We start from the raw sequence: 57671 nt of genomic DNA, 5'->3' as shown, positions 1-57671 counted from the left end.
GGACGTCCCGGCCCTCGACGGCGTCGACCTCGTCCTGCGCCCGGGCACGACCACGCTCGTCACCGGCCGCAGCGGCGCGGGCAAGACCAGCCTCCTCGCGCTGCTCCTGAGGTTCGCCGAGCCGACGGCCGGCCGGGTGCTCGTCACCGCGACGGACGGCCGGGAGGTCGACCTGGCCGACGTCGACCCGGACGCCTGGCGCACGCGCATCGCCTGGCTCCCCCAGCACCCGTACCTCTTCGACGCGTCCGCGGCCGACAACATCCGCCTCGGCCTGCCCGGGGCGTCCGACGAGGCGGTGCGGCGGGCCGCCCGGCGCGCCGAGGCCGAAGAGGTGATCCGCGCGCTCCCCGACGGTTACGCCACCCCGCTCGGTGAGCGCGGGCACCGGCTGTCCGCGGGCCAGCGCCAGCGCATCGCCCTGGCCAGGGCGTTCCTGCGCCAGGAGGCCCTCGACGCGCCGATCGTGCTGCTCGACGAGCCCACCGCGCACCTGGACCCCGAGCACGCCGCCGCCGTCCGGGCGGGGGTGGCCCGGCTGCTCGAGGGGCGGACCGGCGTGATCGTCGCCCACGACGAGGGCTGGTCGGACCTCGCGGACGAGGTCGTGCACCTGGAGACGGACGCGCTGATCGGGGCGGCTCATGCCTGACACGGACCGGACCGGATTCCGACGAACGGCGCGTTCGTCGGATAGGTACCGACCAACGCGCCGCTCGTCGGAAGAGGGCGGCGGTCCGTTGCTGCGGATGGTGGCGCTCGCTCGACCGCGCGGCCCGCGGTTCGCGCTCGGGGTGCTCGCCGGGGCCACCGCGACCGCAGCCGGGGTGGCCCTGCTCGTCGTCGCGGCGTGGCTCATCGCCACGGCCGCCGCGTCGCTCCCGCTCACGGCGCTGTCCGTGGCGATCGTCGCGACGCGGGCGCTGGGGGTCTCCCGCGGGGTCGCCCGGTACCTGGAGCGCGTCGTCACGCACGACGCCGCGCTGCGCACCCTCTCCGACGTGCGGGCGCGGGTCTACGAGCGGCTGGCGTGGACCGAGCCGGTGCACCGCTTCCGCGCGGGCGACCTCGTCACACGCCTCGTCAGCGACACCGACGCCACCCAGGACCTGCTGGTGCGTGGCCTCACCCCACCGCTCGCCGCGCTGGTGACCGGCGCCGGGGTGGTGGCCGTGAGCACCGCGCTGCTCGTCCCCGGTGGGCTGCTGCTCGCGGCGGGACTCCTGCTCGGCGGCGTGGCCGTGCCGCTCGCCGCCGCGGCGGCCGGGCGCGCACCGGGCAGGCGGCGCACCGCAGGCCGGGCGGCGCTCTCCACGGCGCTGGTCGACACCATGCACGGCGCCCCCGACCTCGTCGCGTACGGCGCCATGCCCGCCGCCATCGCCCGGGTCGAGGCCGCCGACGCCGAACTCACCCGCGTGGAACGCCGCGATGCCGGCCTGCTCGGCCTCGGCGCGGGCGCGTCCGCGCTGCTCGCCGGCCTGACGCTCTGGGGGACGCTGCTCTGCGGCGTGGCCGCCGTCCAGGACGGGACGCTCGCCCCGGTGCCCCTCGCGGTGCTGGTGCTGACCGCGCTCGCCGCGTTCGAGATCGTCGCGCCGCTGCCGGGCGCCGCGGCCCGGCTCGGCTCGGTCCGCGCCGCGGGCGCCCGCCTGTTCGACGTGCTCGACACCCCGCCTGCGCTGAACCCGGGTCCGGCCGCGCCGCCGCCCGCGGGCGACGGGCTGCGGATCCGGGGGCTGCGCGTGCGCTACGGCCCCGGCGAGCCGTGGGCGCTGAACGGCGTCGACCTGGACGTGCCGCCCGGTCGCCGGGTCGCGGTGGTCGGCCCGAGCGGGTCGGGCAAGAGCACGCTCGCCGCGGTGCTCTTCCGGTTCCGCGACCCGGATGCCGGCACCGTGCACCTCGACGGGGCCGACGTGACCGCGGTGCCCGCCGACACCGTGCGCGCCCGGATCACCGGCATGCCACAGGACCCGCACCTGTTCGCCAGCACGGTGCGGGAGAACCTGCGCCTGGCCCGCCCGGACGCGGCCGACGCCGACCTGCGTTCGGTGCTGGCCCGGGTCGGCCTGGACCCCGACCTGCTGGACACCGAGGTCGGCCCGCGCGGCGCCCGGCTGTCCGGTGGGATGCGCAGGCGGCTCGCCCTCGCGCGCGCCCTGCTCGTGCCCCCGACCGGCGACGCGGGCCCGCTGCTCGTGCTGGACGAGCCGACCACCCACCTCGACCCCGACACCCGCGCAGCGGTGCTCGACGACCTGCTCGCCGCGACCGCGGGCCGCTCCATGATCCTCATCACCCACGACCTGGAGGCACTCGACCGGATGGACGAGGTGGTCGTGCTGGTCGACGGCCAGGTGAGCCGGCGTGGGACGCCCGCCGAACTCCGGGACCTGCCCGGCTGGTTCCGGAACGGGCTCTCAGCAGGGCCTCAGGGGCGACCGGCCACTATCTCACCCGGCGGGCCCGAACGGTAGGGTTCCGCGTTCCCATCACACGTTTGACAGCGAGGTCCTCTTCGTGCGTTCTCTCCGTCCCCTCGCCGCACTGCTCGCGGTGCTCGCCGCCGGGCTCGCAGCCTGCTCGTCGGGACCGGGTGAGCCCACGTCGGTCTCGGACCAGACGTTGCGCGCGATCGAGGCGGACTCCGCCTTCACGTGGGAGAAGCAGCCGGCGCCCCTCGAGCTCGGCGTCACGCACACCCAGAACAGCCTGGACTCCCACGACCCCGACGAGGCCAGGCAGCGGGGCATGGACATCCTGCGTGACAACGCGGCGATCTGGCAGAACAACCACCTCATGGGCTTCGGCAGCGACAACCCGGAACCGGCCCCCGGCGACTACGACTGGGACAGCCTCGACCAGCGCATGGAGCTCACCGAGGAGACGGGCGGCAAGGCGATGCTCACGCTCTGCTGCGCGCCCGACTGGATGAAGGGCGGCGAGCCGGGCGAGACCGACTGGTCGACGCTGGAGGACAACCCGCTGCCCGAGCACTTCGGTGACTACGCGAACCTCGCCGCCGAGGCGGTGAAGCGCTACCCGCAGGTCGAGCGGGTGCTGGTGTGGAACGAGCTCAAGGGGTTCTACAACCAGGACGAGAACCGCTGGGACTACGAGGGCTACACCGACTTCTACAACCAGGTGTACAGCGCGGTGAAGGCCGTGCGCCCCGAGATCCAGGTCGGCGGGCCCTACGTCGTGCTCACCAGCCTGGAGAAGGGCACGACCGACGCATCCGACCAAGTCAGCGGCCCGTGGGGAGCCGCGGACCAGCGCGCGCTCGACGTGGTCGACTACTGGCTGCAGAACAACGCGGGCGCCGACTTCATCGCGGTGGACGGTTCCACCAAGACCAAGGACGACAGCCTCCCGTCCGTGCTCGACGGCGCCCAGAAGTTCGCCGACCTGGACCGGTGGCTGCGCGAGCGGACCGACCTGCCGATCTGGTGGGCGGAGTTCTACCCGGACGTGCCCGACAACGCCCGCCCCGGCGCGGACAGCCCGTCCAGCGCGACCGCCACGCTCGCGGCCGTGGCCGCCTACGCCCGGTCCGGCGCCTCCGGCGCCCTGCTGTGGGGGCCCCAGGGCGACCCCGACCTGGACTACGCGGCGCTGTGGACCGACGCCACCGAGGACAACGGCGGGCAGCCCACACCCCTCACCGCGGCATGGCAGTGGCTCGTGCCGCGGCTGGCGCAGGGCGATGTCGAGGTCGGCCGGTCCGCCACGTCGCCGATCGTGGTGTTCCGCGCCGCCGACGGCGCGGTGGTGGTGAACGCGAGCGACCAGGCGGTGCAGGTGTCGTCCGGCACCGAGGCCGTGGGCCCCTGGTCGATCGCGGTGGTGCCCCGCAACCCGTGAGCGGCGGTCAGGGCTTGCAGGCCACTCCGCCGAGCATCATGTCGTCCTCCATGCTGGCGGACGCCAGCAGCGGGCCGTCGGGCCACCAGTCGCGCAGCCGTCCGACACCGGGGTCCACGAGTTCGAGGCCTTCGAAGAACGCCTCGATCTCCGCGCGCGTGCGGAAGGTCAGCGGGCCCAGCCCGCTGCGGGTGAACACGCTCTCGACGAAGCGGGCGAGCTGGGTGCCGGGGCCGTCGTCCTGCGGGTCGCAGAAGTGCGTGAGCACCAGGTAGGAGCCCGACGGGAGCAGGTCGAGGTAGCGCTGCACGATCTCGAGCGGACGCTGCCTGCCGGGCACGTGGTGCATGGTGTGGCTGTGGATCAGCGCGACCGGCTCGTCCGGTTCGAGGTACTTGCGCACCGTGTCGTGGCTGAGCACCTCGTCCGGCTGCGCGAAGTCGGCCTCCACCAGGTGGGTGAGGTCGTTCTCCGCGAGGATCGCGCGGCCGTGGGCCTGCACGACCGGGTCGTCGGCGACGTAGATGACGCGGGTGTCGGAGTTGAAGCGCTGCGCGGCCTCGTGGGTGTTCTCGATCGTGGGCATGCCCGCGCCGACGTGCAGGATCTGCTCGATGCGCGCCGACTTCACCAGGAACCGGGTGACGCGGCCCAGCCAGGCCCGCTCCTCCTGCACCACGCGGGTGAGCCCCGGGCCGGCCGCATGGATCTCCCGGACGACGGCGCGGTCGGCCGCGTAGTTGTCCTTGCCCGCGAGGAACGTGTCGTAGACGCGCGCGATGTTCGGCTTGGACGGGTCGATCCGACGCGATGGCGGCATGGGTGGGTCATCGGGATCGAGCCCCGGGGGATCGAACGCGGTGCCGGACGTCACGCCACGTACGGTAGCGGCCCCGTCCGCGCGCGGTCATCCCCCACCGGGTGATGTGGCTGCGCCGTTGAGGGCCTTCGTGACGTGCGAAGACGTGCGAAGACGCTACCGCGGGAGCAGGTCGCCACCGGGCAGCGTCAGCGTGCTCGGGGTGTTCGGCAGGATCGCGTCGATGTAGGACTTCGCCGCCGCTGTGGTGCCCACGTCCTTGCCGGCCCGCTCCGAGAGGAACCAGCGGTGCTCCAGGATCTCGTGGAAGACCTCGGCGGGTTCCATGCGATCGGCGAGGGACTCCGGGATGCGGGCCATCACCTTGTCGTAGACCTCGGCCCGCCACCGGTGCCCGGCCACGGTCTCCGGGATCGACCGCCCCTCCTTCTGCTCGAGGTACCCGCGGTAGCTGCGCAGGTCGTTGAGCAGACGCCGGGCCTGGTTCTCGGTGACCTCCAGGCCGGTGAGGGCGAAGAGCTGGTTGCGGTGCCTGCCGGTCTCGGCCACCTGCGTGCGCACCCGCAGCCGGACCCCCTCGTCGGTGGTCTTCAACTCGATCTCGTCGACGTCGAAGCCCAGCTCGTTGATGCGGTCCACCCGCGCGGCCACCCGGTAGCGCTGCTCGTCGGGCTGCAGCAGCTCCTCACGGGTGAGCTCGTCCCACAGGGCGTGGTAGCGCCGCGGCAGCTCGGCCGCGATCTCCACGGGGTCGACGTCGTCGGGCAGCAGGCCGCCCGCCTGCAGGTCGAACAGCTCACCACCCACGCGCTCGGCGGCGTACTCGATGTCGAAACTGCGTTGCCCGGCGGTGAGGGACGGGTGCAGCTCCGCGGTCTCGGCGTCCACCAGGTACGCCGCGATGCTTCCGGCGTCCGGGCGGAACAGCGTGTTCGACAGCGAGCAGTCGCCCCAGAACAGGCCCGCGAGGTGCAGCCGCACCAGCAGCTCCACCATCGCGTCGATCAGCTGGTCGGTGGGGCGCGCGGCGTGCCCGTGCGAGAACACGTACCGGTAGGACATCGAGTAGTCGAGGAACCGGGTGACGAGGATGGCGTCCTGCGGCGAGTCGTCGCCCGGGGCCGGCGGGCGCTCCACGCACACGCCGAGCACCGACACCGCCGGCATGCCCATCGCCTCCAGGCTGCCGAGCAGCCGGTACTCGCGGCGGGCGAGCCGCTCGTCGATCTCCTTCAGCGCGTAGACGTGGCCGTCCGCCTCCACGAAGCGCACGACGTGCCGCGAGATGCCCCGGTGGGCCACCTCGAGGAGCTGGTCGTCGTCCCACTCCTCGAGCGGCTCCTGCCACGGCAGCGAGAGCAACCCGGCCGCGTGCTCGGCCGGAGGCCGGAAGATGAAGCGCACGTGCTCCAGTATGCGGAACCGATTCAGGCCTTCGGGCCGCCTGCGACGTAGAGCACCTGACCGTTGACGAATCCGGCGGCCTCACCGACGAAGAACGACACCGCGTTGGCGATGTCCTCCGGCAGTCCGGCGCGGGCCACCGGGATCTCCGCGGCCCTGGCTGCGAGGTAGGTCTCCCAGTCCTGCCCGATCCGCTCGGCGGTCGCCTTCGTCATGTCGCTGACGATGAAGCCGGGCGCGATGCAGTTGGCCGTGACGCCGAACTTGCCGAGCTCGATCGCGAGGGTCTTGGTGAAGCCCTGCAGCCCGGCCTTCGCGGTGGAGTAGTTGGACTGCCCGCGGTTGCCGAGCGCCGAGGTGCTGGAGAGGTTGACGATGCGGCCGAAGCGGTGCTCGACCATGTGCTTCTGCACCGCCCGCGCCATCAGGAACGAGCCGCGCAGGTGCACGCCCATCACGGTGTCCCAGTCCTGCTCGGACATCTTGAACAGCAGGTTGTCGCGGGTGACCCCGGCGTTGTTCACCAGCACCAGCGGTGGGCCGAGCTCGGCGGCCACGCGCGCGACGGCGGCCTCGACCTGCGCGGAGTCGGAGACGTCAGCACCGACGGCCAGCGCCCGCCCGCCCGCACCCTCGATCGCATCGACCGTGCCCTTCGCCGCGGCCTCCTCGAGGTCGACCACGGCCACGGCGAGACCGTCGGCGGCGAGCCGCTGCGCGGTGGCCGCGCCGATCCCGCGCGCAGATCCCGTCACGATCGCCACGCGCTGCGGGCTCTCGGTCATCTTCTGATCTCCCATCCTCGTCGACACCGGGAGTCTGGGACACCACGCGGTGCAGCGCCAACCCGCGCGTGAGCGATCTCGCGCCGCCACCCCGCGTCAGTCGAAGAAGCGGGCCAGCTGCCGCTCGTCCGGGCCTTCACCGGCCGGGGCCGGGGTGAGGTCGGCGAACACCGTCGACTCGTCGCGGCCGACGTGCAGCGGAAACCAGGCCGGGCGGTCGGGTCCGGAGCAGATGCCCTTGATCGTCTGCGTGTCGAGCAGCCGGACGTGGGTGGGGTCGGCCACCGCGTTGACGTGCTTCCACCACGGGGAGAGCACGTGCAGCACCCCACCGGGACGCAGGACGCGGTGGCACTCCGCCACCAGCGGCAGGAAGTCGATCAAGTGCTCCAGCACGTGCACCGCGAAGACCCGGTCGACGCTCCGGTCCCGGAACGGGAGCGGGCGCGTCAGGTCGGCCACGGCAGCGACCGACGGCGTGCGCCTCCGGTCCACCCCGATGTTGGTCGGGTACTGGCGCTGTTCGCCGCAGCCCAGGTCGAGCACGACGGGCTCGCGGCCGGCCACCCGGACCCGGTCCCACACGGCGTGCACCCCCGCCAGCCGCCCGGCCAGCCGCCGCACGGTGTCCAGCTGCGCCGGCCGGTCGACCCGCCCGCGCAGGTGCACCACCCCGCCGTCCACATCGGCCGTGATGTCGATCCCCCGCACCCGCTCGTCGTGGGCGAGGATCTCCCCCACCGCGCCGGCCAGGTACTCGTCGGTCAGCTGCTGTCTCGCCTCGCCACCCATGTCCGAACCGCTACCCGCCTCCGCGTCCCCCAACCGTGGCACCGTCAGGGGCGCAGGCGCGCAACCACCTCGAGGTCGGCCACGAGGGCGGCCAGTGCCTCGTCCCGGGCCTCCGCCGGGCCGCGCAGGATGGAGCTCGGGTGCACGGTCGGCACGAGCCGGTGCCCCTCCCACTCCAGCACCTGCCCGCGCTGGCTGGTGATCCGGAAGCCCGAGCCGAGCAGGGCCTTGGCGGCGACGGCGCCCAGGGTCGCCAGTGCGCTGGGCCGGACCGCGGCGAGCTCGCCGTCCAGCCAGGGGCGGCAGGCGCGGATGTGCGTGACGCCCGGGGTCTTGTGGATCCGGCGCTTGCCCTGGCGCTCGAACCGGAAGTGCTTCACCGCGTTGGTCACGTAGACCTCGTCGCGGTCGATGCCCGCCCGCTCGAGGGCGGTGTCGAGCACCCGGCCCGCCGGACCGACGAACGGAGCACCCTCGACGTCCTCCCGGTCGCCCGGCTGCTCGCCCACCAGCACCAGCCACGCCGAGGGCGGGCCCTGCCCGAACACGGTCTGGGTAGCGGGGGCGTACAGCTCGCAACGGGTGCAATCGGCGGCCTCGCGGCGCAGGCCGTCCAGGTCCGGGCGGTCGGAGACGGTCGTCACCCCATGGTTCCTACCCCGCCACGGGAGTCCTCAACCTCCGCCCCATTGCGGAATTCGGCCGAATGGACATCGGCATTTCGCCCGCTCGCCGGCGTCAATGTTTGTCGATCTCCACGTCCTGGGAACCGCTTGACAACGAATCACTCGATCGAGTGAACGACACATCACTGAGAAGGAGAGTGCGGTGGACAGCACCGTGATCGTCCTTATCGTCGTCATTGTGGTGTTGGCGCTCGGGCTCATCGCCGCCGGCGTGCTGCTGTTCCAGCGGCGCCGCACGGAACGCCTGCAGGAACACTACGGACCCGAGTACGAGCGCAGCCTCAGCCAGACCGGCAATCGCCGGGCCGCCGAGGCGCAGCTCAGCGAACGCGAGAAGCGCCACCGCGAACTCGACATCCGCGACCTCCGATCCGACGAACGCGAACGGTTCGCGGCGTCCTGGGCGGATATCCAGCGCGAGTTCGTGGATGACCCGAAACGCGCCGTCCACGACGCGGACATGCTCGTCCTCGACATCATGCGAACCCGCGGATACCCGGTCGGCGACGACGGCGGCGACTTCGAGCGGCGCGCCGAGGACATCTCCGTCGAGCATCCCGACGTGGTCCAGCACTACCGGGAGGCCCATGCCGTGCGCGACGCGACGGAGCACGGCGACGTCGACACCGAGAACCAGCGCTCTGCGGTGACGTCGTACCGGTCGCTGGTCACCGCGCTGCTCGACGACCACGGCGAGGACGACCGCGACCGCAACCGTCACGACCGCAACCGTGACGACCGCAACCGTGACGACCGCAACCGTGACGACCGCAACCGTGACGACCGCAATCGTGACGACCACAGCCGTGACGATCGCGGCGGGGGCGAGACCCACCACCCGACCGACAAGGAGTGGACCCGATGATGCCGGAGCGCAACGAGAAGGTCGCCGAGTGGAACGAGCAGCTCGCAACCGAGGCCGAGCGCCCGCAGTCCGAGCAGGCCCGTTCCGAGCAGACAAGGTCCGAGCAGACAAGGTCCGAGCAGGCAAGGTCCGAGCAGGCAAGGTCCGAGCAGACGGTCCCCGAGCAGAGACGGTCCGACGAGACGGCACCTGAGCAGGCACGGTCCGACGAGACGGCCCCGGAGGAGCCCCGGCCCGGGCAGCCGGCTGCCGCGGTGTCGTCGACGCCCGAGACACGGACCGACCAGGTGGACTCCGGCCGGATGAGCTCCGAGCAGACGAGTTCCGGGCAAACCGCCCAGCCGGACGCCGGGCAGCGCGAGCGACTCGTCCCGAAGGACCGCGCCGCCTCGTACGGGGCGCGGTGGGACGCGGTGAAGGGCTCGTTCGTCGACGAGCCCCGCGAGGCCGTCGCGCAGGCCGACGCGCTGGTCGGTGAGCTGCTCGACGAGCTGGAGACGCTGTTCCACGAGCAGCGGCGCAGCATCGAACAGGGTCTCGACGCCGACGAGACCTCCACGGAGGACCTGCGGCTGGCGCTGCGCCGGTACCGGAGCTTCTTCGAACGGCTGCTCGCGGTCTGACGCCCGCGGGGTCCGACCTCCCGCAGACCCCGCCGGCCTCTCCCACCGAGAGCGCCGGCGGGGCTGTCTCACGTGCCGACCGGAACGGGCCGGAGGTCGGCCTCGCGTGCCAGCAGGTCCGTCACCTCCTCGCACACCTCCACCACCGGGATCTGCCCCAGGAACGACGGGCGGTGCGCGCAGCCGTCCCCCGGGCGGTGCGGGTGGCCTGCGGTGCTGCAGTCGGCGCCGCACTCGGGGCAGTGCACGGTCCAGCTCAGCAGCGGGCGGTGCCGCGTGCGGGTGGGTGCTGCCGCGTTGATCGCGTTGCCGCACCAGTACAGCCCGACGGTGGCGGTACCGACGGCCCGGGCGAGGTGCAGCGGGCCGGAGTCGTTCCCGACGACCACCGCGCAGCGCTCCAGCACGGCGGCGAGCGCGCCGAGGTCCGTGCGGCCCGTCAGGTCGGTGACGGGACTCGCCGCCGCCTCCCCGACCGCGGCGCTCAACGCGGCGTCGCCCGGCCCGCCCACGAGAACCGGCCGCACCCCGGCCGCGGCCAGCTCGTCGGCGAGCGCGGCGAACCGGTCGACCGGCCAGCGGCGCCGCGGGTCACTGGCGCCCGCGTGCAGCGCCACCCACGGCCCATCGCCGGGCAGCAGCGCGGCCGCGGCGTCCCGCTCGGCGCCCGACAGGGCGAGCAGCGGGTACTCGGCGGGGCCGTCCGCGCCGACGAGGCGGACGACCTCGAGGAACCGTTCCACCTCCGGCTGGTAGTAGCGGTAGGGGACGTCCGCGTCGAGCGGCGGCGCGTCCGCGGCGCGCAGCCCGATCGTCCAGCCCGCGCCGAGGGCGGCGACCAAGGGGTTGGACGCGCCGCCGCCCCCGTGCAGCTGCACCGCGAGGTCGTAGCGTTCCGCCTCCAGGAACGCCGGCAGGTGGCTGCCGTCGGGTGCGTCCGGCGGTTGGCCGGCCAGCCCGTCGACAAGCGGGAGCACGCGCACGCGATCGACCGGTCCCGGCCGGCCGGTGAGGAACCGCTCGTGCCAGCGCGCGCCGAGCAGTGTCACCTCCGCGTCGGGGAACCGCGCGCGGAGCGCGGCGAGCGCGGGAGTAGCCATCAGGTAGTCGCCGAGCGCGTTGCACCGGAGCACGGCCACGCGCCGGACCTGGATCCCCTCCATCACCGGCGCGGGTTACCCGCGACGCGCGCGGGTACGCCCGCCAGGTGGATCACTCGTGGCAACCGACGGCGCTCGTGCTCCGCGCGCTGCACCTCGGGGACCTGCTCGTCACGGTGCCGGCGCTGCGTGCCCTGCGCCGGGCGCTTCCCGAGCACCGGATCGTGCTGGCCACGAACGGCTCGCTGGCGCCGCTCGTCTCGCTCAGCGGGGCCGTCGACCAGCTCCTGCCGACCGCCGACCCGCAGGAGCTCGACTGGACCGGACCCGCGCCGGACGTCGCGGTGAACCTGCACGGCACGGGGCCGCAGAGCCACCACGCCCTCGACAGGACCGAGCCCCGGCGGCGGATCGGCTACCGGGCTCCGGGCTGGCCGGGCCCGGACGCCGAGGACATCGCCCGGCGCCACCCGCACGAGCGGGAGCGCTGGTGCGCGATGCTCGCCGCGCACGGCATCCCGGCCGACCCGGCCGACCTGCGGCTGCCCCCGCCACCGGGAGGACCGGTTCCCAACCGCTCCTGCGCCCCGGTGCTCGTCCACCCCGGCGCCCGCTACGGGGCCAAGCGCTGGCCGGCCCGCCGCTTCGCCGAGGTCGCCGCCGTCCTGCACTGCGCCGTCAGCCCGGTGCTGATCACCGGCACCGCCGACGAGCGGGACCTCGCGCTTACGGTGGCCCGGGAGGCGGGGCTCGCCGAGTCCCGGGTGCTGGCCGGGCGCACCGACCTCGACGAGCTCTGCGCGCTCGTCGCACGGGCCGCGCTCGTCGTCAGCGGCGACACCGGCATCGCCCACCTCGCCGCCGCCTTCGCCACCCCGTCGGTGACGCTCTACGGCCCGGTCGGGCCGCAGCAGTGGGGCCCGCCTGCCGACGGACCCCACGCCGTGCTCCACGAACCGGATGCGCGCCGCGGCGACCCGTTCGCCGACGACCCCGACCCGGCCCTGCTGGCGATCGGGGTGGGTGACGTCCTGCGCGCGGCCGCCGCCCTCCGCGGCAGCCACGCCCAGGCGTCCGGCTAGGCGACGCGGCCCCGGGAACGGGGCGTCTCGACGAGCACGTCCGGGCGCACGTCCGCCTCGGCCGCCTCCTGCAGCCAGCGGTTCCCGCAGCGGCGCACGGTCGAGCCGCCGCCGCGCGCCACGAACCCGGCCGCCCCGCGCACGGCCTGGGCGACCGCCTCGTCCACGGCGCGACCGGCGGCGAGCGCGGCGGCCACGCCGCCGGCGAAGTGGTCGCCGGCGCCGCACGGGTCGCCCTCGTCCACGGTGGGCGCCGGCGCGTGCGAGCAGCTCCCGTCGCGGTGGCGCACCGCGGCGCCGCCCGCCCCGAGCGTGACGGCGACGGCGTGCGCGTCCCAGCGGTCGACGAGGCGGCCGGCGAGCGCCAGTCCCGCTTCCGGGTTCGCCGCCGACTCGTCGGAGACATCGGCCGCGCGCCTCGCCTCGGCCAGGTTCGGCGTGACGAGCGTGACGCCGGGCACCGGCTCGGGGCCCCGCGGGTGCGGGTCCCACACCACCGGCACCCCGCGGGCGACGGCCCGGGCGACCGCGGCCCGCACCTGGGGGTCGGCCGCGACGCCGCGCCCGTAGTCCGACACCAGCACCGCGCCCGCTCCCCCGAGCACGCGGGAGAGACCGAGCCGGGCCGCGAACCGGGACACCGGCACGCCGCGGCCGCGGTCGGTGCGCAGCATCGTCCGGCCGCCGGCCCGCCACCGGCACTTCACCACCGTTCCGCCGCTCGCCTCGCCCGCGAGCACGTCGACGGCGCCGTCGAGCAGTCCGGCGAGGCGCCTGCCGGGCTCGTCCCGCTCCAGCGCCGTGACCAGCCGCACCGGGGTGCCGTGCCCGGCCACCAGCACGGCGGCGAGGCCGGCCCCGCCCGGCCGGGCCGACTCGCTCACGACGTCGAGCACCGGGGCGGGTGCGTCCGGGCACAGCCGTTCGACGGTGCCCTCGACGTCCACGTCGAGCAACGCGTCGCCGATGACGACGACCGGCCTACGCCTCGTTCCCGCACTCACGACGCCCTCCCGATCACTTCCCGTGCCTCGACGGTGCGGTCGGGCACCGTCGTCGGCGACTCCAGGTGGTAGGCGCCCGAGGGCAGGATTCCCGCACCCCCGGCCGCGGCCAGCACACGTTGCTGGGCGAGCACGTCCTCGCCGCAGTGCGTGGGGGGCAGCTCCGTCCAGAAGTCGAACCCGCCGCACGCCTCGAGCACGAACCGGTCGTAGAGGACGCACCCGCCGACCCACGCGATCTTGTAGGGGACCCATCGCTCCCCCGGGCGCACGTGCCGCCGGGCGAGGTGCACCGGGTTGGCGGCGTTGTGCAGCATCCACCGGTCCCAGGCGGGGGTGCCCGGCTCGATCCGCTCCGGCTCCGGGCGCCCGGTCCACCTCTCGAACGGGGCGAGCTCCGCGGGCCGCACGTCGTCGAGGTAGGACAGGCCCTGCACCGCCGCTCCGACGAGCCCGCAGCGCAGCGTCACGATGGCCTCGTGCAGGCGGCCGACGGTGCCCGGCTCGAGCCACACGTCGTCGTCGAGGAAGAGGACGTACCGCGAGCGGGAGCGGGCCAGCAGCGACGCCCGGTGCTCGGCGAGCCCGCGGCGCGGGAGGTGCCGGTCCACGCGGACCGGGTGCCCGGCGGCCCGCAGGGCGCGCAGCATCGTCTGGGCGGGCGGGGTGTCGTAGGAGGCGGGCCCGTCCGACTGGTCGCTCACCACGACGCCGAACGGGTGGCGCTGCGCGGCCAGCCCGGAGAGCGTCGTGGCCAGCTCGACGGGGCGGTCGCAGGTGGGGATGAGGACGTCGAGCTCCGGCGCCATCACGACCGGCCCGCCTTGATCCGGCCCACGATCGCGGTGGTCGAGTGGTCGGAAAGGTAGTCGAGCACCCGGACCTCGCCGCCGAGCCGTTCGACGATCGGCGTCTCGGGCAGCATCTGCGGGGTGTAGTCGCCACCCTTGGTGTAGACGTCGGGGCGCACGGCCTCGATCAGCGCGGCGGGCGTGTCGTCGGCGAACGAGGTCACCAGGTCGACGCACTCGATGGCGCCCACGACCCCCGCCCGGTCCTCGAGGGGGTTCACCGGCCGCTCCGGCCCCTTGAGCCGCGCCACGCTCTCGTCGTCGTTGAGCGCGACGATGAGCACGTCGCCGAGCGCGCGTGCCTGCCGCAGGTAGGCGACGTGCCCGCGGTGCAGCACGTCGAAGCAACCGTTGGTGAACACGATGCGGCTGCCGCGGCGGCGGTGCTCCTCGACGATCGCGAGCAGGTCCCGGTGGGTGAGCAGCCCGCCGCGGTCGCGGGCGGCGAGCCGCGCGGTGAGCGCGCCCGTGGTGCACACCGCGGTGCCGTCCTGCGCCACCACCACGTCCGCGGCGCACTGCGCCAGCACGAGCGCCTGTTCCGGCGAGATCCCGGCCGCCCGGGCCGCCGCCGTCACGGCGGTGAACGTGTCGCCCGCCCCGCACGCGCGCGACTCCGGGCCGGGGCAGGCCACCGTCCGCTGGGCGGGCTCGGCCGGGTCGGCGGGCAGCCGCACGGCCCCGTCGACGTCGAGCGTCACGAGGACCTCCCCGCCGCCCGCGGCGCGCGTCAGCTCGGCCCGGTGGGTGAGCACCCACTCGACGCGCCCGGCGCCGTCCTGCTCGGGAGCCCCGATGAGCGCGGTCGCCTCGTCCATGTTCGGGGTGAGGACGTCGGGCCGCAGCTCGGCCCAGCCGCTGAACGCGCGGGCGTCGACGACCAGCAGCGGGATCCGGTCCCGGAGCCGCGCCAGCTCGGCCCGGACCTGCCCGTCGAGCGCGCCGAGCCCGTAGTCGGCCACGACGACGGCGTCGGCCGGCTCGGCGAGCGCCGCCTCGAGCGCACGCACCAGCTGCGCCGTCGTCTCGGAGCGCGGCGGCTCGGTCGGCCCGGCGTCGTAGCGCGCGACGGCCTGGCCCGCCGCCATCAGGCGGCGTTTGACCGCGGTCACGCGCCCCGGCTCGGTGACACAGTGCGCCGTGCCCACGCCTGCGGCGCCGAGCAGCTCGCGCAGCTCGGTCCCGCCTGCGTCGTCGCCGAGCACCGCCACCAGCTCGGAACGCGCGCCGAGCGCGGCCAGGTTGGCCGCGGCGTTGCCGGCGCCACCCGCCGCGGTGCGGGACTCGGCCAGCTCGACCACCGGCACCGGGCCGTCGCGCCCGAGGCGGCGCGCCGGACCCGAGAGCCAGCCGTCGAGCAGCGCGTCGCCCACGACGACGACCCGGGGCGCCCGCTCGGCGATGCGGCCGGCGAGCGCGGCCGGGACGGTCGGATCGATCAGGGTTTCGCCGGGAGTACGCATGGGATCTCCTCGGAGATGTCGGGGGTGCCTCGTTCGGGGTGGGATCCCGCGAGGGCGAGCGCCGCCGCGGCGACCTCGCCGGGCGGGATGTCGAGGCACTCGTGCTGGAACGGGCACTGGAGCTGCCGGCACGGCGAGCACGGCACGGGACGGGACAGCAACGTGGCCGGAGTGCTGCGCGGGCACAGCTCCTCCAGGCGTTCGGTACCCCCGTAGGTGACGGCGACCGGGGTGCGGACGGCGTCGGCGAGGTGCATGCCGCCGGAGTTGTTGGTGACGGCGACCGCGGCGCGGGCGATCAGCGCCGTGAACACGGGAAGCGGCACGGGTGGCACTGGTGTGACGTCCGGGTGCGCCGCGGCCGCCACGACCTCGGCGACGAGGGGCCCCTCCCGCTCGGACCCGGCGACGAGGACCGGCAGTCCGGCGTCGGCGAGCAGCGCCGCGGCCGCACCGAACCGCTCGGCCGGGTACCGCCGCGCGGCGCACGAGGCGCCGGGGGCGAGCACCGCGAAGGGACGGCGCGGGACGAGCGTCGCGGCGTCCCGCCGCGCGTCGGCCGGCACGGAGAGCGCGGTCTCCAGGCCTCGGTGCGGCACGCCGATGGCCCCGAGCAGGTGCAGGGCCCGGTCCACCTGGTGGGTACCGTCGGGTGGCGGGGTGACCCAGTGGGTGGCGACCGCGCCCCCGAACTCCCGCGAGTGCACGACCCTGGTCCCGATCCCGGCGAGCAGCCCGAGGTGCGCCACCGGCCACGGCGACTGGGAGAACGACGTGAGGACGATCAGCACGTCGTAGCCGCCGGCGGCGATCCGGCCCAGCAGCTCCTGCTCGGCGCGCTGGTCGGCTCCGGATGCGCCGGGCAGCTGCTGCCAGGACGCCGAGGTCACCAGCACGCCGTCGAGCTCGGGGACCATCGGGACGACGGCGGAGCCGGCAGGCGATGCGAGCAGGTCGATCCGGGCGTGCGGTGCGGCCGCGCGCAGCGCTCGCAGGGCGGGGGTCGTGGTGACGACGTCGCCGATGTTGTCGGCGCGCACGACGAGCAACCGCCGGGCGGCGGCGAGGTCCACCGGCCCGCCGCGATCGGCACCGGGGTGCCGTCCGGGGGTCGGTCGGGGCGGTGCGGCGGTCATGGCCACGAGGGCTCCGTCGACGCGCAGACGACGAGCTCGCGCACCTCGCTCCCCTCCGGCCGGGTGAGCGCGTAGAGCACGGCGTCGGCCACCTCGGCCGGGTCGTTCAGCTTCGCGTCCGGGCCGGGCTTGTACTGGGCGGGCCGGCCGTCGAAGAACGCGGTGTCCATGCCGCCCGGGACGAGCAGCGTCACACCGACCCTGCCGGCGAGCTCGGCGGCGAGGGCGCGGGTCATGCCCACGACCCCGAACTTCGAGGCGCAGTAGGCCGACGCGTCCGACAGCGCGCGCAGGCCCAGCGTGGAGGCCACCGTGACGATGCGGCCGTGGGAGGCCGTGAGCGCCGGGAGCGCGGCCCGGATCACCGCGGCCGTGCCGAGCAGGTTCACGCTGATCACCTGCTCCCACTCGGACGCCGGGACGTCGGCCATGGGCCCGCAGCGGTCGGTGCCGGCCGCCGTGACCACCGCGTCGAGCCCGCCGACGTCGGCGAGCAGGCGATCGATCGCGGCCTCGCTGCCCCGCAGGTCGGCGAGGTCGGCGACGACGGACGGGGCGTCCCCGAGCTCCGGATCCGGCTCCACCGGGACGCGGTCGAGCAGCAGGGGCCGGCCGCCGGCCGCCGCGACCGCTCTGGCCACGGCGCGACCGAGGCCCGAAGCGGCGCCGGTGACGAGGACGGTCCCGACCGGCCGGGGTGCGCGGGACGTGGTGTTCGGGGCGGACAGGGTGCGGGTCATGACGATCCTTCCTTCGCGGCCACCGGCGCCGCCACGAGGCGGCACACGGCCTCCACGACCTGTTCGGGGGTGATTCGGGCGAGGCACGGATGGCCCGGCACCGGGCAGATCCGGGCGCGGGAGCCGCGGCACGGCGCGTCCTGGTCGCCGAGCAGCACGTGCGGCACCCGGTGGGGTCGCCACCGCACGGCGGGGACCACCGGCGCGAAGAGCGAGACGACCGGCGTTCCCACGGCCGCCGCGAGGTGCGCCGCTCCGGTGTTGCCGACCACGACAGCCGACGCCCCGGCGAGCACGCCCGCGAGCTGGGCGAGGTCGGTTCGTCCGCCCAGGTCGAGACCCTCGTCGCCGGCGACCGCCGCGGTGAGCTCGCGCTCCCCCGGACCGCCGGTCACGACGGCGGGGATGCCGGCTCGCGCGAGGAGCCGCACGGCGCGCCGGTGGTGCTCGGCCGGCCAGCGCCGGGCAGGCACCGCCGCTCCGGGGTGCAGGACGACGTAGGGCCGCCCGGGCAGCGGCTCGAGCAGCGACCCCGGCTCGGGTGGGGGTTGCACGGCGAGGCCGCCGTCGTCCCCTGCCGGGAGCTCGAACCCGGCCGCGGCGGCGATCCTCAGCGCCCGCTCGGGCTCGGGAATGTCCTCGGGGAGGTCCTCACCGGGACGCAGCCGGACGTCGAGGAGCGAGCCCGGGTAGTCGACCGACGCGCCGGTGATCCGCGGGATTCCGGCCAGCCGCAGCAGCAGCGCCGTCGGGAGCGGCGACTGGTGGAAGGACGTGAGCACGACGGCCTCGTCGAAGGCGTGCGCTGCGAGCCTCGCGACGATGTCGTCCACGTCCGCGGCCGTCACCGGCGGCGCAGGGGCGACGATCCACGGGCTCGCCCAGACCAGGACCCAGCGCACGCCGGGCAGCAGCCGGCCGGCGGCGGCGCCGTCCGGCCCGCAGAGCAGCGTCACCTCGGCACCGGGCGCCGCGGCGACCGCACGCACCGCGGGCCCGGCGAGCAGGACGTCGCCCGCCCCGTCGAGGCGGACCACGAGCACGCGGCGGGTCACCGGGCCTCCAGCAGGTGGCGCTCCCCCAGCAGGAGCCGCACCGCGGACAGGACGTCGGGCTGCACCGCGGGCGCGGCGGCGACCTCCTCCGGCCGCGTCACGGGTGTGGGCACGAGCACCGCGGTCGCCCCCGCCGCCGTTGCCGCCTCGACGTCGGCGCCGATGTCGCCGATCACGGCCACCCGCTCCGGTGCGACGCCGAGCTGCCGCGCCGCGGCCAGCACCATGCCCGGCCGCGGCTTGCGGCAGGCGCAGCCGTCATCAGGACCGTGCGGGCAGACCTGCCAGACGGCGAACGGGCCGAGCAGCTCGTCGACCCGCCGGTTGACCCGTTCGGCCTGCTCGGCCGTGAGGAGGCCACGCGCGATGCCGGACTGGTTGGTGACGACGCCCGTGCTGATCCCGGCCGCGCGCAGCAGGTGGACGGCCTCGCGCGCGCCGGGCATCGGTCGCACCCGCGCCGGGTCGCCGTTGTACGGCACGTCGACGACGAGGGTGCCGTCCCGGTCGAACAGGACGGCCTCCGGCGCCGGGCGCGCCACAGGGCTGCGGACGATCACGGCGCAGGACTGTCCGAGCGGGCAGCCGGTAAACCGCTGACGCTACTTCTACTACTATCGGTGACAACTACTACGCTCCGTAGCCAGCTCCCGGAAGTTTCTCCTGTGATCGCGGCCACGGAGGCGGTTACGGTGAGCGGTGCGGGGTAGCGGCGCCCGGTCCGGGAGCCACGAGTGGTGAGGGGACACGATGGCGACATTCCCGTCGGATCTGGCGATCGCGAAAGGGGCGACGCTGCAGCCGCTGGCGGACGTCGCCGCCAGGATGGGGATCGGGGCGCACCTGATCACCCCCTACGGCCGGGAGGTCGCCAAGATCGAGCTGGCCGCGATCGACGAGCTGGCCGACCGGCCGCGCGCCAAGTACGTGCTGGTGTCCGCGATCACCCCGACCCCGCTCGGCGAGGGCAAGACCACCACCACCGTGGGGCTGGGCCAGGCGATGCGGCACATCGGGCGCAGCGCCACGGTGGCGATCCGCCAGCCGTCGATGGGCCCGACGTTCGGGATCAAGGGCGGCGCGGCGGGCGGCGGCTACTCGCAGGTGGTGCCGATGGAGACGCTGAACCTGCACCTCACCGGCGACTTCCACGCCGTCACCGAGGCGCACAACATGCTGTCGGCGGTCCTCGACAACCACCTGTTCCAGGGCAACGCGCTCGACATCGACCAGCACGCCATCACATGGCGCCGCGTGCTGGACGTCAACGACCGCGTGCTGCGCAACGTGATCGTCGGTCTCGGCACGAAGACGGACGGCGTCCCCCGGCAGACCGGCTTCGACATCACCGCGGCCTCCGAGGTGATGGCGATCTTCGCGCTCGCGCGCTCGGTGCCGGAGATGCGCGAGCGGTTGGGTCGCATCGTCGTCGCCTACTCCCGGGACGGGAAGCCGATCACCGCCGAGGACATCGGCGGGGCCGGCGCGATGGCCGTGATCATGCGCGATGCGCTGCGGCCCAACCTGCTGCAGACGCTCGAGAACACGCCCGTGCTGGTGCACGCCGGCCCGTTCGGCAACATCGCGCACGGCAACTCGTCCGTGGTGGCCGACCTGATCGGCATCCGCTCGGGCGACTTCCTCATCACCGAGGCCGGCTTCGGCGCCGACATGGGCGCGGAGCGCTTCTTCAACATCAAGTGCCGGGCATCCGGGCTGCGGCCCGACGCCGCCGTCGTCGTCACCACGGTGCGCGCACTCAAGGCCCACTCGGGCCGGCACCGCATCATCGCGGGCAAGCCGCTCCCCGAGGCGCTGTTCGCCGAGAACCCGGACGAGGTGCACGCCGGCGGCGCGAACCTGCGCAAGCAGATCGAGAACATCCGGCTGCACGGGGTCTCGCCCGTCGTCGCGATCAACGCCTTCCCCGGCGACCACCCGAGCGAGCACGCCGCCATCGCCGAGATCGCCGATGCCGTCGGAGCCCGGTCGGCCGTCTGCACCCACTTCGCCGACGGCGGGCGCGGCGCGATCGAGCTGGCCCGCGCCGTGGCCGAGGCCGCCGAGGAGCCGTCGCACTTCCGCTTCCTCTACCCCGACGAGGCACCGCTGCGGGAGAAGATCGACACCATCGCGCGCAAGGTGTACGGCGCCGACGGCGTCGACTACGACCTCGTCGCGGCGCGGCAACTCGACTCCTACGAGCGCAACGGCTTCGGCAACCTCCCGGTCTGCGTCGCGAAGACGCACCTGTCGATCTCCTCTGACGCCTCGCTGAAAGGGGCGCCCACCGGCTGGCGGCTGCCGGTGCGGGAGGTACGGGCCTCGGTCGGCGCGGGGTTCATCTACCCGATCTGCGGTGACATGCGGACCATGCCCGGGCTGGGTGCCGACCCCGCGGCGCACCGCATCGACCTGGACGCGAACGGCGAGATCGTCAACCTGTCCTGACGCCGACGACGAGGGGGCGTCGTTCGGCCGCGGGCGCCGAAGTTCAGGAAAGCCACTTTCAGGGCTTTGAAGGCCCTGAACGTGGCTTTCCTGAACCGTCCGTGGCCGGGCCCATCGGGTACCCAGAGGCATGACCGAGCACGATCGCAACACCCTCGGGCCCGACCCGCTCGAGAGCGATCCCACCGAGCACGACCCCGTCGAGTCCGCGCGGCCGTCGCTGGGGCGCCGCGACGAGCCGGACGTGATCCGGCCCGACACCGACGACCGCCCCCACCGCACCCTCCCGCCGGAACCGGAGGAGACGGGCGACGCCGACCAGGACGCCCCGGACGCCCCGCGCCCCACCGAGTCCCCGGCCCGACGACCCGACTAGGCCCGTCGCGGGGGCGCCTCACGTTCCCGCCGCCCCGGCTGCGGGTACGAACCGGACATGCCGCCCGCCGTCGTCGTTTTCGCGCCCTCGCCCCTGCTGACCGTCACGATCGAGGATCGGGCGGGCCAGCCCGACATCCACGTCCACGCCGGCGGCCAAGGTGTGTGGCAGGCCCGGATGATCTCCACGCTCGGCGTGCCGGTGGTGCTGTGCGCCGCGCTCGGCGGGGAGGCGGGCGACGTGCTGGAGCACCTGCTGCCGAGCGAGGGCGTCGAGCTGCGCGCCGTGCACGTGGGAACCCGCAACGGCGGGTACGTGCACGACCGCCGCGGCGGCGACCGCGAGCCGATCGCGGAGGCCCCCGGCGGGCCGCTGGACCGCCACGAGCAGGACGCGCTCTACGAGCTGGTGCTCGCCGAGGGGCTCGAGCACGGGACGGCGGTCCTCGCCGGTCCCAACTCCGACCAGGTGATCCCCTCGACCCTCTACCGGCGGCTCGCGACCGACCTCGGCGCCAACGGCTGCCGGGTCGCCGCCGACCTGTCCGGGGAACGCCTCGACGCCGTGCTGGCCGGTGGGCCCGCGGTGTTGAAGGTGAGCCACGAGGAGCTCATCGCCGACGGGCGCTCGGAGAGCGACGAGCCCGCCGAACTGGTCGCCGCGATGAAGCAGCTGCGCGCCGACGGCGCCGGCACCGTGATCGTGTCCCGGGCGGCCGAGCCCGCGCTCGCGCTCCCCGGCGACGGCGAGTCCGTCGTGGAGATCCACGTGCCGCCGCTGGAGCCCGCCGAGCCGCGCGGGGCGGGTGACTCCATGACCGCCGGGGTCGTCGCATCGCTGGTGCGCGGCGAGCCGGTGCGCGAGGCACTGCGGACCGGGGCGGCATGCGGTGCGCTGAACGTGGTCCGCCGCGGCCTCGGCACCGGGGGCGAGGAAGCGATACGCACCCTGGCCGAGCGGGTCGAGCTCGTCGAGTGGAAGGGCTGAGCGGGTGCGCGCGCTGGTGACGAACGACGACGGCATCGACTCCCCCGGCCTCGCCGCGCTGACCCGGCTGGCCGTGACGGCCGGGCTCGACGTCGTGGTGGCCGCGCCCGCCACTCAGTCGAGCGGCGCGAGCGCCTCCATCACGGCCGTCCGCGAGGAGGGCCGCACCGTCGTTCAGCGCCGCGAGCTGCCCGACCAGCCGGACGTGCCGGCGTGGGCGGTGCAGGCCCAGCCGGGCCACATCGTCGTGGCCGCGCTGTCCGGCTGGATGGACCCGGCGCCCGACCTCGTGCTCTCGGGCATCAACCACGGCGCCAACGTGGGCCGCGCCGTGCTGCACTCGGGCACCGTGGGCGCCATCCTCACCGCCGCCGTGCACGACGTGCGCGGGCTTGCCGTGAGCCTCGACGTCGCCCTGCACCCCACCGGGGAGCGGAACTGGGACGCCGCCGACGACCTGTTCCCCCACGTGCTCCAGCTGCTGCTGGACTCCCCCGCAGGCACGTCGCTCTCGCTGAACGTGCCCGACCGCCCGCGCACCGAGCACCGGGAGCTGCGCCACGCGCGGCTCGCCGAGTTCGGCGCCGTGCAGGCCCGCGTCGACGACATCGCCGACGGTGGGCTGCGACTCGGGGAGATCGAGGTGGGCGCCGAGCCCGAGGAGGGCACCGACGGTGCGCTGCTCGCCGCCGGGCACCCGACGCTCACCGCCCTGCGCTCGGTCACCGAGGACGAGAGCGGCCTCGTCCCCGAGTGGCTGGCGCGGTCCGACCGGGTTCAGGTGTAGATCGTTCGGACAGCCCGTTAGCTGACCATCGCCGTAGGTGCGTTCCGCGGAACGCGAGCCGTGGTCCCTCCGTGGTGGGATGGACCGCCTCGTGGGCGCGCCTTCGCCGGCTCGGGCCTCCCGACCTCACCTATCCGCCTTCTCCCCGACCGCCGTGCCCCCAAATCGGCGACGGCCGCGACGCAACCACAGAACGCGGTAGTGAACCCAATCCAGCCACCCCCACAGGCGAAGGGTTCGACGCAAGCCAGGGGAACCCATGAGAGGCCGACAGGCGGGGAAGCGCCGGGAGGCCCGCGCCGGGAACGGCGCGCCCACCGGCGGCGTCCCGACCAGACCGACGGACGAGAACCGATCAAGGCAGTGAGCAGGCCGGCGCCGGCCGGCGACCATGATCCGAACTGGCGGTTGTCCATGGCTGCCACCACAACCGCGAACGCCCGATACAGCGGATCAAGCCGTCCAAGATCGCGAGTAGCGGTTGTCCATGGCGGACAACCGCTACAGCGGATCATGCGCGCGACCACCACCGAGCGGCACCCGGCGACAGGCTCACTCCCGACCCGACACATCCGTTCCAAAAACCCATCAAATACATCTGATGCATCAAGCTCGATTGATGTATCTTCTCCGCATGCAGCAGTCGGCCCCACCGGAGTTCATCCGGCTCGCCGCCCACCCCGTGCGGTGGCGGCTGCTGACCGAGCTCGCTCGCGGCGACCACCGGGTCCGGGAGCTGGTGGCCCGGGTGGACGAGCCGCAGAACGTCGTCTCGTACCACCTGCGTCTGCTGCGTGACGGGGGGCTGGTCACCTCGAACCGCAGCAGCTTCGACGCCCGCGACAGCTACTACCACCTGGACCTGGATCGGTGCGGGGACGGGCTGGCCGCAGGCGGTGCGGCGCTGCACCCGGCGCTGCGCAGGGACGGCACCGCACCGCTCCCCGGCGGCGTCGTGCCGGTTTCCGTGCTCTTCGTGTGCACCGGCAACAGCACCCGCTCACCGATCGCCGAGGCGCTGCTGCGGCACCGCGCCGGCGGCGGCGTCACCGTGGCGAGCGCGGGGAGCCGGCCGAAGGAGGGTCTGCACCCCCACGCCGTCCGGGTGCTGCGGGAGGTGTTCGGCATCGACGTGGGCGACCAGCGCCCGCGCCACCTGGACGCGGTGGCCGGCCACGGGTTCGACCACGTGATCACCCTGTGCGACCGCGCCCGCGAGTCCTGCCCCGAGTTCCCGGACCATCCTCGGTACGCCCACTGGTCCATCCCCGACCCCGACGCGGCGAGCTACCCGGCCTTCCGGCACACCGCCGCGGACATCGACACCCGCGTCCGGCATCTGGTGCCGGTTCTCGCCAGCACCGACCGCACCGCAACCGACCGATCGGAGGTCCACCCGTGACCACGCCCGAGGAGTACGCGAGCGTCCGCTACCTCGTCGACGACGTGCAGGCCGCCGTCGACTTCTACACCACCCACCTCGGATTCACGCTCCGCATGAGCGCCGCGCCGGCGTTCGCGGACGTGGTCCGCGGCCCCCTGCGGCTGCTGCTGTCCGGGCCCGCGAGCTCCGGCGCCCGCGCCACCCCGGACGATGCCGCGTCCGCCGGGCGCAACCGCGTCCACCTGGTCGTCGAGGACCTCGACGCCGAGATCGGCCGGCTCCGCGCAGCTGCCGTGCCGTTCCGAAGCGACCTGGTCTCCGGGCCCGGCGGGCGCCAGGTCCTGCTCGCCGACCCGGCCGGCAACCTGGTCGAGCTGTTCGAACCCGCCGCGCAGCCGTCCGCGCACGCCACCGGCTGACCGCTGGTCGGCAGCGCGATCAGGCCGCCGAGTCGACCGTGGCCGCCACGGCGGCGTCGACCGCGCGGCACAGCATGTGCACGGCCGCGAGGTGGCACTCCTGCACGGTGGCGGTGTCGCCGGGCAGGCACACCGCGTCGTCACAGGCCTCTGCGAGGGGGTTGGGCCCCGGCCCGGTGATCGCCCACCGGGTGGCGCCAGCACCGGCTGCCGCATCGGCCGCGGCGAGCAGGTTCGGGCTGCGGCCGCTCGTCGACAGCAGCAGCACCACGTCGCCGGGGCGGGCGTGTGCCCGCACCTGCCGCGCGTAGACCTCCTCGAAGCCGTAGTCGTTGCCGATGGCGGTGACGCTCGACGTGTCGGCGTGCAGCGCGATCGCGGCCAGGGGGCACCGCTCCCCGTCGAACCGGCCGACGAGCTCGGCCGTGAGGTGCTGCGCCTCAGCCGCGCTGCCGCCGTTCCCGGCGGCGAGCAGGCGGCTGCCGGCGAGCAGGCGTCCCGCGAGGTCCGTGCCCCAGCTGCCGAGCGTCGGGGCGGCGGCGCGCAGCACCGGCAGCGCGGCGGCCAGCCGGTCGACGTGCGCGCCGAGGACGCCCCGCACCTCGTCGGGGTGGGTCAGTAGCGGGGATCCGGTGGGCATCGCGCCCGGGAAGGTCTCCGGGAACGTGGGCGCAGGTGGCGCTGTGGACGTCGACGCGCTCATCGGGGCACTCCAACCGTCTCGGCGACGTCCGCTGTCCGGCCCCGCTTCCTGCGGGCGGCCACGACCTCGCCGTACACCTGCGCGGTGGCGGCGGCCACCCGTTCCCAGCCGTAGCGTGCGAGGACGCGATCGCGACCGGCGATGCCGTAAGCGGCGCCCATGGTCGGGGAGGCGAGCAGGTCCCGCAGGGCCGCGGCGAGGGCGTCGGGGCGCCGTGGCGGCACCAGCAGCCCGGTGACCTGGTCGACGACCGTGTCCTGGATCCCGCCGACGGCGCTCGCCACGACCGGTCGCCCGCAGGCCATCGCTTCGAGCGGCACGATGCCGAACGGCTCGTACCACGGCACGCACACCACGGCGTCGGCCGAGCGCAGCAGCGCGGGCACGTCGGTGCGCGACACCGGTCCGACGAGGTGGACGCGGTCGGCCACCCCCATCTGCCGGGCGTGCTCGCGCAGCCGGGCGGCGTCGGGATCGCCGTCGCCCTCGCCACCGGCGATCACGAGCTCGGCGGCGGGGAGGCGCCGCATCGCTTCGATCACCTCGTCCACGCCCTTGCGGCGCACCAGGCGGCCCAGCGACACCAGCCGAGGCCGGTCGCTGCGCTCGGCAACCGGACCCTCAGGGGTGAACGCCGTCGTGTCGACGCCGCACGGGACGATCGTCATCCGGCGGCGCGGCGTGCCCATCCTGGCCAGCTCGAACACCTCGTCGGTGCAGGTGGCGAGCACGCGGTCGGCCTGGCGGGCCACGGCGAGCTCGGCGCGCACCCGACCTTCCGGACTGGTGTCCTCCGCCCCCTGGTGGCGGCGCTTCACGCTGCCGAGCGCGTGGAAGGTCTGCACCACGGGGAACCGGCCGGCGGCGGCCGCGAGCGCGACCATGCCGGACATCCAGAAGTGGCCGTGCACGATGTCGGGTGCGTCGGCGCTCCACGCGTCGTCCAGAGCCCGCGTGAACGCGGGCAGGTACGGCACGAGCTCGTCCTTCGGCACGGGCCGCGTGGGCCCGGCCTGGACGTGGCGCACGACGACACCCGGTCGTGCCTGGACGACGTCGGGGAGCTCGTCGTCCTCGCGGCGGGTCCACACCGTGACCTCGTGACCCATGTCGGCGAGCGCGGAGCTCAGCTCCAGCACGTGCACGTTCTGCCCACCGGCATCCGCACCTCCGAGGGCGGCGAGTGGGCTCGCGTGTTCGGAGACCATCGCGATCCGCATCGGATCAGCTCCTTCCGTTCATGGCGGACGCGACCGGGACGCGGGTCGCGGGTCGGTCGGTCACGTCCGCGAGCAGCGCGTCCCAGTCACCGAGGAATCGGTCGAGGCCGTAGCGGGCCAGCGCGTGCGCACGCGCGGCTTCGCCCTGGCGGCGGGCGAGCTCCGGCTCGGCCACGAGCTCGCGCAGCGCCCGTTCCAGGCGGCCGGGGTCGGTGGAGCAGCAGCCCGTGCCGGGTGGCACGGCCTCGGCGGCCTCCGTGGTGGCCAGTGCCACCACCGGCATGCCGAGGTGCATCGCCTCGATGAGCGAGAGCCCCAGCGACGTCCAGCGGGACAGGTGCAGGTAGACCCGCCTGCGCGCCATCTCGGCGTGCATGCGGTGCTGGGGCAGGTCACCGCGCTCGCGGATGCGTCCCCCGGTGCCCAGCGCCGCGTCGAGACCGTCGGTGGCGATCCCGAACACGTCGAGCGGCACCGCGGCGGCGAACCGCGGCAGCAGGTCCGTGCCCGTGATCCGGCCGCGGCGCAGCGGCTCGTTGACGGCCACCGCGGCGGCCGCCATCTCACCCGAGTAGCGGTGGCCGGGGTCGACGACACCGTGCTCGACGACCGCGGTCCTGGTGTGGCCCGCGTCCCACATCAGCTGGTTGAAGTGGGTGACGTGGACCAGGAGGAGGTCGTCCCGGTCGGCGACCGGGTGCCGGCTGGTGACGGCGTGCCCGCGCGGTGTGTTGTGCTCCACGTACACCGCAGGCACGTCCCGGCCCGGGGTGCGGCGAAGCCAGTCCTGCGCGAGCTCGAGCTCCTCGGGACGTTGCAGCACCACGACGTCGACGTCGGCGTCGGCCAGGTCGGCTGGCGACACCTCCACTGCGGACGGAGGCCAGTCCCACGCCGCGGGACGCCCCCCACCCCACGGCCCGCGCTCCGGGAGCGTCGGGATCAGGTAGCGGTGCCGGCCCCGGACGAACGCGGTCGCCCATGAGCCGTGCACGTGCCAGACGAGGATGTTCACGCTCTTCGATTGGGCCGAACGGCGTGGATCAAAACCATTCTGACCCAACTGCTACTCTGTGGAGCGAATCACTACCCTCCGTCATCGGCTTGGCGGAGCGTCCGACGGGTATGCGGGCCCCGTGACGAGCACCCGCGACGAGCTGCGCCGAACGGCCGCCGACACCTTCGGCTGGACGCACCTGCGTCCCGAGCAGCTGGAGGGCATGGAGCACGCCCTCGAAGGCCACGACGTGCTGGCCGTGCTGCCCACCGGATCCGGGAAGTCGGCGATCTACCAGGTACCGGCGCTGCTGCGGGACGGACCTGCCGTGGTCGTCTCCCCGCTCATCGCGCTGCAGCACGACCAGCGCGAAGGACTCGCCAACGGGCGCGACCTCACCGCCGTCGCCGTGAACTCCCTGCAGAAGGCCGGGGAGAACCGGGCGGCGTGGGAGGCGCTCGACTCCGGCTCCGCGGAGTACGTCTTCCTCGCGCCGGAGCAGCTGGCGAGCGACGAGGTCGTGGAGCGGGTCCGCGCGGCGCGGCCCGGCCTGTTCGTGGTGGACGAGGCGCACTGCGTCTCGGAGTGGGGACACGACTTCCGCCCCGACTACCTGCGCCTCGGCGGCATCATTGCCCGGCTCGGCCACCCGCCGGTGATCGCGCTCACCGCCACGGCGGCGCCGCCGGTGCGTGCCGACATCGTCGAGCGCCTCGGCCTGCGCGACCACCGGGAGGTGCTGGCGAGCTTCGACCGGCCGGAGCTGCACCTCGCCGCACACCAGTACGCCGACGCCGACCAGCGCCGGGCGGAGGTGGTGGAGCGGGTCGTGGAGCGCTCCGGTGCCGGGGCCGGCCTGGTGTACTGCGCCACCCGCAAGGACACGGTGGCCTACGCGGAGGCGCTCACCGCCCGCGGGGTCGCCGGGGCGGCCTACCACGCCGGGCTGAAGCGGGCGGAGCGCGAGGACGTCCACGAACGGTTCCTCGGCGGCGACCTCGCGGTCGTCGTCGCCACGTCGGCATTCGGGATGGGCATCGACAAGCCCGACGTGCGGTACGTGCTGCACGCGGCGGCCCCGGCGTCGGTGGACGCCTACTACCAGGAGATCGGCCGCGCCGGTCGGGACGGCGAGCCTGCGCTGGTCGAGCTGCACCACCACGCCCGCGACTTCGACCTGCAGCGCTTCCTGACCGCGCGCCGGCCCAAGCCGGACGCGCTCCGGGCCGTGCTCGCCGTCCTCGGCGACGGCCGGGCCCGCACCCCGAAGGAGGTCGGCGCCGACTCCGGCCTCTCCCCCGCCCGCCGCACCGCGGCGCTGAACCTGCTCGAGCAGGCGGGCGCAGTCGCCACCGACGCCGACGGTCGGTGCAGCGTCACGGGCGACCCGGCGGGCGATGCGGCCGTGGAGCGCGCGGTGGAGATCGCCGAGCAGCGGCGCGAGATGGTCCGGTCGCGGATCGAGATGATGCGCGGCTACGCCGAGAGCACCGACTGCCGCAGGCGCGGCCTGCTCGGCTACTTCGGCGAGCAGCGCGCCGAGCCGTGCGGAAACTGCGACAGCTGCGACGCGGGCACGTCGCGGACCGTGGAGCCGGCCGCCGCTGACGCCGCCGGCGCCGCCGGGCAGGACGCCGTGCGGCACCCGGAGTGGGGCGAGGGCGTGGTGATGTCCACCGAGAACGACCGCGTGACCGTCCTGTTCGCCGAGCACGGTTACAAGACCCTCGCCCTCGAGGTCGTGCGCGAGCAAGACCTGCTGCAGCCCGCCGAGTAGCGGCCCCGGGGTTCAGGAAAGCCACGTTCAGGGCCTTGCGGTTCCTGAACGTGGCTTTCCTGAACTTCTCCCTCGGCGCGGCACGGTCAGCCGGGCATCGTCTCCCCGCCGATGGGCGCGAGCACCTCACCCGTGTAGTAGCTCGAGAGCTGCCCGGCGGCGAAGAACACGTACGACGGGGCGATCTCGTCCGGGTCGGCGGCCCGCCCCATCGGTACCTGCTGCCCGAACGACTCGACCTTCCCCTCCGGCATGGTCGCGGGGATGAGCGGCGTCCACACCGGCCCGGGCGCCACGCAGTTGACCCGGATGCCCTTCTCGACCAGGGCCTGCGCCAGCGAGTAGGTCAGGGCGTTGATCGCGCCCTTCGTCGCCGAGTAGTCGATCAGGCTCTTGTTGCCCCGAAGGCCGTTCACCGAGCTGGTGTTGATGATCGCGCTGCCCTCCCGCAGGTGCGGCAGCGCGGCCTTCGTCACGCGGAAGTAGCTGTGGATGTTGACGTCGAACGTGTGCGTCCACTGCTCGTCGCTGATCTCCTCGGGGGAGTCGACGGGCGTCTGCGTCGCCACGTTGTTCACCAGCACGTCGAGCCGGCCCAGCTCGGCCACCGTGCGTTCGACGACGTCGACGCAGTGAGCGGGGTCGGCGAGGTCACCGCGCAGCAGCAGGCACCGCCTGCCCGCTCCCTCGACGAGCTTCGCGGTGTGCTCGGCGTCCGCGTCCTCGGAAAGGTAGGCCAGCGCGACGTCGGCGCCCTCCTTGGCGAACGCGACGCACACGGCGCGCCCGATGCCCGAGTCACCGCCCGTGACGAGCGCGACCTTGCCCGCGAGCAGGTCGCGGCCGGTCCAGGCCCGCATCTCGTCGCGGGGTTCGGGCGCCATCTCACCGGTGTCGCCGGGCGGGGTCTGCTGCTGCGGGGGAAGGCTCTCCTCGGGCATCTCGCTCCTCGTCGATCTCGAGTTCCACTCTCGGGTTCGTGCGAGGTGCCCACCGCCACGGCGACCAAACGCGGCCGCCGCGGCGCGCCGGGTGCTCATCGGGCAGCGGGATCCGGGACCTGCATAGACTTTCCCGCGTGACCGCCGCCCGCGCGCTCCCCTTCCTCGCCACAGGCGGCGAGCTGGGCAGGCTGATCGGGGCGTACGACTGGGCCGCGGGCCCCATCGGTCCGCCGCCGGCGTGGCCGGGCCCGCTCCGCACCGCCACCGGAATCGTGTTGCAGTCACCGCAGCCGATGCTGCTGTGGGTCGGACCCGAGCTCGTCGCGCTCTACAACGACGCCTTCGCCGCGCTCGCCGGCCGCGCCCACCCCGCGGCGCTCGGCCGGCCCGGCGCCGTCGGGTTCGCGGAGATCTGGCCGGTGGTCGGGCCGGCCGTGGCGCGGGTGTTCGAGACCGGTACGGGCGTCCGGGTGGACGAGCAGCCGCTGGTCATGCACCGCGGGAACGCCCCGGAGGAGACGCACTGGACGTTGACGCACTCCCCCGTCCGCGGCGAGGACGGCGACGTGCTCGCGGTGCTCACGACCAGCACCGAGACCACGGAGCGGGTGGTGGGCGCCCGCAGGCGCGAGACGCTGCGCGCGCTGAGTGATCTTTCCGCCGTGCGCATCGCGCCGGCCGGCCGGGTGGTCGAGCACGTCGCGGTCGCCGCGCTCGACGCGCTCGCGCTCAACCCGCAGGACATCCCCTTCGCCGCCGTCTGCCGTCCCGTTCCGGACGGCGGCGACGAGCTGCGGATGGCTGCCGCGCACGGCCTCCCGCAGGGGCTGCCCCCGCTGCCCGCGCCCGACGGGTCGGGGTCGGCGCTGGCGCACGTGCTGCGCACCGGGCAGGAGGTGGTGGTCTGCGGGCTGCGGAACGCCGTTCCCGGCGCGTTCCCGGCCACCCACGAGCTCGGGGACCTGCCCCCGGACGCGGCGGTGGTGCTGCCGCTCGGAGCCGGCGCCCCCGCGGGGGCTCTCGTCCTCGGCGTCAACCCGTACCGCCCGCTCGACGACGACCAGCTCGGGTTCCTGCACTCCGTCGAGAACCTGGTGTCGGCAGCGCTGGCCGACGCGAGCGCCCTCGACGAGACCCTGGACGCCGCTCGCCGCGGCGGGGACGCGGCGGACGAGGCCCTCAGCAGCGCGCTGTTCCAGGAACGCGAGCGCTACCGCACGCTCGTCACGCAGGCCCCGGTGGGGATCTGGGTCGCCGACCGCCGCGGCACCACCACGTTCGTCAACGAGCAGATCGCGCAGCTGTGGGGCCGGCCCGCCGCGGAGCTCACCGGCGCGGGCTGGACCGACCAGGTGCATCCCGACGACCGCGAGGGCGCCGCGGCCGGGTGGGCCGCCGCGGTGCGCCACGGCACGGTCTGGGAGTCCACCTACCGGATCATCGCCGCCGACGACGCAGTGCGGGAGGTCCGGACGTCGGCGCGGCCGCTGCGCGACCCGGCGGGCGAGATCACCGGTTTCCTCGCCACAACGGCCGACATCACCGAGGAGCGCCGCGCCGAGCAGGTCCGCCGGGACGTCGCCACCGAGCACGCCGCGCGCAAGGCGTCGGAGGCGGCCGCGGCCCGGCTGCGCGCCATGGTGCAGGGGCTCGCGGCGATCGTGTGGGAGGCCGAGTGGCGCCGGGACGGTGGCCCGGACGGCCGGGGCGGTCTCCGGTTCACCTTCGTCTCGGACCGCGCCGAGGAGCTGCTCGGCCATCCAGCGGCCCGCTGGTGCGACGACCCGGACTTCTGGCCCACGATGATCCACCCCGACGACCGGGACGAGGCGCTCGCCTACACCGGCGACCGCACGGCCGCCGGCCTCGACCACGACCTCACCTACCGGGCCGTCGCGATCGACGGCCGGGTGCTGTGGCTGCACCAGGTGGTCCACGTGGTCACCGGGCTGGACGGCACCCCCGTGGCCGCGCAGGGCCTCACCGTCGACGTCACCGAGCAGAAGCGCGCCGAGCGCTCGGCCGCGCTGCTGGCCGATACCGGACGGCTGGTCACGCAGGAGGGCAGCGCCGAGGACCGGCTCCGCGACCTGGCGCGGCTCGTCGTGCGCGAGCTCGGCGACGCGGCCGTCGTCGCGCTCGTCGGCCCCGACGGCCTGCTCCACCGCGCAGCCGTGGAGCACGACCATCCGGGCATCGCCGAGGTGCTGTGCACGCGCACGGTCATGAGGCTGCCCCCGTCGCTCACGGAGGCGCTCGCACCCGGGGCCCCCGTGGTCGTGCCGATCACCGAGGAGCTGATCCGGTCGGCGGTTGCCGACGACGCGGAGGCGCGGGCCTGGATCGCGCTGGGGGCGAGCAACGCGCTGTTGGTCCCGCTCGTCGTCGGCGACGAGGTGGCGGGCGTGCTCGCATTCCTCAACCTCGACGGGAGCCGCTACTACCACCCCGCGGAGCTCGACCTCGCCGCCGAGCTGGGCAGGCGGGCGTCGATGATGCTCGCCGCCGACCGCAGGCGCACCCGGGAGCGGCGGTTGCAGCAGGTGAGCGCCGACCTGGCCTCCGCGGGGAGCGTCCTGGAGGCCGCCCGGCTGCTCGTCGCGCGGTTGCCCGACTTCCTCGGCGCCTCGGCAGTGAGCGTGTACCTCGCCGACCCCGAGCGCGGCCTGCGGCTCGTGCACGCCGCCGGCTACTCGGAGCCGGTGCTCGGCGCGTACGGCGTGCTGCGGTTCGACGACGGGATGCCGATCGCCGTGGCCGCGCGCACCGGCGAAGCGGTCTGGATCCGCAACCGGGACGAGTGGGCGCGCGATTGGCCGGATCTCCTCGAGCTGGCGGTGGCCGGAAACCGGCACGCGGGGGCGGCGTTGCCGCTCGCGGCCGTCGGCAGGGTGGTCGGCGCGATCGGCCTCTCCTTCCCCACGGAGCGGACCTTCCTCGCCGACGAGCGCGACTTCGTGCTCGCCCTCGTCGCCCAGGCCGCGCCTGCGTTCGAGCGGGCCGCCGCGGCCGACGAGCGCCGGGTGATCGCCGAGACGCTCCAGAAGAGCCTCCTCCCGCCGACCCTCCCCCGGCTGGACCGCCTGCCGCTGGCATCCCGCTACCTGCCCGGCGCGCGCGGCAGCCAGGCGGGCGGCGACTGGTACGACGTGCTGCCGCTCGACGGCGGCCGCGTCGCGATCGCCGTCGGCGACGTCGTCGGCCAGGGCGCGCGCGCCGCCGCGATCATGGGGCAGCTGCGCAGCGCGCTGTCGGGTTACCTGCTCGAGGGCCACGACCCGGAGCAGGCCCTCGAACGGCTCGACCGCTTCGCGGGCCGCGTGCCCGGCGCCACCGGCAGCACCGTCGCGTGCCTGGTGCTCGACCCGGAGACCGGCGACCTGGTGTGGGCCCGCGCGGGCCACCCGCCGCCGCTCGTGGCCGGGCCGAACGGCTGCCGCAAGCTCGACGACGCCACCGGCACGGTGCTCGGAGTCCGCGCCCGTCCCGCGTACTCCGCAGGCGCGGCGACGATCGCCCCGGGCGAGAGCATCGTGCTCTACACCGACGGCCTCGTCGAGCGGCGCGGCGAGCTCGTCGACGACGGGATCGACCGGCTCGCGACCATCGCGGCGCGCCACCACGCCCTCGCCCCCGAAGCGCTGACCGACGCGCTCCTGACCGCCGCGCTCGACGGGAGCGCCACGAGCGGCGCGATGACCGGGGAGCCGGACCCGGCCGACGACGTCGCCCTCATCGTGGCTCGCCTCGTACCTGCCCCGCTGCGGCTGGTGCTTCCCGCGGAGGCCGCGGTGCTGCGGGAGCTGCGGGCCGCCGTCCTCGCGTGGGCGGCGGCGGCGGGCCTGGCGGAGGACGACGTCTACGACCTGCAGCTCGCCATCGGCGAGGCGGCCGCCAACGCCGTCGAGCACGCCTACCGCGGCCGCGCGCCCGGCTCGATGTCGGTCGAGCTGGCGCGCGATCCCGACGGAGCGATCGACGCGCACGTCCGCGACGAGGGCAGCTGGCGGCCCATCCCCGAGGAGAAGGGCTACCGCGGCCGCGGCCTGGAGCTGATCCGCGACATCAGCAACGGGATGCGGCTGCACCACGGACCCGAGGGCACCGAGGTGCGGTTCACGCTGCCGCCGTCCAGCGCTCCGGCCGCGCCCGCGGACCCGGCCGGCCCCGCCGCGCCGGTCACTCCCGGCCCCGCGTCCCTGCGGATCGTCGGCGGCGCCGAGGACGGCGGTGCGGGCACCGTGGAGATCCACGGCGAGCTGGACCTCGCCGGGGTGCGGGGCGTCGGCGACGAGCTGCTGGCCTGCGCCGGCACCGGACGTGCCCTCACCGTGGACCTGCGCGCCACCACCTACCTCGCGAGCGCGGGCGTCGCGCTCCTCGTGGAGGCCGACCGGCGGGTGCGCGCCTCGGGCGGGCGGCTGCGCCTACTGGTCTCCCCCGGCGACGTGGTGCGCCGGGCGCTCGCCCTCAGCGGCGTCGACGGCCTGCTCGAGGTGCTCGACGGCGAAGGACCCCCGCCCCGTGCCGGGGACGGCGCCGCCGGTTAGCCGAGTTCGGTCTGCCGGGCGGTCCACGCGGAGGCGGCCGTCCGACGCATCCCGGGAGCCGGGCCGAACAAGAGGGTTGACCGCGGGACCGGCGGGCACCCGCGGGGTTGACGTCCCCTTCCCCGGCGCCCCAGGAGCACAGCGTGTCCCAGCAGCCCGGATCACAGCAGGCCGCCCGGGCCCAGACCGTCGAGTCCCCCTCAGCCGGCCCGCCGGGCCATGAGGCCGAGACCCCCACGCAGATCCCGCCGCGCGGGTGGTGGCAGGTCACCCGGAGGGCCTTCGCGGAGAGCAAGGCCGACCACGTCCCGATGCTCGCAGGCGGGGTGGCCTTCTTCGCCTTCCTCGCCGTCTTCCCGGCCCTGATCGCCGGGCTCACCCTCTACGGGCTCGTCGCCGACCCAAGCCAGGTGGCCCAGCAGGTGGAGACGCTCGCCGCGACGCTGCCGCGGGAGGCGCAGCCGCTGATCGTCGACCAGCTCCGCTCCGTCGTCGCGAGCAGCGACGGCGCGCTCGGCATCGGGCTGGTCGTGTCGCTGCTGGCGGCCATCTGGTCGGCGTCCAGCGGCACCGGGAACCTCATCCAGGCGATCAACCTCGCCTACGACGAGGACGAGACCCGCGGTTTCCTGAAGCTGCGGGGCACGGCACTCCTGCTCACGCTCGGCGCCATCGTCTTCGTGCTGATCACCCTCGCGCTCGTGGCGGTCGTCCCGGCCCTGCTCGACGCGCTCCCGCTCGGGCCGGTGGCAACCGTGCTCGCGCAGGTGGTGCGGTGGGCCCTGCTGATCGCCGTGGTGATCGTCTCGCTCGCCGTCGTCTACCGGGTCGCCCCCGACCGCGACGCCCCGCGCATCCGCTGGGCGAGCACCGGCGCTGTCGTCGCCACCCTGCTGTGGGTGGCCGGCAGCGCCGCGTTCAGCCTCTACGTCGACAACTTCGGCAGCTACAACCGCACCTACGGGACGCTCGCCGGTGTCATCGTGCTGCTGCTGTGGCTGTACCTCACCAGCTACGTCGTGCTGCTCGGCGCGGAGATCAACGCCGAGGCCGAGCGGCAGACCGAGCGCGACACCACCCGCGGCGAACCGGTGCCGATGGGCGAGCGGCGGGCCGTCGCCGCGGACGAGGTGGTCGACCAGCACTGACCGTCCTCGGGTGTCGCGGCGCGGTGCGGGGGGTAGTCACCCGGCATGGGCCGGCGGTTGATCGTGATGGGCGCGTCCGCGGGCGGCGTCGAAGCCTTGCGCGCGGTCGTCGCGGGACTCCCGCCGGATTTCGCCGCGTCCGTGGTCGTGGTGCTGCACATCCCCCGCGGCTCGCCGAGCGCGCTGCCCGGGATCCTGGACCGCGCGGGGCCACTGCCCGCCGTTCCCGCCGAGCAGGGCGCCCTGCTGCGCCCCGGTGTCGTCTACACGGCGCCGGCCGACCACCACGTCCTGGTCGTCGACGGACACCTGCAGCTCTCCACCGGGCCGAGCGAGAACGGCCACCGGCCGGCCATCGACCCGCTGTTCCGCTCGGCGGCGCTCTCGTACGGACCCGACGCCATCGGAGTGGTGCTCTCCGGCACGCGCGACGACGGCACCGCCGGGTTGGCGGTCATCGCCGCGCGGGGCGGCACGCCGGTCGTGCAGGAACCCGACGACGCCCTCCACGCGGCGATGCCGGCCAGCGCGCTCGCCCAGGTACCCGGTGCGCTCGTCCACCCCGCCACGAAGATCGGGCCGGTGCTCGGTGAGCTGGTGAGCCGGCCGGTGGCAGCGGCCCCCGTCGAGGACGACGAGCTGCTGCGCGCCGAGACGCGGATCGCCGCGACGGGCGTGCCCACCACCGACACCCTGGACGGCGCCACGCCGTCGGCGTTCAGCTGCCCGGACTGCCACGGCGTGCTGTTCGAGCTGCCGGGCATGCCCGCGCCGCGGTTCCGCTGCCGGGTCGGGCACGCCTGGTCACCCGGCGCCCTGGAGGTGGCTCAGGCCCGCGCGGTGGACGAGGCGCTCTGGGCCGCGGTGCGAGCGCTCGAGGAGAAGGCGGACCTCGTGGAGCGGCTCGCCTCGGCCGCCCACGAACACGGGCGCACGCGCTCCGCAGCGGCGTATGCACTGCGCGCTGCTCGCACGAGGGGCCAGGCGCAGCAGCTGCGCCACCTGGTCGAGGACGGCTGGGCGGAACGGGAGCAGGACGGTGGAGCGATCGAGGAGTGATCCCTCCCCCGGCGCGAGGAGGAATACGCCGCCCCGTGTGTTGCGCGCGGCCGTGAGGCGGGATGCTGTGGGCGTGGCTGAGCCCGACCCCGCGTTCGAGACGCTCCTGGTGCACCTGCGGGACAACCGCGGGTTCGACTTCACGGGTTACAAGCGCTCGAGCCTCTCGCGCCGGGTCGATCGGCGGATGACGCAGGTCCGGGTCGACGACTACTCCGAGTACCTCGACTACCTCGAGATGCACGGCGAGGAGTTCACCGCTCTCTTCAACACGATCCTCATCAACGTCACCGGGTTCTTCCGCGACGCGGAGGCGTGGGAGTTCCTGCGCACGCATGTGCTGCCCGGGCTCCTCACGGGGAAGGGCCCGCACGAGCCGATCCGCCTGTGGAGCGCGGGCTGCGCGTCGGGGCAGGAGGCGTACACGCTCGCCATGCTGCTGGCCGAGCTGATGGGCATCGCCGAGTTCCGCGAGCGCGTGAAGATCTACGCCACGGACGTCGACGAGGAGGGCCTCACCCAGGCCCGGCACGCCGCCTACGACGAGCGCGAGGTCCGCGGCGTCCCGCCGGGGCTGCTGGAGCGCTACTTCGAGCGCCACGGTCAGACCTACACGTTCCGCAAGGACCTGCGTCGATCGGTCATCTTCGGGCGCAACGACCTCGTGCAGGACGCCCCGATCTCCCGCGTCGACCTGCTCGTCTGCCGCAACACGCTCATGTACCTCACCGCGGAGACCCAGGCGCGCATCCTCACCCGTTTCCACTTCGCGCTCACCGCAGAAGGAGCCCTCTTCCTCGGCAAGGCCGAGATGCTGCTCAGCCACGGCGGGCTGTTCGCCCCCGTCGACCTCAAGCACCGCGTGTTCCGCAAGGTGGCGCGCGTCGGGTCCAACGGTGTGGCCCTCTCGGCGGACCCCCTCCCGGTCGGTCCCCCGGCCGCTCGGAGCGTCGAGGACCGGATCCGGGACGAGGCGTTGCTCGCAGGCCCGGTGGCCCAGGTCGTCATCGCAGCCGACGGGGCCGTGGTCATGGTCAACCACCAGGCGGAGATGCTGCTGGGCGTGTCGGTCCGGGACAAGGGACGGCCGTTCCGCGACCTGGACGTGTCCTACCGGCCCCTCGAGCTGCGCCGCAGCATCGAGCAGGCGCAGGCGGACCGGCGCACCGTGCACGCGGGCGACGCGGTGCTCCACCGGGGCGGGGAGCCGCTCACGCTCGAGGTGCACGTGAGCCCGCTCGTCGGCCGCGACTCCGAGGTGCTCGGCGTCACCGTCGTGTTCAACGACGTCACGGAGGCCCGGCGGCTGCAGGTCGAGCTGGAGGCCACCCACCGACAGCTGGAGACGGCGTACGAAGAGCTCCAGTCCACGAACGAGGAGCTCGAGACCACGAACGAGGAGCTCCAGTCGACGGTGGAGGAGCTGGAGACGACCAACGAGGAGCTCCAGTCGACCAACGAGGAGCTCGAGACGATGAACGAGGAGCTCCAGTCCACCAACGACGAGCTCCAGGCGATCAACGACGAGCTGCAGGACCGCAGCGCGCAGGTCGACGAGGCGAACGCCTTCCTCGAGGCGATCCTCACCGGGATGCGCGCGGGCGTTGTCGTGCTCGCCCCTGACCTGGCTGTGCGGGTGTGGAACCAGGAGGCCCAGGACCTCTGGGGCCTGCGGCCCGAGGAGACGATCGGGCAGCACTTCCTCACGCTCGACATCGGGCTACCGCTGGAACAGCTCGCGCCGATGATCCGCCGCGCCCTCGGCGGCGAGCCCGGGCCGCAGGAGCTCGCGCTGCCGGCGGTGAACCGCCGCGGCCGCCGGATCAGCGTCCGGGTGCTCGGGAGCCCGCTCGCGAACTACGACGGCCGGCCGGGCGGGGTGATCCTGATGATGGAGCAGGACGACCGCGCCGACGGGGACGAGCCGAGCGAGCCGGGCGGGGACTGATGACGGTCGTCGCGGGCTTGTGGACCGAGGTCGAGGAGTTCCCCGACCACGATCTGCTCCGCCTGCGCGGCCGGCTCTCCCTTCGCACGGTGCCCCGTGTCCGCAGGGTCCTGGGCAAGCTGCTCCAGGACCACGCGGCCGTGGTCGTCGACCTGACCGACACCGCGCTCGGGTGGGACCCCGCCGCCGAGGTCTTCCCCTCCGCGCTCGCGGCGGCAGGCGGCTGGCCCACCGCGCGTCTCGTCCTCACCGGTGCCGGGGCCGCCTTCGCCGACCGGCTGCGCGCACTGCGGATCCACCGCTCCGTCCCGCTGGTCGACGACCCCGCGCACGCCCGGTCACACCTGTTCCGCAGGCCGGATCGGGTGGCCAGGCACCGGGACCTGCCGGCGGACCTCGCCGCGCCCGCCGTGGCGCGAGCCCTGGTGCGCGAGGCCTGCGCGGACTGGTCGGTCACCGTGGCCGAGGACGCCGCCGCGCTCGTCGTGAGCGAACTCGTCAGCAATGCCGTGCAGCACGCCCGCAGCTCGTGCCGGGTGACCGTGGCCGTCGACGAGAGCGGGCTGCGCATCGGGGTGCGCGACTACGCCCCCGGACACGACCTGCGGACCCGGCCGGTTGACTTCGAAAAGCCGGCCGGGCGCGGGCTGCACCTCGTCGCGATGGTCTCCTCCGAATGGGGCGTGCACCGGCACCCCGACGGCAAGACCGCGTGGGCGGTGATCCCGCTGACCGCGTGACGCCGATCGTCAGGCGTTCAGCTCCTGGAGGGCCGCGTCGACCGTCTCGCAATGGTGCAGGACGGGCCCGAGCTGCGTGATCTCCAGGACCCGGCGCACGATCGGCGGCCCGGACGCCGTGCCGAACTGCACGCCGGCGGCCTCGGCGTCCCGGCGCGCGTCCATCAGCACGACCAGCCCGGTGGATCCGCAGAACGTGAGGCCGGCGAGGTCGATCACGAGGCAGCGCGGGGCGGCCTCCACGGCTGCGCGGGTGGCGTCGCGGAGCAGGTCCGCGGTGGAGACGTCGACCTCGCCAATCGGCGCGAGCACCAGCACCCCGGACTCGGACTCGCGGACGTCGACCCGCAGCAGGTCCCGACGCGGCACGATCGGCATGCTCTCACCGCCGCCGCGCTCGATGTGCTCGTACCCGTAGGTCATCCCGTTTCGCTCTCGTGCAGGGATCCGCTCGGCTCCAATGCAGGGGGCCGGCCCGATCTCGACCCGGCTGATCCATCACGCGGCGTCGACGACGCCTCATCCACAGTGCACCCCCGGCAACGTACCCGCAAGAGGTCGCGCCCACCCGGAAGGGTCGATCTTGGACAACGGGGTGACGCCGCTCCGACGAGGAGACGGGCCGGCGCCCCTCCCCCGTCACCTTCCCGGGCATGCGGTGAGAATCGGGCGCGATGGGATCGCGAACGCCGCCGGCATGGGCCCGGTGGACCCTGCTGATCGTGCTCACGGCCGGGGGTACCGCCGCGATGACACCGCTCGGCGTGCCGTCGCCAGCGCTGTTCGCCGGGCTGCTGGTCGCCACTGCCCTCGCACTGGGCGGGCTGCCGGTGGCCGTGCCACGCCCGCTGACCGCTGCGGCGCAGGCCGTCATCGGCGTGGTCATCGGCGTGCTCGCCCAGCCCGGCACGCTCGCGGGCCTCGCCGGGCAGTGGGTGCAGGTGCTGCTCGTGTGCGTCGCGACGCTCGCGGTCAGCATGGCCGCCGGCCTGCTGCTGGGGCTGCGGCGCGGCGTGTCCCCGCTCACCGGGATGCTCGCGCTCACTGCGGGCGGCGCGTCGGGGCTGGTGGCGGTGAGCCGCGATCTCGGGGGCGACGACCGCACCGTCGCGGTCGTCCAGTACCTCCGCGTCGGGATGGTCACCGCCACCATGCCGGTGGTCGCGGCGATCGGGTTCGGCGCGGCCGCGGGACCCGGACCGGACGCGTCCGGCTCCGCACCCCTCCTCGTCGACATCGGGTACGTCGCGGTGTGCGCGGTGGCCGGGACGGTGCTGGCGCGGCTCGCGCGGGTGCCTGCCGGTGCGCTGCTCGGGCCGATGGTGGTCGCCATCGCGCTCAACCTCGCCGGCTGGTCCCTCGGCGCCACGCCGCCCGCGCTGCTGGTCGAGGTCGCGTACGCGGTGATCGGGTGGCAGGCGGGCGTTCGGTTCACCCGGGAGAGCCTGCGCACGGTGCTCGGTGCGCTGCTCCCGGCTGCCGCGCTCATCGTGGGCGTCATCATCGCCTGCGCGGGGCTGGGTCTGCTGCTGTCCGCCTCGACCGGCACCAGCGCGCTCGACGGCTACCTGGCCACCACCCCGGGCGGCATCTACGCCGTCCTCGCCACCGCGGTGTCGGCAGGCACCGACGTCACGTTCGTCATGGCGGTCCAGGTGCTGCGCGTCATCCTGATGTTGCTGGTGATACCGGCCATCGCCCGGCTCGCCCCGCGCGGGGAACTGTGATCTGTCACCCGTTCGGCGGAAGAAATGGGTTCGGTCGCACGAGCCCGGGTAATCCGGCCAGCGAGTGACCACAGATCGGAGGAACCGTGGGTACCGACGACAAGATGGACAACAAGCTCGAGGAGCTCGGCGGCAAGGCCAAGGAGACGGTGGGCCGCGCCACCGACGACGAGGAACTCGAGGCGCAGGGCGAACGCGACCAGACCAAGAGCAACCTCAAGCAGGCGGGTGAGAAGGTCAAGGACGCCTTCAAGCGCTGACCGACCCGCTCCCAACGGGCCCCGGCCGTCCCCCGACCGGCCGGGGCCCGGCCATGTTCCGACCCGTTTCGCGCCCTCCCGTCGCAGGTATTCAGTGGCGTGGACGGATCGGGTGGCGCAGTTCCGCCGGAAACAGCAGTGGCGCCGTGCCGCATCGGGTTCGTCGGTACGGGTGGGGTGGCCCATCGCCACGCGCGCGTGCTCGGCGGGATGCCCGGGGTGCACCTGGTCGCCGCCACCGACGTCGACCCGGCCTGCGCGGCGGTGTTCGCCGAGGCCCACGGTGTCCGGGCCGTCCCCGACCTCGATGCCTTGCTCGGTGAGCAGCTCGACGCCGTCTACGTGTGCGTGCCCCCGTTCGCGCACGGCGCGCTCGAGGTGGCGGTCGCCGCCGCCGGAGTGGCGCTCTTCGTGGAGAAGCCCCTGGCCTCCGACCAACCGACCGCCGAGTGGGTGGGGCGGCGCATCGGGACATCCGGAGTCCTGACGCGGGTGGGGCACCACTGGCGGTGCGCCGAGCCGGTGCAGCGGGCCCGGAAGCTGCTCGACGGCAGGCGCATCCGGCTCGTCTCCGGCGCCTGGCTGGACCGCACCCCGCCCGTGGCGTGGTGGGCCGACCGCACCCGGTCCGGCGGGCCGCTCGTCGAGCAGGCCGTGCACGTGCTGGACCTGGCCCGCGTCCTCGTCGGCGAGGTCACCGAGGTGCACGCCGCAGCGGGCGGGCTGCTGCCAGGGGGCGTCGAGGCCGCCACCGGCGCCCTGCTCTGCTTCGCGAACGGTGCCGTCGGGACCTTCGCCACCACCTGCGTGCTCGACGCCAAGCACCGCGCCGGGCTGGAGATCGTGGCCGACGGGGTCGTCGTGGGCGTCGGCGAGGACTGGCTCGACGTGCGCACGGCCGAGGGGGGCCACCGCGCCGAGTACGACGCGATGGTGCCCCGCACCGCGGTGGACGCCGCGTTCGTCGCCGCGCTGCGCGGCACTCCCGTCCCTCCCGACCGCGACGCACCCGACCACGCCGAGGCGCTGCGCAGCCATCGCCTCGCCTGCGCCCTCGCGCGCTCGGTCGGGTCCGGGCGGGCGGAGCCGGTCAGGTGAGCGACACCGATCGGGCGGTCGTCGTGCGAGGGCCCGGGGACGCGGCCGTGCAGGAGGTTCCTGCCGGGGAGGGCCCGGTCCGGCTCGCGACGGTGTGCTCGGGGGTGTCGGCCGGCACCGAGCTCTCCTTCCTCACCGGCACGAACCCCGCGCTGCACGCCCACCACGACCCCGAGCTGGGACTGTTCCGCACCGACCTGCCGGCCACCGGCTACCCGGTGACCCGCCTCGGGTACATGGAGGTCGCGCGGGTCGTGGACAGCGAGGCGACCGGGCCGCCGCGCGGCGCTCTCGTCGCCGCGACGTACGGCCACCGCACCGGCTACCGCATCGACCCGCTCGCGGAGCGGATCGTCGTCCTGCCCTCCGACCTCGACCCGCTGCTCGGCATCTACGTGGCCCACATGGGTCCCATCTGCGCCAACGGTCTGCTGCACGCGGCCGCCGACCTGTGCGGCACCGACGTCCGAACCCTCGGCGACGGCGTCCGCGGGCGCCGGGTAGTGGTGGTCGGGGGCGGGGTCGTCGGGCTGCTCACCGGGCTGTTCGCGCGCAGGCACGGGGCGGCGGAGGTGGTGCTGCTCGACCCGACCCCGCAGCGGCGCGCGGCCGCGGAAGGGCTCGGGCTCGAGGCGCTCGACCCCGACCGGGCCGACCCCGCCGTCCTGCTCAAGACCCGCTGGCGGCACGGCGCGGGCGACCGCGGAGCCGACGTCGTCTTCCAGTGCAGGGGCCGCACCGCCGCGCTCGCCACCGCACTGCGCCTGCTGCGCCCCCAGGGCACCGTCGTGGACCTCGCCTTCTACACCGACGACGGCTCACCGCTGCGCCTCGGCGCGGAGTTCCACCACAACGGGCTCACCATCCACTGCGCCCAGATCGGGCGCGTGCCCCGCGGCACCGCCCACGCCTGGGACCGCGAACGCCTCTCGGCCGAGACGATCGAACTGCTGCGCGGCGAGGGCCCCCTCGTGCGCAAGCACATGATCACCGACGTGGTGCCGTTCGCGGAGGGCCCCGCACTCCTCGCCGACCTGGCAGCCCGCCGCCGCCACGCGGTGCAGGCGGTGTTGACGTTCGACGACGCCTGACTGGTGCCCGCTGCTCAAGGCCTTCTGGCTCAAGGCCTCCTACCTCAAGGTGTGCCTTCGCTGGGCCTCCTGGCGGCGCCGCGCATTGTGCGAGGCCGCCCCTCACAGCTCAAGGGCGCTTCGCGTCGCTCCGCGATCGCTACGCGACCCTTGACCTGCGAGCCTCTGCGGCCCCTGAGGGCAAGCTTTGCGGGCAGGCCCAAGGGCCTGCCCTCTTGGTGCGCGGCGCCGCCAGAAGACCGGTTTCGGCGATCTGCTTGCCCTCGCGCACCCGGTCGGTGCTCGCGCACCCTTGTCGGCCCACGCGACCGGTCGACGGGCAGCGTGAGCGGAGAACGGGTGTGTGGGCTGCGAAGATCACCAGTTGGGTGCGTTTTCCGACGCAGGGCGTCGGGTTTCGCGCCGAAACGCTGATCATGGTGGTGACACCGGCCTTCGGTGGCGCCGCGCGCCGAAAGGGGCAGGCCCGGGCCTGCCCGCGAAGCGGGCCCTCAGGGGACGCAGAGGCTCACGGGTCAAGGGTCGCGGTAGCGATCGCGGAGCGACGCGCAGCGCCCTTGAGGCGTGAGGGGCGGCCCCGCACAATGCGCGGCGCCACCGAAGGCCCAGCGAGGGGTTGCCGGGACGGGCGTGGCGCCATCGAAGGCCCGGTGGAAGTGACCGCCACCAAACCCTTCGCCAGGAGCACCGCGTTCCGCGGAACGCGGCCCTAGGCCGAGTTGATCCTCGCACCTCTCACCGCGGCCAGCCGGGCACGGGCGCGGGCCGCGTCGGCCGGGTCGGCGCTCTCCAAGAGCTCGAGTGCCTCGTCGATCGCACTCCGCAGCACGACGACCTCCCCCGCGCGGTCGGCGAGCTGGGTGTGGGTGGTCCACAGGTCGACGAACACGGCCACCTTGGAGCGGAGCACCCAGGGGTCGAACGGCTTGGTGATGTAGTCGACCGCTCCGGCCTGGTAGCCGCGGAATGCGAGGTGGGGGTCGTAGTCGACGGCGGTGAGGAACAGGATCGGGATGTGGCGGGTGCGTTCGCGCTGCTTGACGTGCCCGGCCGTCTCGAAGCCGTCCATGCCGGGCATGTGGGCGTCGAGCAGGATCACGGCGTAGTCCTCGACGAGCAGCCGCTTCAGCGCGTCCTCACCGCTCGTGACGGCCACCAGCTCGATCGGCAGCCCTTCGAGGATGGCCTGCAGGGCGAGCAGGTTCTCGCGGCGGTCGTCCACCGCGAGCACGCGCGCGGTCTGGCGGATCACCGTCCACCGCCTGCTGCTCTGACCCCTGGGCCGAAGCTGCCGCCGCCCGGGCTGCTCGTCCGCCCGCGCCGCGGCGTGACCCACGACGCCATGAGCGCGAGCAGCTCGTCGAGGTCCACCGGTTTCGTCACGTAGTCGGTGGCCCCGGCGGCGAGGCTCGACTCGCGGTCGCCCGGCATCGCCTTGGCGGTGAGGAACACGATCGGCAGGTCGCGGCCCTGCGGGAGCCGCCGGATGCGTCGGGTGGTCTCGTTGCCGTCCAGGTCGGGCATCATCGCGTCCATCAGCACGACGTCGATCTCGGGGTGCTCGGTGAGCAGGCGGATCCCCTCCGCGCCGTTGTCGGCGTAGATCACGGTGAGCCCGTGGAGCTCGAGCGCGCTGGTGAGCGCGAACACGTTCCGCACGTCGTCGTCGACGATGAGGACGGTGACACCGGCGAGCTCCGGCGCGGGGCGCACGCCGGTGGGCCCACCCGGTCCCGTGCGCAGGATCGGGTTCGACATCGCGGCCGGGCGCGGCTGTTCGACGGTCGACTCCGGGAGCGCGAGCGCCGGGATCGGCGGGCGGGGCGTCATGCGGGCGGCCGCCGCCGTGACCGGGGGCAGCTCGTCGGGCAGGAGCAGCGTGAACACCGATCCCTCCCCGGGCCGGGAGGTGACCTCGATCTTGCCGCCGAGCATCCGCGCGAGCTCCTTGGAGATCGAAAGGCCGAGGCCGGTGCCGCCGTACTTGCGGCTCGTGGTGCCGTCGGCCTGCTGGAACGCCTCGAAGATCATTTCCAGCTTCTCCTGCGGGATCCCGATGCCGGTGTCCCCCACCGTGAACGCGATCACGGTGCGCGCCGAGTCCAGCGCGGGCACACCGTGCAGCGTGCCAGGCGGCACGACGGAGATGCCGAGGCTCACGTGACCCGAGTCGGTGAACTTCACCGCGTTGGCGAGCAGGTTGCGCAGCACCTGCTGCAGCCGCTGCTCGTCGGTGGTGATGGCCGCCGGCAGGTCCGTCGACGCCTCGACCCGCATCTCGAGGCCCTTCTCCTCGGCCTGCGGCCGGAACGCCTGCTCGACCGACGAGCACACCTGCGCGAGGTTCACCGGTGCCGGATCGACGTCGACGCGGCCGGACTCGATCTTGGACAGGTCCAGGATGTCGTCGATCAGCCGCAGCAGGTCCGAGCCGGCGCTGTGGATCGTGCTGGCGAACTCGATCTGCTTCTCGGTGAGGTTGTTGTTCGGGTTGTCGGCCAGCAGCCGGGCGAGCAGCAGCAGCGAGTTGAGCGGGGTGCGCAGCTCGTGGCTCATGTTGGCCAGGAACTCCGACTTGTACTGGCTGGCGAGCGCCAGCTGCTGCGCCTTCTCCTCGACGCCCCGGCGCGCCGCGTCGATCTCCATGTTCTTGATCTCGACGTTGCGGTTCTGCTGGGACAGCTGCTCGGCCTTCTCCTCCAGCTCGGCGTTGGCGCGCTGCAGCTCGGCCGACTGGTCCTGCAGCTCCATCGCCAGCACCTGGGACTGGGACAGCAGCTCCTCGGTGCGGCGGTTGGCCCGGATCGTCGTGATCGCAACGCCGATGGTGGCGACCAGCCGCTCGAGGAACGTCAGGTGCAGCGCCGAGAAGGGCACCACCGACCCCAGCTCGATCACCCCGAGGCACTCGCCCTCGAACTGCACCGGGAGCACGACCACCGCCCGCGGCGGCGCGGCGCCGACGGCCGAACGGACCGGCAGGTAGTCCGCCGGGAGGTTCTCGACCAGCACGACCTGCCGGGTGACGGCCGCCTGCCCGACGAGCCCCTCCCCCGGCCCGAAGGAGAGCGGGGGGTCACCCACCGTCATCGCGTAGCCGCCGCACATCACCCAGCGGTCCGGGTCGCCCCCGGAGATGATCGAGGGCTCCGCGGCCAGGAAGAACGCGCCGACCTGCGCGTTCACCAGCGGGGCGACCTCGTTCATGATCATCTGACAGACCTCGTTGAGGTCGCGCTGCCCCTGCAGGAGCCCGCCGATGCGCACGAGGTTGGAGTCCAGCCAGCTCTGGTCGGCGTTCTCGGTGGTGGTGGCGCGCAGCGCCGCGATCATCTGGTTGATCGTGTCCTTGAGGTCGGCGATCTCGCCCCGCGCCGCCACCGTGATCTGCTGGGTCAGGTCACCGCTCGCCACGGCGGTGGAGACCGCCGAGATCGCCCGCAGCTGCGTGGTGAGGGTGGCCGCGAGCTGGTTGACGTTCTCCGTCAGGCCGCGCCACGTGCCGGCGACGCCCTTCACCTCGGCCTGGCCGCCCAGCTTGCCCTCGGTGCCCACCTCGCGCGCCACGCGCGAGACCTCGTCGGCGAAGCTCGACAGCTGGTCGACCATCGTGTTGACGGTCAGCTTGAGGTCGAGGATCTCCCCGCGGGCATCGACCGTCATCTTCTGCGACAGGTCGCCCCGCGCGACCGCCGTGGTGACCTGCGCGATGTTGCGCACCTGCGCGGTGAGGTTCCCGGCCAGCTGGTTCACGTTCTCCGTGAGGTCGCGCCACGTGCCGGCGACGCCCTTCACCGTGGCCTGCCCGCCCAGCTTGCCCTCGGTGCCCACCTCGCGGGCCACCCGCGTGACCTCGTCCGCGAACGACGAGAGCTGGTCCACCATCGTGTTCACGGTGTCCTTGAACTCGAGGATCTCGCCCTTGGCGTCCACCGTGATCTTCTGCGACAGGTCGCCCTGCGCCACCGCCGTGGTGACCTGCGCGATGTTGCGCACCTGCGCCGTGAGGTTCCCGGCCAGCTGGTTCACGTTCTCCGTGAGGTCACGCCACGTGCCGGCGACGCCCTTCACCTCGGCCTGCCCGCCCAGCTTGCCCTCGGTGCCCACCTCGCGGGCCACACGCGTGACCTCGTCCGCGAACGACGACAGCTGGTCCACCATCGTGTTCACGGTCGACTTCAGCTCCAGGATCTCGCCCCGGGCGTCGACGGTGATCTTCTGCGACAGGTCACCCTGCGCCACTGCGGTGGTGACCTGCGCGATGTTGCGGACCTGGTCGGTCAGGTTCGACGCCATGTAGTTGACGTTGTCGGTGAGGTCGCGCCACGTGCCCGCGACGCCCTGCACCTCCGCCTGGCCGCCCAGCTTGCCCTCGGTGCCCACCTCGCGCGCCACACGCGTGACCTCGTCGGCGAACGACGACAGCTGGTCCACCATCGTGTTCACGGTCGACTTCAGCTCGAGGATCTCGCCCCGGGCGTCCACCGTGATCTTCTGCGACAGGTCACCGCGGGCCACCGCGGTGGTGACCTGCGCGATGTTGCGCACCTGCGCCGTGAGGTTCCCCGCCAGCTGGTTCACGTTCTCCGTGAGGTCGCGCCACGTGCCCGAGACCGTGGGAACGGCGGCCTGACCACCCAGCTTGCCCTCGGTGCCCACCTCACGTGCCACGCGGGTGACCTCGTCCGCGAACGACGACAGCTGGTCCACCATCGTGTTCACGGTCGACTTCAGCTCGAGGATCTCGCCCCGGGCGTCCACCGTGATCTTCTGCGACAGGTCGCCGCTTTTCACGGCCGCGGCGACCTGGGCGATGCCGCGCACCTGGTTGGTCAGGTTGGCCGCCATCAGGTTCACCGCGTCGGTGAGGTTCTTCCAGGTGCCGGCCACGTTCGGCACCGTGGCCTGCCCGCCGAGCCTGCCTTCGGTGCCGACCTCGACAGCGACGCGGGTGACCTCGTCGGCGAACAACCGCAGCGTGTCGGTGAGCGAGTTGATCGTGTCGGCGAGCTCGGCGATCTCACCGCGAGCGCTCACCGTGATCTTGCGGGAGAGGTCGCCCTTTGCCACCGCCGTGGCCGCGCTCGAGATCGAGCGGACCTGGTTGGTCAGGTTGCTCGCCATCGCGTTCACCGAGTCGGTGAGCGCGCGCCAGGTGCCCGCGACGCCGCGCACGTCGGCCTGCCCGCCGAGCATGCCCTCGGTGCCCACCTCGCGCGCCACGCGCGTGACCTCGTCCGCGAAGCTCGAGAGCTGGTCGACCATCGTATTCACGGTGCGGCCGATGCGACGGAACTCGCCGCGCAGCGGCCTGCCCTCGATCTCGAGGGCCATGTGCTGGGACAGGTCGCCCTCGGCGACCGCCTCGATCACGCGGGCGATCTCCGCGGTGGGTGCGGCGAGGTCGTCGATCAGCGCGTTGACCGCCTGCACACCGTGGGCCCACGCGCCGTCGTAGGCCTCCTCGTTGAGCCGCTCGGACATCCGGCCCTCGCGGCCGACCGTCCGGCTGATCCGCAGGATGTCGCGGTTGCGCCGCTCCAGGAGCGCCACGAGGTCGTTGACCTGGTCGACCAGCTCCCCAGGTGAACCCGCCCGCCGTGGCAACCGCACGTCGAACCGTCCGCGCCGCACCTGGTGCAGGACGTCGGCGAGCTCCTGCAGGAGCGCCGACTCCTGCGCCGTCTCCTGCACCGACTCCGAGGCCGCCACCTGTGCACCCGAGGACGGGGCAGCACCCGCCGGCTCGGTGCTCTGGCGCGGGGTAGTGGTCATTCGGCCGTCCCTCCACTGCTCGGACCGGCGACCGGGCACGGGCGCACGCCGAATCCTTCGAAGGTCCGGGCGCCGGCGCGGCCGCCGCAGTCCCCGACCCTAGTGGATCCGCCCTGGATCCGACCCTGCCCCGGTGCGGCCGAACGGTCGCTGGACCGGTGGGTTGAGCGGCGGAGCGCCGAGGGGTGCACACTGCACGCCGTGCCCGTTCAGCTCGAGCGGCGGACCAGGTTGCCGCCGGACCCGCGATCTGCCGGTCGAGCCCGACGGATGCTCCAGGAAGCACTACGCGAGCTGGAGGAACCGGGCGACCCGCTCGGCAAGGGCGCTGCCGTCGACACCACCGCCGTCGACACCGCCGTCGACGCCGACCTCGTCGATACCGCCATTCTGCTGGCGAGCGAGCTGTGCGAGAACGCCGTCCTGCACGCGGGCACCGAGTTCGAGGTGGCCCTGACGGTCACCGAGGCCGACCTCACCGTCGCCGTCACCGACCGCGGGCCGGGCCCCCTCGAGCTGCACCTCGCCCAGCCCCGCCAGCGCTACGGCCGCGCGGCGAGCCACGGGCGCGGGCTCGCGCTCGTGCAGCGGCTGGCCACCACGTGGGGCACCCGGCACGAGTCCGACGGCCGGCACACCATCTGGTTCTCCCTCGCCCGCGAGGAGCGGCCCGCCGCCGCACCCGCGCCGCCCGCCCCGCCGGACGCGGAGCGGGTGTGGACCACCGCCGAGCAGGCCCGCTGGCTGCTGCACGTGCCGCCGGGGCTCGTCGACCGGCTCGAGCCGGCGGAGCTCGTCGCCGAGCTGGTGCGGAGACTGCGCGAGCTCCTCGACGCCGAGTCGGTGAGCGTGGAGGTCGACGAGGGCGACGGCACCGGCGCGCGCGAGATCGCCCGCGACGGCAGCCCCGACCGGGGGATCTCCACCGGCGGCGACATCGTCAGCGGCGTCGGCACCGAATCCGGCGACCGGGTGGAGGTGCGGCTGCCCACCACCGCGCCGCTGCGCGGGGTGCTGCGCGTCATGCACCGCCCGGGCCACCGGGGCACCGCCGACCCGGAGCGCACCCGCGACCTCACCGAGCTGATCGCCTACCGGGTGGCGATGGCGGTGGAGTCGCAGTGGCTGCGCGCTGTGGACCAGCGCAGGCGCTCGTGGATGACCTACCTCGCCGAGACCAGCGAGCTGCTCGGGCAGTCGCTCGACGTCGACCTCGCGGTGGCGGTGGTGCCCCAGGTCGTCGTGCCGCGGCTCGGTCGCTGGTGCGCCATCCACCTCGTCGAGCCATCCGGCGCGATGCGGCTGGCCGCCCTCACCCACGCCGACGAGGACGCCCTGCCGGAGCTGCGCGCCGTGCTCGACCCGGACGCCCGCCCCGGGCTGCCCACCGAGCTGCGCAACCGGCTCGCCGAGGTCGTGCGCAACGGCTCGTCGGCCATCCGGTTCGCCGTGCCGACCGACGGGATCGCGCTGCCGCTGCGCGCCCGCGGCCGCACTCTCGGCACCCTGCTCGTCGGCAGGCCACCGAACCGGCCGCACAGCCCCGAGGACGTCGTGCTCGCGGGCGACGTCGCCCGCCGCGCGGCACTGGCGATCCACAACGCGCAGAGCACCGGCGCGCACGTCGCGGTCTCCCAGGCGCTGCAGCAGGCGCTCCTGCCCCGCGCGCTGCCGGTCGTGCCCGGCGTCGACTTCGCGGCCGAGTACCTGCCCGCCAGCTCCGGCAGCGACGTCGGCGGCGACTTCTACGACGTGCTCACCATCGACCCGTCCAGCTGGCTCGTCTCGATCGGCGACGTGTGCGGCAAGGGCGCGCGGGCCGCGGCCCGCACCGGACTGGTCCGCGACGTGCTGCGGGTGCTCGTGCGGGACGACCGTTCCCTGCCGCACGCCATCGAGCGGCTCAACGAGGTCATGATCGAGGCCGGTGACCCGCTGCAGTTCTGCACGCTCGCCGCGGCGCGGGTGAGCAGGCGACACCGCGGCTCCGGCGGCGGGCAGGGGTCCTCCCGGGGCGGGCTCGAGGTCGAGCTCGTGCTCGCCGGGCACGTCCAGCCGGTGCTCGTGCGCGCGGACGGCACCGCCGAGCTGATCGGGACCTTCGGCACGGCCGTTGGGCTCGTCCCCACCGTCCGGCTCACCTGCACCCAGCACCGCGTCGGCCCCGGCGACACACTGCTCGTCTACACCGACGGCGTCACCGAGCGGCGGAGGGGCCGGGAGCAGTTCGGGGCGGAACGGCTGCTGAGGGTGGCGGCCCGGGCCGCGGGCCGTCCCGCCGTGCAAGTGGTGGGCGCCGTCCGGGAGGCGGTGGAGCGCTTCTCCGCCGAGCCCCTCGACGACGACGTGGCGCTGCTCGCAGTTCGTGCCGCGCCCTGACCGAACGGGTACGAGCAGCACCGGGTAACGCAGCCGCCCACGCGGCCGAGGCCACGCCCGGATAGGCCGGTCGGCCGTACCCTCGGCCGCCCGGCCGACGCATAGTGGAAGCGGCCCGAGACCGGCTCCCGATCAGCACGGAGGTGGAGCACTGGAGGCGAAGCGCAGCAGGCGGTCGGTACTCAGGGAGCTGCGTTCGTGGCCGACCATCGTGCTGACCCTGTTCTGCCTCGGCGTCGGCATCCCCGTCACGGTCGCGCTCACCCCGGCGCAGGACCTCGTGGTCTTCGGGCAGCACATCTCCGTCGGTGCCCGACCGCCGGACCTGTCCGTCGCCGGTCCGGCCCGGCTCGTGCAGGTCGGCAACACCGCACTCGACATCGACCAGATGCACGTCTACGGCCCGCTGCGCCCCGAGCTCACGATGGGCCCGGTACAGCGCAACGCCGCCGCGGCCGCCGTCTTCGACCCCGTCGCGGGCCCGCAGGCGCAGAACGACGCGATCACGGCCGTCACCCGCGGGTTCCTCACCTGGTACGTCCTCGGTGGCCTCGGCCTGCTGGCGTTCACGATCACGGCCGCGGCGGGCGCAGCCGGCATCCGCACCCTGGTCGTGCTGCGGCGCCAGAGCCGCGCCCAGGGCGGCGAGCACGCGCCGCTGCACGAGATCGTCTCCTACTGCGTGCGCGCCGCCCGCCGGATGACCGTGATCGCGCTGGTCACGGCGGTGACGGCCTGGCTGGTCTCCGGGGCGCTCGCGGTCACCGGGTCGGTGCAGGGCCTGCGGGGCGTCACCTCGCTGGCCCAGCTCGTCGGCGCGTACCACCTCACCCCCGACCCGGTCGGCCCGCCGATCATCGGTTTCGACGGCGCCGTCATCGGCGACTCGCGCGCGGCCCGCCTCGGCGGGCCACCCGTCGCCGACGGCACGCCGGACGACGTCGCGTGCCAGCGCAGCACCGACTCCCTGGCCGCGGAGATCGGCCACCTCCTCCCGGCGAAGGTGCTGAACCTGGCCTGTCCCAGCGCCACCATCACCAGCGGGCTGCGCGGGCCGCAGGATGCGGGCGGCCGGTCGGTACCCGCCCAGGTCGGCGTGCTCAAGCAGGTGCAGGGGCTGCGGTTCGTCGTGGTGGCGATCGGGCCCAACGACGTGGGCTGGATCGACTTCCTCCGCTACTGCTACGGCGTCCCCGACTGCTCGGACCGCCTCACCCAGGGCGAGTTCGACTACCGCCTCGCCGCGTTCGACCGGGTGTACGGCGACCTGCTGATCGACCTCAACGAGCTGCCCGGCCGGCCCCAGGTGATCGTCATGACCTCGTACGGCGCCTTCCCGCCCGACGCCGACTGCGCCGACACCCGCGCCGAGGGCTACCCCGGCCTGGACCCCGTCAAGATCGAACTGCTGAACGACCGGAACGAGCAGCTCAACGCGGTCCTCACCGCGGGAGCGCAGAAGTACGGCTTCGCCGTGGCCGACCCCCAGCTGGCCATGCTCTGCGAGAAGGGCCCGGGCATGAAGGACGGGGACGGGCTGGGGCCGGACCTGCAGGGCATGACCGACCCGTTCCCGTTCCACCCCACCGGGATCGGCTCGCTCCGGATGGCGTCGTCGGTGGTGCGGGAGATCGCGCCCCAGCCGGCGGGCTAGCGGCGTCAGAGGGTTCCCGAGGAGCCTCAGCCCGCTGGCGGGCCGAGTGCGGCCACCGCGTCGACGACGCCGTTGCCGTAGTAGCCGTTGAAGCTCGGCGAGCCCTCGCACGGCGCCGTCGGGGCGGGGGTGACCGGGCAAGCAGCCTTGCGCGCCGAACCGGTGAGGGCGCGCTCCACCGCGGCGGGATCCATGGTGAGCCCGCCCGGGTGCGCCGGGTCGGGCACGCCGAACTTGCTCACCACCAGCGCGGCCACGCCTGCGACGTGGGGCGCGGCCATGGAGGTGCCCTGCAGGTAGGCGTAGTAGCCGCAACCGTTCGCGCCGCACACGCGCTGCACGCCGCTCGCGGCGCCCTTCTGCGTGATCTCGCCGGCGGCGTCGACGTCGCCATCCTGCTGCAGGACGCTCTTCGGGTAGGTCGAGAGGATCATGTCCTCGGCCCCGCCGATGCCGCTGTTGCCGCCCGGGGCGGCCAGCGTGACCTGCTCGACGCCGTAGTTGGAGTACTCGGCCTTCTCGCCCCTCGGCCCCACGGCGGACACCCCGATCACGTGCGGGCCCTCCACCGGCAGGTCCGAGCACGTGGCGTTGTCGACCGGGCGCGCGTACTCCGTGCCCGCCGGGTAGTTGGGGCTGCTCGTGTCCTGGCGCGGGCGGCCGAGGTCCTCGTTCTCGTTGCCGAGCGAGCCGACCAGCGTGACGCCCTTGGCGTGCGCGTACTCGAGTGCCCGGTTCATCGCCTCGACGGTGGTGCGCTGCTCGATCCGCGCCGCGGGCGGGTCGGCCGGGTTGTCGATGCAGTTGTAGCGCCAGGGATCCACGTAGAACGACATGTTGATCACGTCGAGGCCGGCGTCGGCACCGTAGGTCAGGGCGTCGATCACGGGCTGGAGGAAGAACAGGCCCGCGTCCTGCCCGGCGCGGATGTTCACCAGCGTCACGTTCGGGGCCACCCCGGACACGCCGGACCCGTTCGCCGCCGCCGCGATCGTGCCCGCGACGTGCGTGCCGTGGCCGCCGCCGTCGTGGTCCGGCGGGTCGACGCAGCCGGCGACCTCGCACGGGCCGTCCAGCTCGGCCCCGGTGGGGTCGGCCGGGATGTCGGTGACGAAGTTGCGTGAGAGCCCGACGTCGAGGTTCGGGGCGATGTCGGGGTTGCTCCCGTCCACACCCGTGTCGAGGATGCCGACCAACACCCGCCGGTCGCCCGGCTGCACCGCTCGCGCGGCGTCCGCCCGGACCATCGACAGGCCCCACAGCCGGGTGTCGAGCGGGTCGAGCCCCGTTGGCCCGGCCGCGGCCGGCCCGGTGAGCGCGGCAGGCGCAGAAGGGACGGCCGGGACGGACTGGGCCTTGCCCACCACCTGGGCGCGCACGGCGCCGAAGACGCCCTCGATGGCCGACACCCGCTCGACGAACCCCGCGGGTGGGGCGTCCACCACGAGCGCGCTGACGGCCGGGGTCTCGCGCAGCAGGTGCCCGCCCGCGGCCTCGATCGCGGCGACGGCACCGTCGCGGGCCGATGGGCCGTCGAGCAGGACGGTGAAGGTGGCGTGCCCGGCCGGTACCGCGTCCGCGACGGTCGCCTGCGGCACCACCGGTGCTGCCGGGGCCGGTGCCAGCGAGGTCCCGCCCACGGTGGCGACGGCCACGAGGGCCGCCGAGACGGCCCACCCGACTGCGCGAGGGCTCTTCACGCGACCTCCCGGTTCCCCCGTGCCCCGGGATCCGGGGTCGGTCGATCACCTTAGGTCATCTGGCGGAACCGGCGGGTGACGGCACACTGACGGGGTGGCCTACTGGGTGCTGCACGTCGACCTGGACCAGTTCCTGGCCGCCGTCGAGGTCCTGCGCCACCCCGAGCTGGCGGGACGGCCGGTCGTCGTGGGCGGGAAGGGCGATCCGACCCAACGAGCCGTCGTGGCCACAGCGTCGTACGAGGCGCGCCGGTACGGGGTGCGGTCCGGGATGCCGCTCCGCACGGCCGCGAAGCGCTGCCCCGACGCCGTGTTCCTGCCGGCCGACAACGCGCACTACGAGGAGGCCTCCGAGGAGGTCATGGCGACGTTGCGGGACCGCCCCGGCGTCGTCGTCGAGGTGATGGGGTGGGACGAGGCGTTCGTCGGTGCCGAGAGCGACGACCCGGAGGCCCTCGCCCGCACCATCCGGGCCGACGTGCTGGAACGCACGCGGCTGCACTGCTCGGTCGGCATCGGCGACAACATGTTGCGCGCCAAGCTCGCCACCGAGTTCGCCAAACCGGGCGCCGGGGACGGCGTGTACCGCCTGACGGCGGGGAACTGGGCCGAGGTGATGTTCGACCGCCCCACGCAGGCGCTGTGGGGCATCGGCACGAAAACCGCCCGCAAGCTCGCCGACCGCGGCATCACCACCGTCCGGGAGCTGGCCGCCGCCGACCCGGCGGCGCTCGCCGCCGAGCTGGGCCCCGCACTCGGCCCCTGGTACGTGCAGCTGGGCCGCGGGATCGGCCGGGCGGTGGTGGAGGGCACGCCGTGGGTGCCGCGCTCGCGCAGCCACGAGACGACGTTCCAGGAGAACCTCACCGACTGGGCGGACGTCCGCACCGAGGTGGCCGCCCTCGCCCGGCGCGTGGCCGCCGAGATCGGCGACGCGGGACGCCCGGCTGCTCGGGTGGCGGTGAAGGTCCGCTTCGCACCGTTCTCGACCTACACGCGCAGCGCCACGCTCGACGCCCCCACCACCGACGCCGACCGGTTCGCCAAGGCCGCCCTCGACGTGCTCGAGCTGTTCAGCTCCCGGCGCCCCGTGCGCCTGCTGGGGGTACGAGCGGAATTCGGATGACGGGCTCCCCCGCCGCGCTCCGATACTGACGCGGTGACGGAGATGCGGAACGGCGCAGCCCGCGGGGACCAGCTGCCTCCCCTGCCACCCCCGGGTCCGGAGCGCTGGGGCGGCTCGCTCCGCTACCGCGACGCCGTCGTCGCACAGCCGCTCGGCTACCGGCCGCTGACGCTCGACCTCGTCGTGCCGGAGGCCGCCGGGCCGGTACCCCTGGTCGTCCACATCTACGGAGGGGGTTTCGCCACGGGCTCGCACAAGACCAACTCACTGGGCGCCCACCTCGTCGACCGGCTGCTCCCGCAGGGCGTCGCCGTCGCGGCCGTCCAGTACCGGCACAGCCGGGAGTCGCCCTTCCCCGCTCAGGTCCACGACGTCAAGGCCGCGGTGAGGTGGTTGCGCCACCACGCGGAGGTGCTGGGACTCCACCCCTCCCGCTTCGGCGCCTGGGGAGCGTCCTCGGGCGGCTACCTGGCCACCATGCTGGCGGTCACGGCGGACCACCCGGACCTCGACGGCAGCCTCGGGATCACCGGGCCCAGCAGCGCCGTGCAGGCGGCGGTCAGCTGGAGCGCACCGGTCGACTTCGCGCGGATGCCGCCTCCACCGGGCGAGTCGCCGCTCCACGCGCTCGGCGTCGACCCGCACGACTGGTTCCTCGGCGCCCGGGTCGCCGAGGCACCCCGCATCGCCAGGGCGGCCAGCTCCAGCACCTACGTCGGCGCAGGCGCCGCACCGCTCCAGCTGGCCCACGGTGAGCAGGACTCCGGGATCCCGATCGACCAGAGCGAGGAGATCGCAGCGGCCTACGAGCGGGTCGGGGCGACCGTTCAGCTGGTGCGGGTCCCGGGAGCGGGACACTTCTTCGCCGACGGGGACCGCCAACGACTCATCACCCTCGGGCTGGACTTCCTGCAGCGGCACATGCCCGAACGATGAGCCCGCGCCGCGCTGAGAAGCACCTCAGCCCGGTCCACGCATCGTCGGTCTCGTGGATCACAGCGCGGCGGTGGGGGCGGTGCGGCGGCACTTCGACCGGCTGGGTGAGCAGGGGCAGGGCCATCCGGACGCCGAGGCGAGCGACCGGGTGAGCCGCGAGGT

At 74.2% G+C, this 57671-nt stretch carries 48 protein-coding genes (2 of these 48 only partly in view); 27 read left to right on the top strand and 21 right to left on the bottom strand.

Annotated elements, in window-relative coordinates:
* From cydD to FB388_RS13785, 3 genes are all read left to right on the top strand, one after another.
* Positions 1-652 carry the end of a thiol reductant ABC exporter subunit CydD gene (cydD, locus tag FB388_RS13795; protein WP_142100955.1) on the top strand. 1028 nt of this gene lie to the left of the window's left edge, so only the last 652 of its 1680 coding nucleotides appear in the window; its start codon lies off the left edge, out of view; its stop codon occupies positions 650-652.
* 97 nt (positions 653-749) lie between these two features.
* Positions 750-2480, top strand: a complete 1731-nt coding sequence (cydC, locus tag FB388_RS13790) for a thiol reductant ABC exporter subunit CydC (RefSeq protein ID WP_246121898.1) — start codon at positions 750-752, stop codon at positions 2478-2480.
* Between the two features lie 43 nt (positions 2481-2523).
* On the top strand, positions 2524-3867 hold the full coding sequence (locus FB388_RS13785; protein WP_142100951.1) for a glycoside hydrolase family protein: 1344 nt from the start codon (positions 2524-2526) through the stop codon (positions 3865-3867).
* A gap of 7 nt (positions 3868-3874) precedes the next feature.
* Here FB388_RS13785 and FB388_RS13780 read toward each other — a convergent pair whose 3' ends face one another.
* From FB388_RS13780 to FB388_RS13760, 5 genes are all read right to left on the bottom strand, one after another.
* Entirely contained in the window at positions 3875-4687 is an 813-nt protein-coding gene (locus FB388_RS13780; RefSeq protein WP_142100948.1) for an SAM-dependent methyltransferase, read from the bottom strand.
* A 156-nt stretch (positions 4688-4843) separates the two neighbouring features.
* Positions 4844-6091: a DUF4032 domain-containing protein gene (locus FB388_RS13775; RefSeq protein ID WP_142100946.1), complete on the bottom strand. Its 1248-nt coding sequence runs from the start codon at positions 6089-6091 to the stop codon at positions 4844-4846.
* A 23-nt stretch (positions 6092-6114) separates the two neighbouring features.
* Positions 6115-6876: a 3-oxoacyl-ACP reductase FabG gene (fabG, locus tag FB388_RS13770; protein ID WP_142100944.1), complete on the bottom strand. Its 762-nt coding sequence runs from the start codon at positions 6874-6876 to the stop codon at positions 6115-6117.
* Between the two features lie 96 nt (positions 6877-6972).
* Positions 6973-7668 carry a BON domain-containing protein gene (locus FB388_RS13765; protein ID WP_142100942.1) on the bottom strand — a complete coding sequence of 232 codons (696 nt, stop codon included), beginning with the start codon at positions 7666-7668 and terminating at the stop codon, positions 6973-6975.
* A 44-nt stretch (positions 7669-7712) separates the two neighbouring features.
* Positions 7713-8312, bottom strand: a complete 600-nt coding sequence (locus tag FB388_RS13760) for a UdgX family uracil-DNA binding protein (protein WP_142100940.1) — start codon at positions 8310-8312, stop codon at positions 7713-7715.
* Between the two features lie 184 nt (positions 8313-8496).
* Here FB388_RS13760 and FB388_RS13755 point away from each other — a divergent pair, with 184 nt between their 5' ends.
* Together FB388_RS13755 and FB388_RS13750 are read left to right on the top strand one after the other, a co-directional pair.
* On the top strand, positions 8497-9219 hold the full coding sequence (locus FB388_RS13755; RefSeq protein WP_211361904.1) for a hypothetical protein: 723 nt from the start codon (positions 8497-8499) through the stop codon (positions 9217-9219).
* Positions 9219-9842 carry a hypothetical protein gene (locus FB388_RS13750; protein WP_211361903.1) on the top strand — a complete coding sequence of 208 codons (624 nt, stop codon included), beginning with the start codon at positions 9219-9221 and terminating at the stop codon, positions 9840-9842. The genes FB388_RS13755 and FB388_RS13750 overlap by 1 nt, the downstream gene beginning before the upstream one ends.
* A gap of 68 nt (positions 9843-9910) precedes the next feature.
* Here the strand turns inward: FB388_RS13750 and FB388_RS13745 are convergent, their stop codons facing one another.
* Positions 9911-10981: a glycosyltransferase family 9 protein gene (locus tag FB388_RS13745; RefSeq protein ID WP_211361902.1), complete on the bottom strand. Its 1071-nt coding sequence runs from the start codon at positions 10979-10981 to the stop codon at positions 9911-9913.
* Positions 10982-11049: 68 nt separating this feature from the next.
* Between FB388_RS13745 and FB388_RS13740 the strand changes: the two genes are divergently transcribed.
* Positions 11050-12024, top strand: coding sequence for a glycosyltransferase family 9 protein (locus FB388_RS13740; RefSeq protein WP_142100936.1), 975 nt, complete (start codon positions 11050-11052; stop codon positions 12022-12024).
* Here the strand turns inward: FB388_RS13740 and FB388_RS13735 are convergent.
* From FB388_RS13735 to FB388_RS13705, 7 genes are read right to left on the bottom strand one after another with little or no spacing between them, the layout of a single operon-like run.
* Positions 12021-13028 (bottom strand): bifunctional heptose 7-phosphate kinase/heptose 1-phosphate adenyltransferase, encoded by a 1008-nt coding sequence (locus FB388_RS13735; protein ID WP_142100934.1) that lies wholly within the window; start codon positions 13026-13028, stop codon positions 12021-12023. The genes FB388_RS13740 and FB388_RS13735 overlap by 4 nt on opposite strands.
* Positions 13025-13837, bottom strand: a complete 813-nt coding sequence (locus tag FB388_RS13730; protein ID WP_142103052.1) for a glycosyltransferase family 2 protein — start codon at positions 13835-13837, stop codon at positions 13025-13027. Before FB388_RS13730 ends, FB388_RS13735 begins: the two co-directional genes overlap by 4 nt.
* Positions 13837-15342, bottom strand: a complete 1506-nt coding sequence (gene rfaE2 / locus FB388_RS13725) for a D-glycero-beta-D-manno-heptose 1-phosphate adenylyltransferase (protein ID WP_142100932.1) — start codon at positions 15340-15342, stop codon at positions 13837-13839. The genes FB388_RS13730 and rfaE2 overlap by 1 nt, the downstream gene beginning before the upstream one ends.
* A complete protein-coding gene (locus tag FB388_RS13720; protein WP_142100930.1) occupies positions 15318-16478 on the bottom strand; it encodes a glycosyltransferase family 9 protein in 1161 nt (386 codons plus the stop codon). The genes rfaE2 and FB388_RS13720 overlap by 25 nt, the downstream gene beginning before the upstream one ends.
* Positions 16475-17218, bottom strand: coding sequence for an SDR family oxidoreductase (locus FB388_RS13715; RefSeq protein ID WP_142100928.1), 744 nt, complete (start codon positions 17216-17218; stop codon positions 16475-16477). The genes FB388_RS13720 and FB388_RS13715 overlap by 4 nt, the downstream gene beginning before the upstream one ends.
* Entirely contained in the window at positions 17215-18273 is a 1059-nt protein-coding gene (locus FB388_RS13710) for a glycosyltransferase family 9 protein (protein WP_142100926.1), read from the bottom strand. Before FB388_RS13710 ends, FB388_RS13715 begins: the two co-directional genes overlap by 4 nt.
* Positions 18270-18833, bottom strand: a complete 564-nt coding sequence (locus FB388_RS13705; RefSeq protein ID WP_142100924.1) for a D-glycero-alpha-D-manno-heptose-1,7-bisphosphate 7-phosphatase — start codon at positions 18831-18833, stop codon at positions 18270-18272. Before FB388_RS13705 ends, FB388_RS13710 begins: the two co-directional genes overlap by 4 nt.
* Before the next feature lie 190 nt (positions 18834-19023).
* On the opposite strand from FB388_RS13705, the gene FB388_RS13700 reads away from it, so the two are divergent.
* From FB388_RS13700 to FB388_RS13675, 6 genes are all read left to right on the top strand, one after another.
* Entirely contained in the window at positions 19024-20724 is a 1701-nt protein-coding gene (locus tag FB388_RS13700; RefSeq protein WP_142100922.1) for a formate--tetrahydrofolate ligase, read from the top strand.
* Between the two features lie 130 nt (positions 20725-20854).
* Positions 20855-21100 (top strand): hypothetical protein, encoded by a 246-nt coding sequence (locus FB388_RS13695; RefSeq protein ID WP_142100920.1) that lies wholly within the window; start codon positions 20855-20857, stop codon positions 21098-21100.
* A gap of 57 nt (positions 21101-21157) precedes the next feature.
* On the top strand, positions 21158-22087 hold the full coding sequence (locus FB388_RS13690; protein WP_142100918.1) for a 1-phosphofructokinase family hexose kinase: 930 nt from the start codon (positions 21158-21160) through the stop codon (positions 22085-22087).
* 16 nt (positions 22088-22103) lie between these two features.
* Positions 22104-22874: a 5'/3'-nucleotidase SurE gene (gene surE, locus FB388_RS13685; protein ID WP_246121896.1), complete on the top strand. Its 771-nt coding sequence runs from the start codon at positions 22104-22106 to the stop codon at positions 22872-22874.
* Between the two features lie 634 nt (positions 22875-23508).
* Positions 23509-24276: an arsenate reductase/protein-tyrosine-phosphatase family protein gene (locus FB388_RS13680; RefSeq protein WP_142100913.1), complete on the top strand. Its 768-nt coding sequence runs from the start codon at positions 23509-23511 to the stop codon at positions 24274-24276.
* Positions 24273-24677, top strand: coding sequence for a VOC family protein (locus FB388_RS13675; protein WP_142100911.1), 405 nt, complete (start codon positions 24273-24275; stop codon positions 24675-24677). Before FB388_RS13680 ends, FB388_RS13675 begins: the two co-directional genes overlap by 4 nt.
* 19 nt (positions 24678-24696) lie before the next feature.
* Here the strand turns inward: FB388_RS13675 and FB388_RS13670 are convergent, their stop codons facing one another.
* The 3 genes from FB388_RS13670 to FB388_RS13660 are packed head-to-tail and all read right to left on the bottom strand — an operon-like array spanning position 24697 to position 27615.
* Positions 24697-25317 carry a D-sedoheptulose-7-phosphate isomerase gene (locus tag FB388_RS13670; RefSeq protein WP_170225690.1) on the bottom strand — a complete coding sequence of 207 codons (621 nt, stop codon included), beginning with the start codon at positions 25315-25317 and terminating at the stop codon, positions 24697-24699.
* A 59-nt stretch (positions 25318-25376) separates the two neighbouring features.
* On the bottom strand, positions 25377-26600 hold the full coding sequence (locus tag FB388_RS13665) for a glycosyltransferase (protein ID WP_142100907.1): 1224 nt from the start codon (positions 26598-26600) through the stop codon (positions 25377-25379).
* A 4-nt stretch (positions 26601-26604) separates the two neighbouring features.
* On the bottom strand, positions 26605-27615 hold the full coding sequence (locus tag FB388_RS13660) for a glycosyltransferase (protein WP_142100905.1): 1011 nt from the start codon (positions 27613-27615) through the stop codon (positions 26605-26607).
* A gap of 121 nt (positions 27616-27736) precedes the next feature.
* Between FB388_RS13660 and FB388_RS13655 the strand changes: the two genes are divergently transcribed.
* The gene (locus FB388_RS13655) at positions 27737-29374 is read left to right on the top strand and encodes a RecQ family ATP-dependent DNA helicase (RefSeq protein WP_142100903.1); all 1638 of its coding nucleotides are present in this window, start codon (positions 27737-27739) and stop codon (positions 29372-29374) included.
* A gap of 86 nt (positions 29375-29460) precedes the next feature.
* Here the strand turns inward: FB388_RS13655 and FB388_RS13650 are convergent, their stop codons facing one another.
* Positions 29461-30315 (bottom strand): SDR family oxidoreductase, encoded by an 855-nt coding sequence (locus tag FB388_RS13650; RefSeq protein WP_142100901.1) that lies wholly within the window; start codon positions 30313-30315, stop codon positions 29461-29463.
* A gap of 137 nt (positions 30316-30452) precedes the next feature.
* Between FB388_RS13650 and FB388_RS13645 the strand changes: the two genes are divergently transcribed.
* The 5 genes from FB388_RS13645 to FB388_RS39910 all read left to right on the top strand — a co-directional run bounded on the left by FB388_RS13645 (position 30453) and on the right by FB388_RS39910 (position 39763).
* The gene (locus tag FB388_RS13645) at positions 30453-34868 is read left to right on the top strand and encodes a SpoIIE family protein phosphatase (RefSeq protein ID WP_142100899.1); all 4416 of its coding nucleotides are present in this window, start codon (positions 30453-30455) and stop codon (positions 34866-34868) included.
* Positions 34869-35011: 143 nt separating this feature from the next.
* A complete protein-coding gene (locus FB388_RS13640; RefSeq protein WP_142100897.1) occupies positions 35012-36016 on the top strand; it encodes a YihY/virulence factor BrkB family protein in 1005 nt (334 codons plus the stop codon).
* Between the two features lie 45 nt (positions 36017-36061).
* A complete protein-coding gene (locus FB388_RS13635; RefSeq protein WP_142100895.1) occupies positions 36062-37075 on the top strand; it encodes a chemotaxis protein CheB in 1014 nt (337 codons plus the stop codon).
* A 73-nt stretch (positions 37076-37148) separates the two neighbouring features.
* Positions 37149-39023 carry a CheR family methyltransferase gene (locus FB388_RS13630; RefSeq protein WP_246121893.1) on the top strand — a complete coding sequence of 625 codons (1875 nt, stop codon included), beginning with the start codon at positions 37149-37151 and terminating at the stop codon, positions 39021-39023.
* Complete coding sequence (locus FB388_RS39910; RefSeq protein WP_211361900.1) at positions 39023-39763, top strand: ATP-binding protein; 741 nt, start codon at positions 39023-39025, stop codon at positions 39761-39763. The genes FB388_RS13630 and FB388_RS39910 overlap by 1 nt, the downstream gene beginning before the upstream one ends.
* Positions 39764-39772: 9 nt before the next feature.
* Here FB388_RS39910 and FB388_RS13620 read toward each other — a convergent pair whose 3' ends face one another.
* Complete coding sequence (locus tag FB388_RS13620; RefSeq protein WP_211361899.1) at positions 39773-40186, bottom strand: STAS domain-containing protein; 414 nt, start codon at positions 40184-40186, stop codon at positions 39773-39775.
* Positions 40187-40437: 251 nt separating this feature from the next.
* Between FB388_RS13620 and FB388_RS13615 the strand changes: the two genes are divergently transcribed.
* The 4 genes from FB388_RS13615 to FB388_RS13600 all read left to right on the top strand — a co-directional run bounded on the left by FB388_RS13615 (position 40438) and on the right by FB388_RS13600 (position 43939).
* Positions 40438-41490 carry an AbrB family transcriptional regulator gene (locus tag FB388_RS13615; protein ID WP_142100891.1) on the top strand — a complete coding sequence of 351 codons (1053 nt, stop codon included), beginning with the start codon at positions 40438-40440 and terminating at the stop codon, positions 41488-41490.
* Between the two features lie 86 nt (positions 41491-41576).
* Positions 41577-41750 (top strand): CsbD family protein, encoded by a 174-nt coding sequence (locus tag FB388_RS13610; RefSeq protein WP_142100889.1) that lies wholly within the window; start codon positions 41577-41579, stop codon positions 41748-41750.
* A 99-nt stretch (positions 41751-41849) separates the two neighbouring features.
* Positions 41850-42848 carry a Gfo/Idh/MocA family protein gene (locus tag FB388_RS13605; protein WP_342787895.1) on the top strand — a complete coding sequence of 333 codons (999 nt, stop codon included), beginning with the start codon at positions 41850-41852 and terminating at the stop codon, positions 42846-42848.
* Entirely contained in the window at positions 42845-43939 is a 1095-nt protein-coding gene (locus tag FB388_RS13600; protein WP_142100887.1) for a zinc-binding dehydrogenase, read from the top strand. Before FB388_RS13605 ends, FB388_RS13600 begins: the two co-directional genes overlap by 4 nt.
* Positions 43940-44648: 709 nt before the next feature.
* On the opposite strand, the gene FB388_RS13595 is transcribed toward FB388_RS13600, so the two are convergent.
* Positions 44649-45191: a response regulator gene (locus tag FB388_RS13595; RefSeq protein WP_211361897.1), complete on the bottom strand. Its 543-nt coding sequence runs from the start codon at positions 45189-45191 to the stop codon at positions 44649-44651.
* Positions 45188-49714 carry a HAMP domain-containing protein gene (locus tag FB388_RS13590; protein WP_142100885.1) on the bottom strand — a complete coding sequence of 1509 codons (4527 nt, stop codon included), beginning with the start codon at positions 49712-49714 and terminating at the stop codon, positions 45188-45190. The genes FB388_RS13595 and FB388_RS13590 overlap by 4 nt, the downstream gene beginning before the upstream one ends.
* A gap of 270 nt (positions 49715-49984) precedes the next feature.
* Here FB388_RS13590 and FB388_RS13585 point away from each other — a divergent pair, with 270 nt between their 5' ends.
* Together FB388_RS13585 and FB388_RS13580 are read left to right on the top strand one after the other, a co-directional pair.
* Complete coding sequence (locus FB388_RS13585) at positions 49985-52093, top strand: SpoIIE family protein phosphatase (RefSeq protein WP_142100883.1); 2109 nt, start codon at positions 49985-49987, stop codon at positions 52091-52093.
* A 211-nt stretch (positions 52094-52304) separates the two neighbouring features.
* Positions 52305-53747, top strand: coding sequence for a GDSL-type esterase/lipase family protein (locus FB388_RS13580; RefSeq protein ID WP_211361896.1), 1443 nt, complete (start codon positions 52305-52307; stop codon positions 53745-53747).
* A 26-nt stretch (positions 53748-53773) separates the two neighbouring features.
* Here the strand turns inward: FB388_RS13580 and FB388_RS13575 are convergent, their stop codons facing one another.
* Positions 53774-55447 (bottom strand): S8 family serine peptidase, encoded by a 1674-nt coding sequence (locus FB388_RS13575; RefSeq protein WP_246121891.1) that lies wholly within the window; start codon positions 55445-55447, stop codon positions 53774-53776.
* A gap of 94 nt (positions 55448-55541) precedes the next feature.
* Here FB388_RS13575 and FB388_RS13570 point away from each other — a divergent pair, with 94 nt between their 5' ends.
* The 3 genes in view from FB388_RS13570 to FB388_RS13560 are tightly spaced (at most 52 nt apart) and all read left to right on the top strand, a layout consistent with a single transcriptional unit that may run on beyond the window.
* Positions 55542-56573: a DNA polymerase IV gene (locus FB388_RS13570; RefSeq protein ID WP_142100879.1), complete on the top strand. Its 1032-nt coding sequence runs from the start codon at positions 55542-55544 to the stop codon at positions 56571-56573.
* 42 nt (positions 56574-56615) lie between these two features.
* A complete protein-coding gene (locus FB388_RS13565) occupies positions 56616-57509 on the top strand; it encodes an alpha/beta hydrolase (protein WP_246122102.1) in 894 nt (297 codons plus the stop codon).
* 52 nt (positions 57510-57561) lie between these two features.
* A protein-coding gene (locus FB388_RS13560; protein WP_170225597.1) for a class I SAM-dependent methyltransferase crosses the window boundary here: on the top strand, positions 57562-57671 show its 5' end (the start). Its footprint extends 655 nt past the window's final position; 110 of the gene's 765 nt are visible here — the first part of the coding sequence; it begins with the start codon at positions 57562-57564; the stop codon falls past the right edge of the window.

Source organism: Pseudonocardia cypriaca (assembly GCF_006717045.1).
Classification (GTDB): domain Bacteria; phylum Actinomycetota; class Actinomycetes; order Mycobacteriales; family Pseudonocardiaceae; genus Pseudonocardia; species Pseudonocardia cypriaca.
The sequence above is the reverse complement of the archived record's forward strand: the minus strand, read 5'-3'. Positions and strand labels throughout refer to the sequence as shown.

Bases quoted from the DNA above. Each gene is read 5' to 3' on its own strand.
- FB388_RS13780 (WP_142100948.1), bottom strand. From the start codon at position 4,687: ATGCCGCCATCGCGTCGGATCGACCCGTCCAAGCCGAACATCGCGCGC.
- FB388_RS13635 (WP_142100895.1), top strand. From the start codon at position 36,062: ATGGGCCGGCGGTTGATCGTGATGGGCGCGTCCGCGGGCGGCGTCGAA.
- FB388_RS13565 (WP_246122102.1), top strand. From the start codon at position 56,616: ATGCGGAACGGCGCAGCCCGCGGGGACCAGCTGCCTCCCCTGCCACCC.
- FB388_RS13665 (WP_142100907.1), bottom strand. From the start codon at position 26,600: ATGCGGATCGCGATGGTCTCCGAACACGCGAGCCCACTCGCCGCCCTC.
- fabG (WP_142100944.1), bottom strand. From the start codon at position 6,876: ATGACCGAGAGCCCGCAGCGCGTGGCGATCGTGACGGGATCTGCGCGC.
- FB388_RS13695 (WP_142100920.1), top strand. From the start codon at position 20,855: ATGACCGAGCACGATCGCAACACCCTCGGGCCCGACCCGCTCGAGAGC.
- FB388_RS13700 (WP_142100922.1), top strand. From the start codon at position 19,024: ATGGCGACATTCCCGTCGGATCTGGCGATCGCGAAAGGGGCGACGCTG.
- FB388_RS13730 (WP_142103052.1), bottom strand. From the start codon at position 13,837: ATGGCGCCGGAGCTCGACGTCCTCATCCCCACCTGCGACCGCCCCGTC.
- FB388_RS13750 (WP_211361903.1), top strand. From the start codon at position 9,219: ATGCCGGAGCGCAACGAGAAGGTCGCCGAGTGGAACGAGCAGCTCGCA.
- FB388_RS13670 (WP_170225690.1), bottom strand. From the start codon at position 25,317: ATGCCCACCGGATCCCCGCTACTGACCCACCCCGACGAGGTGCGGGGC.
- FB388_RS13615 (WP_142100891.1), top strand. From the start codon at position 40,438: ATGGGATCGCGAACGCCGCCGGCATGGGCCCGGTGGACCCTGCTGATC.
- FB388_RS13620 (WP_211361899.1), bottom strand. From the start codon at position 40,186: ATGACCTACGGGTACGAGCACATCGAGCGCGGCGGCGGTGAGAGCATG.
- FB388_RS13765 (WP_142100942.1), bottom strand. From the start codon at position 7,668: ATGGGTGGCGAGGCGAGACAGCAGCTGACCGACGAGTACCTGGCCGGC.
- FB388_RS13585 (WP_142100883.1), top strand. From the start codon at position 49,985: ATGCTCCAGGAAGCACTACGCGAGCTGGAGGAACCGGGCGACCCGCTC.
- FB388_RS13650 (WP_142100901.1), bottom strand. From the start codon at position 30,315: ATGCCCGAGGAGAGCCTTCCCCCGCAGCAGCAGACCCCGCCCGGCGAC.
- rfaE2 (WP_142100932.1), bottom strand. From the start codon at position 15,342: ATGCGTACTCCCGGCGAAACCCTGATCGATCCGACCGTCCCGGCCGCG.
- FB388_RS13590 (WP_142100885.1), bottom strand. From the start codon at position 49,714: ATGACCACTACCCCGCGCCAGAGCACCGAGCCGGCGGGTGCTGCCCCG.
- FB388_RS13690 (WP_142100918.1), top strand. From the start codon at position 21,158: ATGCCGCCCGCCGTCGTCGTTTTCGCGCCCTCGCCCCTGCTGACCGTC.
- FB388_RS13720 (WP_142100930.1), bottom strand. From the start codon at position 16,478: ATGACCGCCGCACCGCCCCGACCGACCCCCGGACGGCACCCCGGTGCC.
- FB388_RS13680 (WP_142100913.1), top strand. From the start codon at position 23,509: ATGCAGCAGTCGGCCCCACCGGAGTTCATCCGGCTCGCCGCCCACCCC.
- FB388_RS13715 (WP_142100928.1), bottom strand. From the start codon at position 17,218: ATGACCCGCACCCTGTCCGCCCCGAACACCACGTCCCGCGCACCCCGG.
- FB388_RS39910 (WP_211361900.1), top strand. From the start codon at position 39,023: ATGACGGTCGTCGCGGGCTTGTGGACCGAGGTCGAGGAGTTCCCCGAC.
- cydC (WP_246121898.1), top strand. From the start codon at position 750: ATGGTGGCGCTCGCTCGACCGCGCGGCCCGCGGTTCGCGCTCGGGGTG.